This is a genomic window from Pantoea ananatis LMG 2665 (assembly GCF_000710035.2).
In the GTDB taxonomy this organism is placed as follows: Bacteria; Pseudomonadota; Gammaproteobacteria; order Enterobacterales; family Enterobacteriaceae; genus Pantoea; species Pantoea ananatis.
On record NZ_JMJJ01000002.1, the window covers coordinates 1 to 54,753 of the forward strand.

The 54,753-nt window shown below is 54.9% G+C and carries 56 protein-coding genes, 2 tRNA genes and 1 rRNA gene; 32 read left to right on the top strand and 27 right to left on the bottom strand.

The features are described 5' to 3' along the window. Window positions 1–184: 184 nt before the first annotated feature. Window positions 185–300: ribosomal RNA gene (gene rrf / locus EL29_RS01520) — 5S ribosomal RNA — on the top strand. Window positions 301–535: 235 nt separating this feature from the next. Continuing rightward, window positions 536–612: transfer RNA gene (locus EL29_RS01525), tRNA-Asp, on the top strand. Between the two features lie 114 nt (window positions 613–726). Here EL29_RS01525 and yafC read toward each other — a convergent pair. Further along, a complete protein-coding gene (yafC, locus tag EL29_RS01530) occupies window positions 727–1,665 on the bottom strand; it encodes a DNA-binding transcriptional regulator YafC (protein WP_028714835.1) in 939 nt (312 codons plus the stop codon). A 284-nt stretch (window positions 1,666–1,949) separates the two neighbouring features. Here yafC and EL29_RS01535 point away from each other — a divergent pair, with 284 nt between their 5' ends. After that, window positions 1,950–2,741, top strand: coding sequence for an endonuclease/exonuclease/phosphatase family protein (locus EL29_RS01535; RefSeq protein ID WP_014606543.1), 792 nt, complete (start codon window positions 1,950–1,952; stop codon window positions 2,739–2,741). 117 nt (window positions 2,742–2,858) lie between these two features. On the opposite strand, the gene mltD is transcribed toward EL29_RS01535, so the two are convergent. After that, window positions 2,859–4,235, bottom strand: coding sequence for a murein transglycosylase D (gene mltD, locus EL29_RS01540; RefSeq protein ID WP_013024718.1), 1,377 nt, complete (start codon window positions 4,233–4,235; stop codon window positions 2,859–2,861). A gap of 71 nt (window positions 4,236–4,306) precedes the next feature. After that, window positions 4,307–5,062, bottom strand: coding sequence for a hydroxyacylglutathione hydrolase (gene gloB / locus EL29_RS01545; RefSeq protein ID WP_028714836.1), 756 nt, complete (start codon window positions 5,060–5,062; stop codon window positions 4,307–4,309). Between the two features lie 42 nt (window positions 5,063–5,104). Here gloB and EL29_RS01550 point away from each other — a divergent pair, with 42 nt between their 5' ends. Continuing rightward, a complete protein-coding gene (locus EL29_RS01550) occupies window positions 5,105–5,839 on the top strand; it encodes a class I SAM-dependent methyltransferase (protein ID WP_013024720.1) in 735 nt (244 codons plus the stop codon). Here EL29_RS01550 and rnhA read toward each other — a convergent pair. Next, on the bottom strand, window positions 5,824–6,291 hold the full coding sequence (rnhA, locus tag EL29_RS01555) for a ribonuclease HI (protein ID WP_014606540.1): 468 nt from the start codon (window positions 6,289–6,291) through the stop codon (window positions 5,824–5,826). The two genes, EL29_RS01550 and rnhA, sit on opposite strands and share 16 nt — an antisense overlap. A 53-nt stretch (window positions 6,292–6,344) precedes the next feature. Here rnhA and dnaQ point away from each other — a divergent pair, with 53 nt between their 5' ends. Continuing rightward, window positions 6,345–7,076: a DNA polymerase III subunit epsilon gene (dnaQ, locus tag EL29_RS01560; protein ID WP_014606539.1), complete on the top strand. Its 732-nt coding sequence runs from the start codon at window positions 6,345–6,347 to the stop codon at window positions 7,074–7,076. 134 nt (window positions 7,077–7,210) lie between these two features. Beyond that, window positions 7,211–7,287, top strand: a tRNA-Asp gene (locus tag EL29_RS01565). Between the two features lie 153 nt (window positions 7,288–7,440). On the opposite strand, the gene EL29_RS01570 is transcribed toward EL29_RS01565, so the two are convergent. The 9 genes from EL29_RS01570 to EL29_RS01610 form a co-directional block, all read right to left on the bottom strand. After that, window positions 7,441–8,109: a transaldolase family protein gene (locus tag EL29_RS01570; protein WP_028714837.1), complete on the bottom strand. Its 669-nt coding sequence runs from the start codon at window positions 8,107–8,109 to the stop codon at window positions 7,441–7,443. 46 nt (window positions 8,110–8,155) lie between these two features. Beyond that, entirely contained in the window at window positions 8,156–9,115 is a 960-nt protein-coding gene (locus tag EL29_RS01575) for a KpsF/GutQ family sugar-phosphate isomerase (protein ID WP_028714838.1), read from the bottom strand. After that, a complete protein-coding gene (gene srlR, locus EL29_RS01580) occupies window positions 9,105–9,881 on the bottom strand; it encodes a glucitol operon DNA-binding transcriptional repressor SrlR (RefSeq protein ID WP_014606536.1) in 777 nt (258 codons plus the stop codon). Before srlR ends, EL29_RS01575 begins: the two co-directional genes overlap by 11 nt. 79 nt (window positions 9,882–9,960) lie before the next feature. Further along, entirely contained in the window at window positions 9,961–10,326 is a 366-nt protein-coding gene (locus EL29_RS01585; RefSeq protein ID WP_015700912.1) for a transcriptional regulator GutM, read from the bottom strand. 54 nt (window positions 10,327–10,380) lie between these two features. Next, entirely contained in the window at window positions 10,381–11,160 is a 780-nt protein-coding gene (srlD, locus tag EL29_RS01590; protein WP_014606534.1) for a sorbitol-6-phosphate dehydrogenase, read from the bottom strand. Between the two features lie 9 nt (window positions 11,161–11,169). Next, entirely contained in the window at window positions 11,170–11,529 is a 360-nt protein-coding gene (locus EL29_RS01595) for a PTS glucitol/sorbitol transporter subunit IIA (RefSeq protein WP_014606533.1), read from the bottom strand. Window positions 11,530–11,552: 23 nt separating this feature from the next. Then, window positions 11,553–12,569 carry a PTS glucitol/sorbitol transporter subunit IIB gene (srlE, locus tag EL29_RS01600; protein ID WP_028714839.1) on the bottom strand — a complete coding sequence of 339 codons (1,017 nt, stop codon included), beginning with the start codon at window positions 12,567–12,569 and terminating at the stop codon, window positions 11,553–11,555. Between the two features lie 17 nt (window positions 12,570–12,586). Beyond that, complete coding sequence (gene srlA, locus EL29_RS01605; RefSeq protein ID WP_013024730.1) at window positions 12,587–13,135, bottom strand: PTS glucitol/sorbitol transporter subunit IIC; 549 nt, start codon at window positions 13,133–13,135, stop codon at window positions 12,587–12,589. Window positions 13,136–13,633: 498 nt separating this feature from the next. Next, entirely contained in the window at window positions 13,634–15,133 is a 1,500-nt protein-coding gene (locus tag EL29_RS01610; RefSeq protein WP_028714841.1) for an NCS1 family nucleobase:cation symporter-1, read from the bottom strand. 142 nt (window positions 15,134–15,275) lie between these two features. On the opposite strand from EL29_RS01610, the gene EL29_RS01615 reads away from it, so the two are divergent. From EL29_RS01615 to puuE, 3 genes are read left to right on the top strand one after another with little or no spacing between them, the layout of a single operon-like run. After that, complete coding sequence (locus tag EL29_RS01615) at window positions 15,276–15,998, top strand: GntR family transcriptional regulator (protein WP_014592984.1); 723 nt, start codon at window positions 15,276–15,278, stop codon at window positions 15,996–15,998. Then, window positions 15,995–16,726, top strand: a complete 732-nt coding sequence (hpxA, locus tag EL29_RS01620) for an allantoin racemase (RefSeq protein ID WP_014606529.1) — start codon at window positions 15,995–15,997, stop codon at window positions 16,724–16,726. The genes EL29_RS01615 and hpxA overlap by 4 nt, the downstream gene beginning before the upstream one ends. 34 nt (window positions 16,727–16,760) lie before the next feature. After that, a complete protein-coding gene (gene puuE, locus EL29_RS01625; RefSeq protein ID WP_014606528.1) occupies window positions 16,761–17,720 on the top strand; it encodes an allantoinase PuuE in 960 nt (319 codons plus the stop codon). Between the two features lie 94 nt (window positions 17,721–17,814). On the opposite strand, the gene EL29_RS01630 is transcribed toward puuE, so the two are convergent. The 4 genes from EL29_RS01630 to EL29_RS01645 are packed head-to-tail and all read right to left on the bottom strand — an operon-like array spanning window position 17,815 to window position 21,852. Continuing rightward, a complete protein-coding gene (locus EL29_RS01630) occupies window positions 17,815–18,546 on the bottom strand; it encodes a class II aldolase and adducin N-terminal domain-containing protein (RefSeq protein ID WP_014592986.1) in 732 nt (243 codons plus the stop codon). Between the two features lie 43 nt (window positions 18,547–18,589). Then, the gene (locus EL29_RS01635) at window positions 18,590–19,405 is read right to left on the bottom strand and encodes an ABC transporter substrate-binding protein (RefSeq protein WP_013024736.1); all 816 of its coding nucleotides are present in this window, start codon (window positions 19,403–19,405) and stop codon (window positions 18,590–18,592) included. A gap of 23 nt (window positions 19,406–19,428) precedes the next feature. Next, complete coding sequence (locus tag EL29_RS01640) at window positions 19,429–20,301, bottom strand: phytanoyl-CoA dioxygenase family protein (RefSeq protein ID WP_028714842.1); 873 nt, start codon at window positions 20,299–20,301, stop codon at window positions 19,429–19,431. A gap of 27 nt (window positions 20,302–20,328) precedes the next feature. Beyond that, window positions 20,329–21,852: an amino acid ABC transporter permease/ATP-binding protein gene (locus EL29_RS01645; protein ID WP_014606526.1), complete on the bottom strand. Its 1,524-nt coding sequence runs from the start codon at window positions 21,850–21,852 to the stop codon at window positions 20,329–20,331. 424 nt (window positions 21,853–22,276) lie between these two features. Between EL29_RS01645 and EL29_RS01650 the strand changes: the two genes are divergently transcribed. From EL29_RS01650 to argE, 5 genes are all read left to right on the top strand, one after another. After that, on the top strand, window positions 22,277–23,188 hold the full coding sequence (locus tag EL29_RS01650; protein WP_013024740.1) for a LysR substrate-binding domain-containing protein: 912 nt from the start codon (window positions 22,277–22,279) through the stop codon (window positions 23,186–23,188). A 246-nt stretch (window positions 23,189–23,434) separates the two neighbouring features. Beyond that, window positions 23,435–24,700, top strand: a complete 1,266-nt coding sequence (locus tag EL29_RS01655; RefSeq protein WP_013024741.1) for a flavin-containing monooxygenase — start codon at window positions 23,435–23,437, stop codon at window positions 24,698–24,700. Between the two features lie 17 nt (window positions 24,701–24,717). Next, entirely contained in the window at window positions 24,718–25,152 is a 435-nt protein-coding gene (locus tag EL29_RS01660) for a RidA family protein (protein WP_013024742.1), read from the top strand. Continuing rightward, window positions 25,149–25,823: a DUF1028 domain-containing protein gene (locus EL29_RS01665; protein WP_014606524.1), complete on the top strand. Its 675-nt coding sequence runs from the start codon at window positions 25,149–25,151 to the stop codon at window positions 25,821–25,823. Before EL29_RS01660 ends, EL29_RS01665 begins: the two co-directional genes overlap by 4 nt. Further along, the gene (argE, locus tag EL29_RS01670) at window positions 25,801–26,970 is read left to right on the top strand and encodes an acetylornithine deacetylase (protein WP_028714843.1); all 1,170 of its coding nucleotides are present in this window, start codon (window positions 25,801–25,803) and stop codon (window positions 26,968–26,970) included. Before EL29_RS01665 ends, argE begins: the two co-directional genes overlap by 23 nt. 56 nt (window positions 26,971–27,026) lie before the next feature. On the opposite strand, the gene EL29_RS01675 is transcribed toward argE, so the two are convergent. After that, window positions 27,027–27,800 carry a 2OG-Fe(II) oxygenase family protein gene (locus tag EL29_RS01675; RefSeq protein WP_015700904.1) on the bottom strand — a complete coding sequence of 258 codons (774 nt, stop codon included), beginning with the start codon at window positions 27,798–27,800 and terminating at the stop codon, window positions 27,027–27,029. Window positions 27,801–27,898: 98 nt separating this feature from the next. On the opposite strand from EL29_RS01675, the gene EL29_RS01680 reads away from it, so the two are divergent. Continuing rightward, entirely contained in the window at window positions 27,899–28,846 is a 948-nt protein-coding gene (locus tag EL29_RS01680) for a LysR substrate-binding domain-containing protein (RefSeq protein WP_028714844.1), read from the top strand. A 79-nt stretch (window positions 28,847–28,925) separates the two neighbouring features. On the opposite strand, the gene hpxZ is transcribed toward EL29_RS01680, so the two are convergent. Genes hpxZ through EL29_RS01700 form a run of 4 tightly spaced genes read right to left on the bottom strand, consistent with a single transcriptional unit; the run spans window position 28,926 to window position 32,484 of the window. Next, window positions 28,926–29,309 carry an oxalurate catabolism protein HpxZ gene (hpxZ, locus tag EL29_RS01685; protein ID WP_024471623.1) on the bottom strand — a complete coding sequence of 128 codons (384 nt, stop codon included), beginning with the start codon at window positions 29,307–29,309 and terminating at the stop codon, window positions 28,926–28,928. After that, window positions 29,309–30,706 (bottom strand): AtzE family amidohydrolase, encoded by a 1,398-nt coding sequence (locus EL29_RS01690; protein ID WP_014592990.1) that lies wholly within the window; start codon window positions 30,704–30,706, stop codon window positions 29,309–29,311. The genes hpxZ and EL29_RS01690 overlap by 1 nt, the downstream gene beginning before the upstream one ends. Further along, on the bottom strand, window positions 30,703–30,885 hold the full coding sequence (hpxX, locus tag EL29_RS01695) for an oxalurate catabolism protein HpxX (RefSeq protein WP_013024749.1): 183 nt from the start codon (window positions 30,883–30,885) through the stop codon (window positions 30,703–30,705). The genes EL29_RS01690 and hpxX overlap by 4 nt, the downstream gene beginning before the upstream one ends. A gap of 12 nt (window positions 30,886–30,897) precedes the next feature. Continuing rightward, entirely contained in the window at window positions 30,898–32,484 is a 1,587-nt protein-coding gene (locus EL29_RS01700; RefSeq protein WP_014606518.1) for a gamma-glutamyltransferase family protein, read from the bottom strand. 156 nt (window positions 32,485–32,640) lie between these two features. Between EL29_RS01700 and hpxU the strand changes: the two genes are divergently transcribed. From hpxU to katG, 10 genes are all read left to right on the top strand, one after another. Continuing rightward, on the top strand, window positions 32,641–33,480 hold the full coding sequence (gene hpxU / locus EL29_RS01705; RefSeq protein WP_013024751.1) for a MurR/RpiR family transcriptional regulator HpxU: 840 nt from the start codon (window positions 32,641–32,643) through the stop codon (window positions 33,478–33,480). A 192-nt stretch (window positions 33,481–33,672) separates the two neighbouring features. Further along, window positions 33,673–34,458, top strand: a complete 786-nt coding sequence (locus EL29_RS01710; protein ID WP_014592993.1) for a transporter substrate-binding domain-containing protein — start codon at window positions 33,673–33,675, stop codon at window positions 34,456–34,458. Window positions 34,459–34,468: 10 nt separating this feature from the next. Continuing rightward, window positions 34,469–35,134: an amino acid ABC transporter permease gene (locus tag EL29_RS01715; protein WP_013024753.1), complete on the top strand. Its 666-nt coding sequence runs from the start codon at window positions 34,469–34,471 to the stop codon at window positions 35,132–35,134. Further along, on the top strand, window positions 35,134–35,790 hold the full coding sequence (locus tag EL29_RS01720) for an amino acid ABC transporter permease (protein WP_024471625.1): 657 nt from the start codon (window positions 35,134–35,136) through the stop codon (window positions 35,788–35,790). The genes EL29_RS01715 and EL29_RS01720 overlap by 1 nt, the downstream gene beginning before the upstream one ends. Beyond that, a complete protein-coding gene (locus tag EL29_RS01725) occupies window positions 35,771–36,502 on the top strand; it encodes an amino acid ABC transporter ATP-binding protein (RefSeq protein ID WP_014592994.1) in 732 nt (243 codons plus the stop codon). The genes EL29_RS01720 and EL29_RS01725 overlap by 20 nt, the downstream gene beginning before the upstream one ends. 21 nt (window positions 36,503–36,523) lie before the next feature. Further along, window positions 36,524–37,759: a (S)-ureidoglycine--glyoxylate transaminase gene (gene pucG, locus EL29_RS01730; protein ID WP_014592995.1), complete on the top strand. Its 1,236-nt coding sequence runs from the start codon at window positions 36,524–36,526 to the stop codon at window positions 37,757–37,759. Next, complete coding sequence (gene hpxK / locus EL29_RS01735; RefSeq protein ID WP_014606513.1) at window positions 37,756–39,009, top strand: allantoate amidohydrolase; 1,254 nt, start codon at window positions 37,756–37,758, stop codon at window positions 39,007–39,009. Before pucG ends, hpxK begins: the two co-directional genes overlap by 4 nt. 1 nt (window position 39,010) lies before the next feature. Further along, window positions 39,011–39,505 carry a 2-oxo-4-hydroxy-4-carboxy-5-ureidoimidazoline decarboxylase gene (uraD, locus tag EL29_RS01740; RefSeq protein WP_014606512.1) on the top strand — a complete coding sequence of 165 codons (495 nt, stop codon included), beginning with the start codon at window positions 39,011–39,013 and terminating at the stop codon, window positions 39,503–39,505. After that, window positions 39,502–39,837, top strand: a complete 336-nt coding sequence (gene uraH, locus EL29_RS01745) for a hydroxyisourate hydrolase (protein WP_013024759.1) — start codon at window positions 39,502–39,504, stop codon at window positions 39,835–39,837. The genes uraD and uraH overlap by 4 nt, the downstream gene beginning before the upstream one ends. Before the next feature lie 136 nt (window positions 39,838–39,973). Then, the gene (gene katG, locus EL29_RS01750; protein WP_014592998.1) at window positions 39,974–42,172 is read left to right on the top strand and encodes a catalase/peroxidase HPI; all 2,199 of its coding nucleotides are present in this window, start codon (window positions 39,974–39,976) and stop codon (window positions 42,170–42,172) included. 36 nt (window positions 42,173–42,208) lie between these two features. Here katG and EL29_RS01755 read toward each other — a convergent pair whose 3' ends face one another. Then, on the bottom strand, window positions 42,209–42,982 hold the full coding sequence (locus EL29_RS01755; RefSeq protein ID WP_028714845.1) for an amidohydrolase: 774 nt from the start codon (window positions 42,980–42,982) through the stop codon (window positions 42,209–42,211). Then, complete coding sequence (locus EL29_RS01760; protein WP_014593000.1) at window positions 42,970–44,130, bottom strand: pyridoxal phosphate-dependent aminotransferase; 1,161 nt, start codon at window positions 44,128–44,130, stop codon at window positions 42,970–42,972. Before EL29_RS01760 ends, EL29_RS01755 begins: the two co-directional genes overlap by 13 nt. A gap of 115 nt (window positions 44,131–44,245) precedes the next feature. On the opposite strand from EL29_RS01760, the gene EL29_RS01765 reads away from it, so the two are divergent. The 3 genes from EL29_RS01765 to EL29_RS01775 are packed head-to-tail and all read left to right on the top strand — an operon-like array spanning window position 44,246 to window position 46,084. Further along, window positions 44,246–44,860: a methylthioribulose 1-phosphate dehydratase gene (locus tag EL29_RS01765; protein WP_028714846.1), complete on the top strand. Its 615-nt coding sequence runs from the start codon at window positions 44,246–44,248 to the stop codon at window positions 44,858–44,860. After that, window positions 44,857–45,540 (top strand): acireductone synthase, encoded by a 684-nt coding sequence (gene mtnC, locus EL29_RS01770; RefSeq protein ID WP_028714847.1) that lies wholly within the window; start codon window positions 44,857–44,859, stop codon window positions 45,538–45,540. Before EL29_RS01765 ends, mtnC begins: the two co-directional genes overlap by 4 nt. A gap of 1 nt (window position 45,541) precedes the next feature. Continuing rightward, window positions 45,542–46,084 (top strand): 1,2-dihydroxy-3-keto-5-methylthiopentene dioxygenase, encoded by a 543-nt coding sequence (locus EL29_RS01775; protein ID WP_014606507.1) that lies wholly within the window; start codon window positions 45,542–45,544, stop codon window positions 46,082–46,084. Window positions 46,085–46,131: 47 nt separating this feature from the next. Here EL29_RS01775 and mtnA read toward each other — a convergent pair whose 3' ends face one another. Further along, window positions 46,132–47,154, bottom strand: coding sequence for an S-methyl-5-thioribose-1-phosphate isomerase (gene mtnA / locus EL29_RS01780; protein WP_019106335.1), 1,023 nt, complete (start codon window positions 47,152–47,154; stop codon window positions 46,132–46,134). A gap of 137 nt (window positions 47,155–47,291) precedes the next feature. On the opposite strand from mtnA, the gene mtnK reads away from it, so the two are divergent. Next, on the top strand, window positions 47,292–48,491 hold the full coding sequence (gene mtnK, locus EL29_RS01785) for an S-methyl-5-thioribose kinase (protein ID WP_028714848.1): 1,200 nt from the start codon (window positions 47,292–47,294) through the stop codon (window positions 48,489–48,491). A 31-nt stretch (window positions 48,492–48,522) separates the two neighbouring features. Here the strand turns inward: mtnK and fadE are convergent, their stop codons facing one another. Next, window positions 48,523–50,970, bottom strand: a complete 2,448-nt coding sequence (gene fadE, locus EL29_RS01790) for an acyl-CoA dehydrogenase FadE (protein WP_028714849.1) — start codon at window positions 50,968–50,970, stop codon at window positions 48,523–48,525. Between the two features lie 256 nt (window positions 50,971–51,226). On the opposite strand from fadE, the gene lpcA reads away from it, so the two are divergent. Both lpcA and EL29_RS01800 read left to right on the top strand, forming a co-directional pair. Further along, on the top strand, window positions 51,227–51,805 hold the full coding sequence (gene lpcA / locus EL29_RS01795) for a D-sedoheptulose 7-phosphate isomerase (protein ID WP_014593004.1): 579 nt from the start codon (window positions 51,227–51,229) through the stop codon (window positions 51,803–51,805). A 54-nt stretch (window positions 51,806–51,859) separates the two neighbouring features. Next, window positions 51,860–52,633, top strand: a complete 774-nt coding sequence (locus EL29_RS01800; RefSeq protein WP_028714850.1) for a class II glutamine amidotransferase — start codon at window positions 51,860–51,862, stop codon at window positions 52,631–52,633. Here EL29_RS01800 and dpaA read toward each other — a convergent pair. Beyond that, a complete protein-coding gene (gene dpaA, locus EL29_RS01805) occupies window positions 52,598–53,338 on the bottom strand; it encodes a peptidoglycan meso-diaminopimelic acid protein amidase (RefSeq protein WP_014606503.1) in 741 nt (246 codons plus the stop codon). The genes EL29_RS01800 and dpaA overlap by 36 nt on opposite strands. A 246-nt stretch (window positions 53,339–53,584) precedes the next feature. On the opposite strand from dpaA, the gene dinB reads away from it, so the two are divergent. Then, window positions 53,585–54,640, top strand: a complete 1,056-nt coding sequence (gene dinB, locus EL29_RS01810) for a DNA polymerase IV (protein ID WP_014593005.1) — start codon at window positions 53,585–53,587, stop codon at window positions 54,638–54,640. Window positions 54,641–54,753: the final 113 nt, after the last annotated feature.

Consider the following 54,753-nt stretch of genomic DNA (forward strand, 5'->3'; position numbering starts at 1 on the left):
CATTGTTTACCGGATAAAGAATTTAGTTCTGTTCTGCGGACGTGAGTCCGAAGGATTTTGCGCTGAGTGCAAGGCGGCAACCGAGACGGGGTGAAGGAGCATACTGAGGTATGTGACTGAGCGGCGCGAGGGAAGCCAGCGCGGCAGCAGCGTGAAAGACGCAGGACGGAGCACAAAGAATTTGCCTGGCGGCTGTAGCGCGGTGGTCCCACCTGACCCCATGCCGAACTCAGAAGTGAAACGCCGTAGCGCCGATGGTAGTGTGGGGTCTCCCCATGCGAGAGTAGGGAACTGCCAGGCATCAAATTGAAGGACCTGCACGTAACCTCGGGCAGTTCACTACTCAGTAGAGTAGGACAAAAGCGAACGCTTTTGAACGCTGCGAAGCAGCAGCCCGAAGGGTGAATCACAGCGTGATTCATAAACTGCCAGGCATCAAATTAAGACCAGCACGCTGGTCGTGACCTTACCGGTGACGCGGAAGGGCGATATACCTGATATCAGAACGTTTTTCTGACGTCAGTACAGAATCGGTGGAGCGGTAGTTCAGTTGGTTAGAATACCTGCCTGTCACGCAGGGGGTCGCGGGTTCGAGCCCCGTCCGTTCCGCCACTTAATTGGAAAGCCCTGACTTAACGGTCAGGGCTTTTTCCATTTGTGAGCCAAAATAATTGCCATTACTCTCCCACACGGCAACGTCTCACAGGCTGTAGCGAGCACAGCCCTTCAGGGCTTTATAGAGAGGTGTTGCTGCAAATCGTTTTGCACATGCCAGGGCTGTCTGACCACCCACTCACTGAGAAAATCAATAAAGGCACGCACGCGCTGGGTTACGCCGAGATCGCTGTAATACACGGCGTTAAAGGGCATCTCAACCGGCAAACGCTGATCGGCCATGATCTCAACCAGGCTGCCTTCTTCAATTTCTTTATGCACCATGTAATCTGACAGACAGGCGATACCATTCCCTTCCAGGCAAAGCTGCTTGATGGTCTCTCCGCTATTTGAATCGAGCTCATAACGAATGCCATAAAGTTCGCCGCCTTCACAGGCCACAGGCCAACGATTAAGGCGCGGTGCATCAATAAAACCAAGACACTGATGATTATCCAGATCGGCCGCCCGCAAAGGTATACCGTGTTTTTTCAAATAGTCGGGAGAGGCAATGAGACGGCGATAGCTAATAAAAAGCAGTCGCGCTCTGAGGCCAGAATCCGTCAGGCTGCCTGCCCGAATTGCCACATCGACTTTTCGCTCAATCAGGTTGATAAAGTTTTCAGAAGAAATCAGCGAAAGCGCGATTTCCGGATAGCGTTCCCGAAAGGACTTTATCATCGGCATGATGAGATGCAATATGACTGGCGTAGCTGCGTCTATCCGCAACAGCCCTTTGGGCACATCACGGCTTTCCATCAACTCGTTTTCCGCCGCGGTCATCACCTGAAGAAAATGTTGGACCTGCTGAAAATAACGTTCTCCTTCCTGCGTTAATGCAAGATTGCGGGTTGTTCGCGTAAGTAAGGCCAGCCCCAGCTTAGTTTCCAGCTTCTTAATCGTACGGCTTACGGCAGAGTTGGCCATCTCTAACGTCTCGGCAGCCCGGCTGAAGCTTCCACTTTCAACCACGCTCACAAATACTTTCAGTTCTTCAGACGATGCCTTCATGGTGTCTCTTCACGCCAAATAGCCTGTAGGCCGATAGAACTGTTATTAAAGCACAGCACTGACCTGGCCCCTTGGCCCGAAAGGCTTTTTCCCGATAAGACAGATGATAAATTATGCCGCGCTTGAGCAGACCGGCCCACAAGACAGCGTATCAATACAGCCCGTTATGATTAAAATAAACAGAGTGGGTTTGGAACAATCGGCAGCATCCATTGAAACCGCGTACTAAAATCCCTATAACAGATAAGTCATACGACTTTTTGAACGATTAGCCAGGCGGGAAAGTGCGCAAAAAAACCTACGCGATGAGATATGTAGCCGGACAGCCAGCGGAGAGGATCTTTCCCCCGGGTGCAATGTTTCATCTCGGCCAGGCGCTGCCTCCCGGCGCGCCGCTCCCCGCTCACCCCAATCTTAAAGTGCTGGTATGGAATATCTTTAAACAGCAGCGTGCCGACTGGATGTCCGTACTGGAAGGCTTTGGTAAAGATGCGCATCTGGTTCTGCTCCAGGAAGCGCAAACCACGCCAGAGCTTATCCGGTTTGCGACCAGCAACTATCTGGCGGCCGATCAGGTTCCGGCATTCGTGTTGCCTCAGCATCCCTCTGGCGTGATGACACTGGCTTCCGCTCACCCAGTCTACTGTTGCCCTTTGCGCGAGCGAGAGCCGCTTCTGAGGCTCTCTAAATCGGCTTTAGTCACGGCCTATCCGTTACCCACGGGTGAAACGCTTATGGTAGTCAACATTCATGCCGTAAACTTTAGTCTGGGCGTGGATGTCTACAGTAAACAACTTGGGCCTATTGGCGAACAGATCGTTCACCACCGTGGTCCGGTTATCATGGCTGGCGATTTCAATGCGTGGAGTCGTCAACGGATTAACGCGCTTTACCGGTTTGCTCATCAGATGCAGCTGGAAGAAGTGATGTTCACCGCGGATCATCGACGTAAAGCCTTTGGCCGGCCGTTAGATTTCGTCTTCTATCGCGACATGCACGTTAGTGAGGCGTCAGTGCTGGTGACGCGCGCATCCGATCATAATCCCTTACTGGTCGAATTTAACGCCAGTCGGTGAGGAGAATCGCGGAGAGACGTTCTGTCAGGAGGAGAGGGCGAAACGCCGGGAGATCATGCAAAGTGCAGAAGAATCGAATAAGAAAAAAGGCTGACATTTGTCAGCCTTTTCAATGTATCAGGTATCTGGCGTTGCGTTATTCTTAACAAACAACGTTAGCTCATCGCCAGGCTGAATATCTTTTGCATTACTCACAACACTGTTCCAGCGCATCACGTCTTTAATATTCACGCCGTGACGACGGGCGATACTGTCAAGAGAATCACCCTTACGAACACGATAGGTGATGCTGTTGCCATTATCCGCCAGGCTCGTGCCGCTCGATCCGACAGTCAGTATCTGACCCGGACGAATGCTGGCACTGCGCAGGTTATTTTGCTGCTTCAGTGTTGCAACGCTGACGCCTAACTTATTGGCAATGCCCGACAGGGTATCGCCGCTTCGCACTTTGTAGCCACCATCATTACTGGCCTTCGCCAGTTGGGTGGGCTGCACTGCAGAGATATCACCGGAAGCCAGTGAATCCCGCAACTGTGCGACGTTAGCTTTCGGCACCATAATGTAGTGTGGCCCATTAGGTGCTGTCGCACCGCCTTTATACCCGGTATTAAAGCTCTTTAACTTTGTGAGCGACATACCGGCCATTTCAGCGGCTTGCGTCAGTTTTATCTGCTGACCCACTTCAACACGTGCCAGTGCACGGTTTTCGTTAGGTGTCGGCAGTTTGATACCGTAACGCTTGTTGTTCTTAAGCAACTCGCTCAAGGCCAACATTTTTGGAACATAAACCGTCGTTTCACGTGGAAGCGAAAGATGCCAGAAGTCGGTAGGCTTACCGCGTGCCTTGTTCTGCTTAATCGCTTTGAGCACACGTCCTTCGCCACTGTTGTAGGCCGCAACTGTCAGAAGCCAGTCACCACCGAACATGGTATTTAGACGCTGCATCATATCCAGCGCTACTTTGGTTGAAGCGACAACATCGCGACGACCATCGTAGTAACGGTTTTGTTTTAAACCATAGTTTCGACCCGTACTGCCAACAATCTGCCAGATGCCAGCGGCATTTGCAGATGACGTTGCGTGAGGATCAAAAGCGCTCTCCACTATGGGTAGCAGTACTAGTTCCATCGGCATCTTACGTTTCTTAATCTGCTCGACTATCCAGTACATGTACGGCTCTGCCCGTAATGTTACATCGTGGAGATAGCTCTTATTTTTTAAAAACTTTAATTTCTGTTCGCGGATCCGGGGGTTTTCCGGAATCCCCATCTTCAACTCGTCACTAATGAAACTCCAGAGATCACTATCTTCTGCGAGGCCAGTTCCATCTTCCTGCCATCGCGGCGATAAAAGTCGATCACCGTACTTTCCATTTTCACTTTGACCAGCTGAAGACAGACTCTGTGCATGCTGTTCGGGGATATTGGCGTCATTCCGTGATGCCTGACATCCTACCAGCAAGACCGAGGCGAGTAATATCGCTTTAGCCTTCATGTGTGTGTCAATAGTTCGCTTAAAAGACGAGCAACTATACGTGACGGTCCTTCACAACACAACCTGAAAAATCAAAAACGGTCTTTCTTCTCGCGTAGAACGGCAAATGTCTTCCATACAGGCTCTACCTCTGAATCAACGCTCAAAGCATGTTGTAAATCAGGATCTTGCGTTCTGAGAAATAAATTTATCACACGCTCGTGAGCCAGTTTTGTAGGTAAAGTAATGCGATTTTCGGCCCGTAAGTCCTTAATTTTATGGTATTCAGCCGTTATTTGCGGATCGTGGGGTAAAATTGCAGCAGCAAACTTCAGATTGGATAAAGTGTATTCATGTGCACAGCACACTAGGGTATCCTCTGGGAGTTGGTTAAGCTTTTGAAAAGACTCAAACATTTGCTCTGGCGTACCTTCAAATAATCTACCGCAGCCGCCCGAAAACAGAGTGTCACCGCAGAAAAGATAAGGCGAACTGTAATATGAGATATGTCCTAAAGTGTGTCCCGGCGTAGCGATAACCTCGAAAGACAGACCCAGAACGTTAAATTTATCCCCTTCGCTGACCCGAACGGTTGCACCTTTGTCCGCTGTTTCTTGCGGACCATAAACGGCAATGTCAGGAAAATGTTCGCAGAGGTTTTTAACACCGCCTGTGTGGTCATTATGATGATGGGTTAACAAAATCGCTTCAGGCTGCCAGCCGTTAGCTTTGATCTTCTCCAGTACCGGCAGAGCTTCACCGGGATCGACAATCAGGCATTTTCCGTTGTCATCTGTTAACGTCCAGATGTAGTTATCTTGTAATGCAGGAATACTGGTAAGATTCATAGATACCTCTCGCTGGCCGTATAAAAAGGAAAATGGTAAAGCATGAAGCCCGCTAAAACACGCCAAATCCTGAACGCGCCACGCTCATGGCACGATATGCCCTGGGGCGTCTATTTCCGCGATGCGCTTACACAGCAGCTTCAGCCTTACCTGGGAAAGCTGTACGGCTTTCATATGCTTAAGCTTGGCAACCTCAGCGCAGAAATCAATACGGAAAATTGTGCTATCTCACATCAGGTCAGTGTAGGCACTGAAGGGGAACAGCTACAGGTGCTGGCAAATCCGGCACAGCTGCCGTTTGAATCGAAGTCTGTTGATGCCTGTTTACTGGCCCACACGTTATCCTGGAGTCAGGATCCGCACCGGATATTGCGCGAGGTTGATCGCGTTCTGATCGATGATGGCTGGATGATCATCAGTGGCTTTAATCCGTTCAGTCTGCTGGGCATCAGTAAGATGGTGCCGGGCATCCAGCGTAAAGCGCCCTGGAGCAGCCGGATGTTTAGTCAGATGCGATTACTGGACTGGCTGGGCTTACTGAATTACGAAGTGGTTTACCGCACGCGTTTCCAGGTGCTGCCCTGGCATCGGCAGGGGGGGAAAATGATCAGCGCCCATCTTCCCGCGTTAGGTTGCCTGAACATTGTTGTGGCGCGTAAACGAAGTTTTCCCCTTACGCCCACCAAGGCGCGGATGAGCCTGAGCAAAAGACAATTGCCCCAGACGGTCAACGCGACGCGCCAGTTCCGACACGTCAAAGATCAGGATTCTGGCTGATAGCCAATATCATCAAAGGCCGGGTTGTTCGCTGCGCTGCGCGCCAGTTCATCACAACGTTCGTTTTCGGGATGGCCGGCATGACCTTTAACCCATTCCCACTGAATCTGGTGTGTGCTGAGCGCGGTATCCAGCCGTTGCCACAAATCGACGTTCTTAACCGGCTTCTTCTCAGCCGTTTTCCAGCCACGCTTTTTCCAGTTGTGTATCCATTGTGTAATACCCTGGCGCACATACTGACTGTCGGTACTTAACACCACATCGCAGGGTTGCGTCAGGGCTTCCAGTGACACGATGGCCGCCATTAACTCCATGCGATTATTGGTCGTCAGGCGATAACCCGCACTGAAGGTTTTTTCATGCTGCCCGTAACGCAAAATTGCGCCATAACCACCGGGGCCCGGGTTGCCGAGACAAGATCCATCGGTGAAAATCTCTACCTGTTTACGCATCTCTGGTAGACTTCCTTCTGACAAAACGCCAAGTCTGACATAAAACGAGGCCTATGAGCACTGCAAATAACCGTCAAATTGTTCTCGATACTGAAACCACCGGTATGAATATGATCGGGGTACATTATGAAGGTCACCGCATCATTGAGATTGGTGCCGTCGAAGTCATTAACCGCCGCCTGACGGGCAATAACTTCCATATGTATCTCAAGCCCGACAGGCTGGTGGATCCTGAAGCGTTTGGCGTTCACGGTATCGCCGATGAATTCCTGCTGGATAAGCCGACCTTCAGCGATATTGCCGATGAGTTTCTCGATTACATCCGCGGTGCGGAGTTGGTGATTCATAACGCGTCGTTTGATATCGGCTTTATGGATTACGAATTCGGTAAACTGCAGCGCGGTATTGAGAAAACCGAAACCTTCTGCAAGATTACCGACAGCCTGGCAATGGCGCGCCGCATGTTTCCCGGCAAGCGCAACAGCCTTGATGCGCTGTGCTCACGTTACGAAATAGATAACAGCAAGCGTACGCTGCACGGCGCACTGCTGGATGCCGAGATACTGGCCGAAGTTTTCTTAACGATGACCGGCGGGCAAACTTCGCTGTCGTTCTCATCGGAAGAGGAACGAGCACGTCAGCAGCAGAGCGAAGGTATTCAGCGTATTGCTCGCCCCAGCTCGGGATTGCGTGTGGTTACCGCCAGCGATGAGGAAGTTAACCAGCATGAGTCCCGGTTAGATCTCATTATGAAGAAGGGCGGCAGCTGTCTGTGGCGCGCCTGAGTCGCAAAGATTTGTGTGTAAAATCAACATTGGGGCGAAAATAGCAGCAAACAGAACGTTGCACGGGGAAAAGCGTTGACGCGTACTCTTGTTGTGATTAATATGCGCCTCGTTCCCGACGGGGAACAAAGCGCGGAGCGGTAGTTCAGTTGGTTAGAATACCTGCCTGTCACGCAGGGGGTCGCGGGTTCGAGCCCCGTCCGTTCCGCCAAATTTCGACGCCATGCTGGTTATCAGCATGGCGTTTTTGCTTTTTTAGCGTCGAAAACTCCGAAACAATTTCCTTTCATTCAGGCAACCAAAGTATTAATGCTGCCAAATAAAAACGTTGTCTCACGCCAGCACGATTAACACCTTCGCACCACTAAATCATTAACTGCAAACGGTTGAACGCCCGATGCCAGTCATGACTGAAATCATCAATGGCATGTTTTGCCAGAGGGGAGTTAAACATTTCGCACATCACATCGACAGGTAAGGTGACAGCCGCCGCGCCAGAGAGCAGGCAGTCCGCTACCTGCGTCGTGTTTTTAAAGCTGGCTGCTAATATCTTGCACTCCATCTTATGCAGTTGAATAAATTGCTGCATATTTGAAACGGCCTGCTTTGCATTGATATTATTATTTTCCATACGGTTGAAATAGGGCGCAATATAATCAGCGCCAGCAAAGGCCGCCAACATCGCCTGTGAGGTAGAGTAAATCGCCGTGCCTAAAGTAGGAATGTTACGTTGTTTCAACTGGGTAATCGCGGCGAGTCCGGCCCGGTCGACGGGGATTTTCACGACCATATTGGCGCACAGCTCATGGAGGTACTGCGCCTCGCGAATAATCGTTGGTGTATCCTTTGCCAGAACCTGAGCAAAGATAAGCTTCTCGTTCCCTAAAATCGTGCGTAGCTCGCTGATTAACTTCGTCAGTTCGACGCCAGATTTGGCGACGAGCGAAGGGTTGGTGGTCACGCCATTAACGGGTAAAACGTTGACCAGATCGTGAATAGCTAACGTATCTGCACTATCGATATACAATTCCATATTCCCTCCCAGGTGGCTGATAGATTAAAAACGGGCTAAATAAATGTTATTTATGCAAATCATAGAGATTGATGGCTCCAACTAAGTGACCCTGTTGATTGACGACTGGCGCCGCGCTAATGCGTCGGTCATATAATTTATGCGTAGCGGCCGCAACGCTAAGGTGTTCGGCCAGTTTGTAGCCGGGGCGCGTCAGGAGAGGATCAAGCCGATCGTCCAGCTTTTTACCAGCTAACAGCGCGCGGCGCAGATCGCCGTCAGTAAAAATACCCTCGATATCGTTGTCGTCATCACAGGCAATCACAATCCCCATACCGGTACGGGTCAGTTCTTCCATGGCATCTAACACGGAGGCGTTTTTATTTACGCGAGGAATGCGTTCGCCTTTTCGCATACATTGCGCAACCGAATTAAGCAGGCCAGCGCCCAGGCTGCCTCCGGGACGGGAGCGGGCAAATTGCTCCTCATTAAAATTACGTGAACGCATCAGCGCCATTGCCAAAGCGTCACCCAATAACAGGGTATTCACGGCGCTCGACGTGGGCGCAAGCCCCATCGGGCAGGCTTCCCGATTAACAGCAAGATGCAGTACGTGGTTGGCCTGCTGGGCCAGAAAGGAGTGGGCGACATTAGTGATCGCAATAATGGGAACGTTGAGCGCCTTAAGGGCAGGAACAATAATCTGTAATTCAGCCGCGCTGCCGGAATTCGAGATAAAAATAAACACGTCCTGCGAAGTGATCATGCCCAGATCGCCATGCAAGGCCTCAGCAGGATGCACAAAAAAAGCGGGAGTGCCGGTACTGGCCAGCGAAGCGGCGATTTTTTTTCCAATATGGCCAGATTTACCGATGCCAGAAACAATCGTTTTGCCCTGACATTGCAGAATTAATTCACACGCATTGATAAACGCGTCATCTAAGCTGTTAAACAGATTCTGAGCCTCGGCAATTTCAAGCGACAGGGCCTCTCTGGCATACTCGAGCAGCACCTCTTTATTCTTCATCCTCCCCTCCTGCGACAATGACGTTGATTTTTTTGTCCACGAGTCGCTGAAGGTAATGAGGCGTAATACCGGCATCCGTGATAATGGTATCCACCTTATCCAGACTACACACAACATTTGGGCTTTTACGACCAAACTTGGATGAATCAGCAAGAACAATAATCCTGTCAGCCGCCGCGCACATCGACGTGCTGACGGCATGAACTTCGTTAAAGGTGGTGATCCCCATATCCAAATCAATACCATCGGCGCCAATAAATAACTTATCGAAGTTAAAAGAGCGAAAGGCTGACTCGGCAAGTCCGCCATGAAATGAGGCGGACTTTTTTCGTAACGTTCCGCCGGGCATTAAAATGGTCTGATCGCCATCTAATTCCATTAACGCATTCACAATGTGCAGGCTGTTTGTCATGACGGTAATGTTATTGAAGGGTTTGAGATGCCTGACCATTTGAAGCACAGTGCTGCCAGTATCCAGGATTAGCGAATCACCATCGTTAACCAGTTGTATGGCCGATTCAGCAATGTGCCTTTTTCTGTCACTGTTGATATGCGTTTTATGGTCGATAGGTTGATCGCCTTCTTCATGGCTCAGAATGACGCCACCGTGAATACGAATCACCTCGCTGCGCTTTTCCATTTCGGTCAGATCTTTGCGAATCGTCGTGCCTGTTGCTTTGAAATAGTCGATCAGATCGCCAATGGTGGTTTTGCCATTTTTTTGGAGATAGGCAAGGATAGCTTCCTGTCTTTGTTGCGGTTTCATCAGTAACGCCTTATCTGAAAGGGGTTTTGTCAAAATTAAAGCAGCGCTAAAATTTTCATCCTGCTTTCAATTTAACACATCACTCTTTCATTGATATGGCGGAAAGTAAGGCTTTTTGACACGTTTCACGTTCGGGAAAAATTTTTTTCGCATCGATATCATCAAGATAACAGTCGGTTAACAAAGGCAAAGCATGTGGACGCGCAAAAACGGTGAAGCCTTTCATAATGACAGCCGCCAGGATTCGTCCTTCGGGATTGACCGCGACTGCGATAATTACGCGGGGTTTAACGTTGAAGCGGTTTGAAGCCGATCGCCCGATGCCAACCCGACCTTGCTGAAATAACCCCTCCAGCATATGGTTAAAGCGTCGTAACTGATACCAGCCAAACAACGAATGGGCCAGCCATGCCAACAGTGCTACAGCAATTATCCCGCTACTCATCTTCGTCTCCTGAGCAAGGCCAACATACCAGGCCAGCGATATTGAAGGGGGCAATCAGAACATCACCTGGCCGCCCGTGATATTGATAGACTGCCCGGTGCAATATGAGGCCTTGTCACTTGCATAAAACAACAAGACGTTCAGCACATCCTGGTATTCACAACCGCGCTTGAGTGGCACTTTTGCAATATAGCTGGCTTCAACTTCCTCGGGCGAGATGCCCAGTTTTTTTGCATACTGAGGAAGCAGAGACTGAAACATCGGCGATTTGAGCAAATTACCCAGCATCAGCGAATGTACTCTGATGCCATAATCCGCTAAATCGAGGGCCAGTGACTGTGTTAATCCCACGCCGCCAAATTTAGCCGCGCTGTAGCCCGAATTATGTTTACTGCCTGTTTTGCCCGACTTCGAATTGATCTGAATAATGCGGCCCGGAATATTATCGCGAATCATCAGTCGGGAAAATTCACGTGCACAGAGAAAATACCCAACCAGATTGACCTGCAAAGATATTTCAAAATCTTTTAAGGCGAAATCAGTGACAAAGGACGCTTTTGCCATGCCGGCACTGTAAATCATCACATTGACCTGTTTAAAGACCTTATCGATATTGCCAGCAAGCGCAATAACACTCGCCTCATCTGTTGCATCAACCTCAAAACCCACGGCCCGATCGGCGCCATATTCGGCGTTAATTTCTGAGGCGACCTTTCGGGCGTTTTCCCCTTTCAAATCCGCGACGGCAACGCGGTAACCTGCTTCGGCCAGCCCTTTTGCCAGAAATGCCCCCAGCGTTTGCCCACCACCGATAACCACAGCAACTTCAGACATAACTCGCTCCTATGCAAAGAGTTTTACGGATGTTTCAGTCGTAATTCTGTCGGGCGCTTTTCCACTAACATGGATTGAACCAGGCAGTTGCGCGGTTGGCTGCCCGTCGAAAACAACGGTGATATGGCCCAGTTCGCGCAAGTTTTCGATCGCGACCTCACCGATGGCCGTCACGGCATAACACCGTTCTCCCAGCTGCAGGGTTGAACCCGTGACAGGATGCCCCGTCAGCGTGCCATGCTGGTGGATAAAGCAATAATCCTGAATATCGGCGGGTGCGCCTTCCCGAAATAAAATCATCATGTTTTCAAGCAGCGCATCGTGGGCGTTTATGCCCACTTTGATTATTTCGGTTTCAAAGTGCGTCATGACTTTTCTCCAGAAGGGGGCGTTTAGTGATAAATAAAGGCAGAGACTGCCCAGGCAATCAGCACGGTAGGGGCACCGGTCAGGAAGCGGCCGACCAGAACGGAAGGAACCCCCACGCGCACGGTGTCCTGTTTCGCCTCCGCCAGCGATAAACCCACAGGAATAAAATCTGCAGCGGCTTGTGCATTGATGGCAAACAGGGCTGGCAGGGCAAGATGGGGCGGAATATGACCCAGTCCGATTTGAACGCCAATGAGTACACCAATAACCTGGGCTATCACGGCGCCCGGCCCCAAGAACGGCGACAGGAGCGGAAAGGAACAGATTAAGGCCAGCGTGATTAAGCCAAGAGGATTGGTGGCGAGTGGCGTCAGCCCGTGGGCAATCATGTCGCCCAAACCTGAGGCCATGATGATGCCAATGATGGCCGCCACAAATGCCATAAAAGGGAGGATGGTCTTGAGTACGGTATCAATGGTATCCCGCCCGGCCTGGAAAAATTCGGCAACGACGGTCCCCATGCCTGTGCCAATTTTTGCCAGTAAACCGTCGCTTTGCTCGGTAATTTTTTTACTCGAGTCATAATCTTTCCCCGCGCCAGCGCCACGGGGCGCGGGGGCAGCACGTTTTTCGTCATGGGTGTGAATGACGTCTTTACTGCCGTGATCCTCGCGATTGACGATGCTGATATTCTCAGGCTTAACGCCAGAGACATAAATGTCTTCCAGGATATATTGTGCCAGCGGTCCGGACTTTCCTGTCGCATGGATATTCACGGTGGGGATACCGCGTTTGGGATAAAGACCACAACGCAGCGTGCCACCACAATCGATGATGGCCAGACCAATTTCATCGGCTGGCGGTTCCCCTTGTTTGAAACCATCTACGGCTTCCCAATGGGTGATTTCACTGATCCTGTCCACGATTGACGGTCGGGCGCGGGCGGTGATGTAAACAATTTTTTTCCCGGGTGTTATATCAAGTTGTAAAGGGCCGCCCCAACCGCTGCTTCCTTTTTCGATACGGATTTGTGTCGTCATTTTATTTTCCGCCTTTATTAGAGCTGAACGTTTTTATCGAGTTTGATGCCCATCTTTTTTTCAAACAGGCTGGTGGTGAGATCGGTAATCCAGCCGCGAAAAAAGTTAGTAAAAAGCCCAACCAGAAAATAGCTGACAGCAAGAGGGCCCAGGGGTAAGCCCAGGGTTGTCAGGCCACTGGCAACCCCTAAATAAACGAAGAGTTCACCCGGATTCACGTGCGGAAATAACCCATTCATTGAATGGCAACTGTATGACGAGGCCGCGTAATATCCTGGCTTATATTTCTCGGGCATAAATCGCCCCAGGCTGAGTGTCATCGGGTTACAAAAAACAAAGGTGCCAATAAGCGGTAAAAGCAAATAGCGTGATACAGGATTGCCCGCACATTTCTGTGCCAGTCGTTCAATTCGATGTTGCCCTACGAATCGTATTAACGCGTTCATTACGACTAATAAACTAATTAACAAAGGTAAAATTCCTGTCACCATGCCGACAAAAACTTCACCTCCTTTCTGGAACAGTCCAATAAACCATTCCGCACCAAAGGTGATTGCATCAATCATGTGCCGCTCCTTTTAAGGTTGCCCGGATTTTCACGTTGGTTAGGTCTTAACACGCAGAAAATATAGTCGTTTAAAAGGCATAAATATTTTATATAGATCACAAATAAATCATTTAACTTTCATTTTGAATCTTTTTTATTTTGAAATGAATGTTATCGGGTGCGGGAATCCCGCGTTCTTTCGTTACCGCGACGCCGGGATACGCAGAGGGTTTAATGACTTATCTCGCTGATTTTAAATGCCTTGTCACTGCAAATTTCTAGCAGGTCAAGACAGGGGGTAACGGGCACACGGCGCTTTTGCACGAAAGGGAGAGGGGCAAACAGGATGAGCGCGTATTCACACGCGAACATTATCTGGGGCGGTAAGGGCTGGCGCGCCAAACAGTTAGCAGTATTCGCCATCAAGGCGATCCGGTGTTCGGCTATTAAAAAAAACGACTCCAGTCAGAGTCGTTTATATGGTTATTGTACAGTCATACTGCGTCTGAACAGGGCGTTATTCCTTCTGCATGACCACCGTGCCGGAAGGCATAGTGAGGTCTTTCTGCTCAGTCTGCTTTTCTCGCGCCACTAACCAGTAGCAGCTTGCCGCCAGCGCCACGCCGATAAACCAGCTAAAGTTGGCCACCTGATGCAGGGAAGGGATAAAACTGATCACCAGACAGATAGCGACTGAGGGCAGCAAAGCGATAATGGCCTTCGGGTTAAATCCACCGCGATACCAGTAGCGCCCCTGCGGTGTGGCATCAAACAGATCGTCTACTGAAATACGGCCGCCCTTAATCAGATAAAAATCGGCTAACAGAATGCCAAACAGCGGCCCGATAAACGAACCCAGTACGTCGAGCGTGTAGTGAATCAGTTCAGGAGACTGAAACAGATTCCACGGTGTGAGCAGGACCGATCCGACTGCCGCAATCATGCCACCGGTGCGGAAACTGATTTTCTGCGGCGAACAGTTTGAAAAATCGAAAGCAGGCGAGACAAAGTTCGCCACGATGTTGATACCGATCGTTGCGGTGATCATAGTCAGTAAGCCAATCGCCACGGCTAAATCGCTGCCGACCATGCTGACGGTTTCAATAGGATCGGTAATCATTTTGCCAAACAGGGATTGAGTGCCCGATACAATGACAACGGTCACGATGGAGAACAGCAGAAAGTTGAACGGCAGTCCCCAGCGGTTACCCCGGCGGATCTCGCCCATGCTTTTGCCATAGCGGGAAAAGTCACCAAAGTTCAGCAGCGGGCCTGAGAAGTAAGACACCACTAATGCCGTTGCCGTAATCATCTGCCAGGTTTGTTCGCCTGCCGACAGCGACTTGCTGGCCAGCGTAAAGGAGATACCGTCGAAACCGGTTTTGTATACAATCCAGCCCGCCAGTGCCAGCATCACCACATACACTGCGGGGCCTGCGATATCGATAAAGCGCTTAATCGCACTCATGCCATGCCAGAACACCATTGCCTGCAGAACCCACATCACGCCAAAGCAGTACCAGCCCAGCTGCGATAAACCAAGCCAGTGGCTGTGGGTCAGGCTGTCAAGCGACGGGTAAAACTTCAGCAGCACCAGCATCAGCGCGTTTGCCGCCAGCCAGGTCTGAATACCGTACCAGGCAAATGCAATCAGGCCGCGGATTACCGCCGGAATATTAGCCCCGAAAACACCGAATGCCTGACGACAAATAACCGCATAAGGCACACCGGCCATCTGGCTCGGTTTAGCGACCAGGTTGGCGCAGAGCTGAACAATGCAGATCCCCGCCAACAGGCAGAGCAGCACCTGCCAGCTCGCCAGGCCCAACGTGAAGAAGCTCGCCGCTACCACATAGCCGCCCATGCTGTGTACGTCCGACATCCAGAAAGAAAAGATGTTGTACCAGGACCAGTTTTGATGGCGCGTAGGCGCCAGGTCTTCATTACATAGCTTTGGACTGTATGCTTTCCCGGCTTCAGAGGCCGATGTGCTACTCACCGTTGAATGATTTGGCATGAAACCTGCTCCTCTCAAAGACATGAATAAAATAACCTTGTGAAATGACTTTGCAGGATCCAGGCCAAATTTGTTTTTTGTATACAAAATTTATTTTTAACGTATACGATAAGTGACGCAACGCTGTTTACCGGAGCAGGTAATGAAGAGTGAAAAGGGCCAGAGAACGGCGGCCGATCTGCATGATAAAGATGAACCTATCTATCAGGCGTTAATGAACGCCATTGTTGAACACCAACTGCCGCCCGGCAGCAAATTGCCGGAAGAGGCGCTTTCAGAGGTCTTTGGCGTCAGCCGCACGGGCATCCGTAAAGTGTTGCAGCGCCTTGCTGCGGTGCAAATGGTTACGCTTACGCCCAAACGTGGTGCACATGTTGCTACGCCCGGCGTTGATGAAGCCCGTGATATTTTTCGTACCCGCAGTTTACTCGAGTGCGCCAACCTTCCCGCTGTGCTGGAACATATGCAGCCGCCTCACCTTGCCGGGCTGGCTGCGCTGGTCGCCCAGGAAAAGGCGGCCATCGAACATCACGATGGCCCTGCGGCGATTCGTCTCTCGGCGGCATTTCATATTCAGCTGCAGGCGATTTCCGGCAATCAGGTGTTAACCGATCTTGTTACGCGCCTGGCGCAGCGATCGTCTCTGGTGATTGCCGCGTGGGGCGCGCCGTGGCAACGCGGTTGTCGCTGTGATGATCACGATCGTTTGTTACAGCTGCTACGTGAAAAGGCCTTGGTGCCGCTCACTGACTCACTGCAGCACCACTTTGAACACATTGTTTCCAGCCTGCATTTCGAACGCGGCGGCGAAACCTTGCCCGATTTCACCCGGTTATTTTCGGGTCACAAAGGAGCCGTATCATGAGCCTGATTCAGGTTATTAATCCCAATACCAGCCAGGCGATGACGGAAACCATCGGTCAGGCCGCCCGCGCCGTTGCCGCGCCCGGTACGGACATCCTCGCCGTGTGCCCTTCGCAGGGCGTGCCCTCCATTGAAGGGCATTTCGATGAGGCGATTGCGGCGATAGGCGTACTGGAGCAGGTGAAACTTGGCAGAGCACAGGGCGTCAGTGGCCACGTAATTGCCTGTTTTGGCGATCCGGGACTGCTGGCGGCACGTGAACTGGCCAGCGGTCCGGTCATCGGCATCGCAGAAGCGGCCATGCATACGGCCACACTGGTGGCAACGCGTTTCTCGATCGTCACCACGTTGCCGCGCACGCTGGTCATCGCACGACATTTACTTCAGCAGTATGGCTTTACCCACCATTGTGCGGCCTTACATGCTATCGATTTACCCGTGCTGGCGCTGGAGGATGGCAGCGGACTGGCACAGGAGAAAGTGCGCCAGCGCTGTATACAGGCAAAACGGGAAGATGGCTGTGGGGCGATTGTTTTAGGCTGCGGCGGCATGGCAACGTTGGCGGCGTCGCTCACACAGGAGCTGGAGATGCCGGTGATTGATGGCGTCAGTGCGGCGGTAAAAATGGTGGAATCGCTGGTGGCGCTGGGATTTGGCACCAGCAAACAGGGCGATTTGGCTTATCCTTTACATAAACCCCTCTCGGGTGCCTTTCAGCACCTAAACTAAGCAGATGTTCCCGTTCACCGACAGGATGCAAGTTATGACTGAAAGCCAGGATAAGAAAACCTACAGCTTCAATAAAAATTACCCGCGCGATCTAATCGGTTACGGCGCGAATCCTCCTCATGCGGCGTGGCCCAAAAAAGCGCGGGTGGCGGTGCAGTTTGTGCTCAACTACGAGGAGGGGGCCGAGAACAGCGTATTACATGGCGACACGGGTTCAGAGCAGTTCCTGTCTGACATCATTGGTGCCGCCAGCTATCCCGATCGTCACATGTCGATGGAATCGCTGTATGAATACGGTTCCCGAGCCGGTTTCTGGCGCATTCATAACGAGTTTCAGAAACGGGGATTGCCCCTCACCGTGTTCGGTGTGGCGATGGCCCTGGCGCGTCATCCTGAAATCGTAGACGCCATTAAACAGGCGAAGTACGACGTGGTCAGTCACGGCTGGCGCTGGATCCACTATCAGGGCATCGATGCTAAAACCGAGCGTCAGCACATGCAGCAGGCGGTGGATGTGTTAACGGATCTGTTTGGTCAGGCGCCGACGGGCTGGTACACCGGACGCGACAGCCCGAATACGCGTCGTCTGGTGGTCGAACAGGGCGGATTCAGTTACGACAGCGACTATTATGGCGACGATCTGCCCTTTTGGACGCAGGTTACCTGTCAGGATGGTACGGTAAAACCGCATCTGATCATTCCCTATACGCTCGAATGTAACGATATGCGCTTTGCATCGCCCCAGGGCTTTAACACCGCAGAGCAGTTCTTCACGTATTTGCGCGATACGTTCGACGTGCTGTATGAAGAAGGCGAGACCGCGCCCAAAATGATGTCGGTGGGGATGCACTGCCGCCTGTTAGGGCGCCCGGGAAAATTCCGCGCGCTACAAAACTTCCTTGACCACATTCAGCAGCATAAGGATGTGTGGATCTGTACCCGGCAGCAGATTGCCGAGCACTGGATAAAAACGCATCCCGCTTCAGAAGCGTAATCGCTTCCGGGCGGCAAGCGCGTGGCGGCAAAAGGCTGTCGCCACGTGCTGTCATTGTTGCTGTCACCTGCGTGACAGCCGTGCGTGGAAGCGCTCAGTCGCACAGGGCGGGATCGGCCTCAATCATCAACTGCTTCATCTCCTCGAAATGCCGCAGAGAGAAGTCGGGAATACCTTCCCAGTCGCGGGCCGTTTTTTCCGCAACCTCATCGCTCAGGACTTTCAAGGGTTGCCCGGTAGACCAGGCGGTGACCAAAATCTGGCAGGCGCGCTCTAGCGTCCAGATGTCATCAAAGGCCTCGCCAATGGTCTGGGCGGTAACCATGACGCCGTGATTGCCCATTAACAGACGACGCTTATCGGTCAGCAGGCTGGCCAGACGTGCGCCTTCCTCTTTCGTATCGGCCATGCCACCGTATAACGTATCTACCGCGATGCGGTTGAAGTAGCGCGCGCTGTTTTGATCGACAGGCGGAATGTGCGGCTGCGCCAGGCAGGCAACGCTGGTGGTGTAAACCGGATGCAGATGCATCACGACCCGGGTTTCTGGCAGCCGCTGATGAATTTGCCCATGAATGGACCAGGCGGTGGCATCAACATCATCCCACTCTGCACAGGATGCATCCTCAGCATTGAGCAGCAGTAAATCGCTGGCGCGAAGGCGTGAAAAGTGTTTCCACTTTGGGTTCATCAGAAACTGCTTACCATCCGGTGAGACAGCGGCACTGAAATGATTCGCTACCGCCTCATGCATGCCCAGGTGGGCAATAATGCGGAAGGCTGCCGCCAGATCGATACGCGTTTGTTCTTCGAAAGAAAGCGCCATATTACCTCCAGAAAATGAACGCGTGCCCGGCACGCGTTTGAGATTAAGGCTTAGGCATCAAGGTCTTGAGATCGTCCGCCGTCGGCGCTTCAAAATGGTATTTTTTGAGCAGTGCGGCATACTCTGGCGTTTTACTGTAGGCTTCCAGCGCCGCAACCAGGGCCTGTTTCACCTCCGTATTGTCCTTCTTCACGCCGAAACCGTTTAATACGGGATAGATGAGCGTCGTGGAAGATATCTGGATGCGGTCGCCCAGCTTCTGGACAACGCCACGCGCCACCGCGGCATCGGTGATCTGCGCTTCCACCGCATGGGAAAGCATCGCCTGAGTCGTCTGAGGATCGGTCGCATATTCGCTGATCGCGATAGGGGGCTTACCGTTTTTCACACAGTAATCGTCAGACAGTTTATGCAACTGCTGTAGCCAGGAGGTGGCGCCCATTGAGCCAATTTTATGGCCGCAGAATTCTTCAGGCGTCTTGGGTTGATAATCACTTCCCTTCAGCGACAGGATAGCCTCGCCGCTTTTCAGGTAGGGAATCATGTCGATCACTTTCATGCGATCGGCGGTGATATACATCGACGAGTTAGTGATATCGAACCGGTTACTCTGTAAACCGGTGATCAGGTTAGGAAAACGGGTATCAATATTCACGGCCTGACGGCCCATCACTTTTGCCAGGCCATCAAGAAACTCAATGTCAAAGCCAGCGGGTTTATTATCCTTCATGTATTCATAAGGAAAGAAGGTCATATCCGATCCGGCGATGATTTTACCTGGTTGTAAAAAGGCTGAGGCGTTAAATGACGCCAGGACAGCGCCTGCGGCAAGCAGACTTAATACACATGTTTTCATCATTATTATCTCTCTGTTAGGCGCAATCAGACGTTGGCAAGATCTTGACCTGCCTGCTGAACAAAGAACGAGGCTCCGCGCGGTTTCTGCGGCAGGCGAAGTTCATTTGGGGTGCTGCGGACCATGCCGCTTTCGTCACCATAAACCAGCGTTCCGGCATCCGGGCTGGGCAAGGGGTTTTCACCGAAAGGCAGCGCGTCTTCCGCCGCGTACACGGCGATAAACAGCGTGCGCGGCCACTCGGTTTCATTGGGGCTGGAGGCGTGCAGCAGCCTTGTATGCATAAAGCACACGGACCCGGAGGGACCAAAGCAGGCGCTGGGCTGCTGACACTGCTCTTTCACCACCGCAGGCTCGACGGCCCCGGTAAAACGCCCGTCCTGCCAGTGCGAATACAGTGGTCCCCGATGGCTGCCCGGCACCACGTTCAGCGGGCCATTTTCCGGCGTGACCTCACTGACCATCAGCAGCGCGGTCACGATATCGTCGTTGCTGTGCGGGGTGAACAGGAAATCCTGATGCCATTCCACTTTCGTTGCGGTATGGGGCAGCTTCGAGTTGATCTTGCTGTGATGATAGCGTGCGCCGCTGCCACCAATTAACTGCCCGGCAATCTGCGCCATTCGTGACTGCAGTGCCGCATAGCGATAGGCGGCAGAGATGTCGTTTGGTGAGCTCACGCGACGCAAAGAAGGATGGTCGGCACTGTGATCGCTCTCAATGTCGAAACGCGAACGGCCATCCTGAGTATTGCCCCAGGGGGCACTCTGGCTGCGGCTTTCCTCAACCCACTGGTCAAAATCGTGCTGCAGCGCGGCGATTTCCTCGCTTGTCAGGACATGTTCAACTACCAGAAATCCCTGCTGGTGATACTGATCTACCTGCCACTGTTCAATCATGGTCGTGCCCTCGTGTTGAATACATCGTTACGCCAGCGAGACATCCTTCAGAAATGCTTCCACGCGCGGATGCTGGCCATCGCGCAGCGCCTGGGGTGCGTCGTCACAGACCACGCGTCCTTTTTCCATAAAGACAATTCGGTCAGAAACTTTGAAGGCAAAGTTCATCTCATGGGTCACGATCACCATGGTGATGCCCTCGCTTGCCAGGGCTTCAATCACCTGAAGGACTTCATTCACTTTTTCAGGATCCAGCGCTGACGTGGGTTCGTCGAACAGCATGATTTGGGGGCGCATCATTAAGGCGCGTGCGATAGCCACGCGTTGCTGCTGACCACCGGAGAGCTGATGAGGGTATTTCCACGCATGTTCGAGCATGCCGACTTTGAAAAGCAGCGCGGCGGCCTGCTGCTTTAAGGCCTGGGTGGGCGCGAGCTTGTGATAGCGCGGTGCCAGCATCAGGTTATCCATAACGTTGAGGTGGCTGAACAAGTTGAAGCTCTGAAAAACCATCCCAATGTTGAGGCGGTGCTCGGTATGCTCAATGAAGCGTGGCTTACGTTGTTCTCCCTGCTGACGAAGGTGAATAAAAGGTTTTCCGTTAATACGAATCTCACCGTTATCGATCTGCTCCAGGCCGTTGAGCAGGCGAATCAGCGTGGTTTTTCCCGAGCCTGAAGGCCCGATCACCGAGACCACCTCACCAGCGTGGATCTGCAGGTTCACTGCGCCCAGTACTTCAACATTGTTGTAAGCCTTGTGAAGACGCAGGGCCTGCAACGCTGGCCCGCTGTCGTGCACTGCCTGACGAACCGGGCTCACCGCCGTGCGTTGTGCGAGGTCGAACAGTTGCGCATCGGGTTTGCCGGAAGGCTGACGCTGCGTGACGTCAAGATAGCGCTCCAGCTGCTTTAACAGGAAATCAAAGACGGTGACGATCAGCACGTAATAGAAAGCCACGGCAGCCATGGTTTCCATGACCAGAAAGTTCTGCGAGTAAAGCCGCTGGCCGACCATCAAAATTTCGGTAAGTGAGATAACAGAGACCAGCGACGTCAGCTTCACGATCGCGATGTATTCGTTCGCCAGCGCTGGCAAGGCCACACGCAGAGCCTGCGGAATAATAATGCGCCACTGAATACCGGCATAGCGTAGTCCCAGTGCCCGGGCAGCCTCGCTCTGGCCCCTGGGAATTGACAGCAGCCCGCCGCGGTGAATCTCCGCGATGTAGGCGCTCTCACAAATGGTCAGCGCGATAAACCCGGCCCAAAACGGATCGCTCAATATCGCCGACGTGGCGGGCACTGCCTGAGGCAGGTTGTAAACAAAGATCAGCAGCACCAGTAAAGGCAGGCTGCGAAAGAGCCAGATATAAAATCGGGCAGGCAGCGTCAACAAGGGATGGCGCGACTGCTTGGCCAGCGCCAGAATAAATCCCGCGATAATGCTCATTCCCCAGGTCAGCAGGCTCAGTTTGATGACGGTCCAGGTCGCCAGCCAAAAGTTAGCGTCGCTAAACAGACTGAACATATAGTTCCAGTTAAATGTCATGGGCTTGCTCACATTAAACAGAAGAGGGTTAGTCATTTAATTCTGTAATTCACTATGGCGGCATGACGGGAACGATAGCAATTAGTAATTTCTTTGGTTCTGATTTTAAAAAAACTATCCAATGGCTATCTGCCTTTTTAAATGACGTGTTTTTAATATCACAGGGGAATAATTAGCGTATTGCTTCCCTTTTTGCGCTTATTTAGGGCAGGGCGCTGATCATTAAGACGCAACGTGAGAGTTATTGGTGCAATTTCTTTTTTTGAGCGTCGCGATCGGTTGCGGCTAAAAAAACAGGCGGGCGGTATTTTTGAATAAAGGGCACGCAGGCTAACTGAACGTGATGTGGCACAGCATTTGCAGCGCTACTTAGTAGAAAACGAAGCAAAGCTTCCGGGTAGCCATAAAAAACAGAGGTAACGCTATGAGTCGCTTTACACTTAAACAGCTCAGGTATTTTGTCGCCGTCGTAGAGACAGAAAGCATTGCTGAAGCTTCGCGCCAGCTGCATATCGCACAGCCCTCTATCTCTGTCTCCATTAAAAATCTGGAAGACGCCTTCGATCAGCAGCTGTTGATCCGTCATCATGCTCAAGGGGTTTCTCTGACGCCCGGTGGCCGCCGTTTTTATGAAAAAGCCCAGGAGCTGTTACGCCTGACACATGAGTTTGAGCAAAATTCACGTGCAGATAACACGCTGATTTCAGGAACGATTGCAATAGGTTGCTTCGAATCTGCGGCACCGCTGTACATGCCAAAACTGATTGCGGGCTTCAAAAAGCGTTATCCCGACATCACCATTGAACTTTACGATGGCGAGCAGCATGAACTGATGCACGGGCTCCATCGCGGACGTTTCGACCTGGCTTTCCTGTACGATCTTGAGCTGGATAACACGATACAAAAAGCGGCGTTGAACGCGCCGCATAAACCCTATGCGCTCTTGCCAGTAAAGCATCCGCTGGCGCAAAAATCCCTCGTCACGTTGCGTGAGCTGAGTCAGGAACCCATGATTTTACTGGATGCTGTACCCAGCAGGAATTACTTCATCAATATTTTCAAAAGCAAAGGTTATCACCCGCAGGTTGCCTACAGTTCGCCCTCCATCGAAATGGTACGGTGCATGGTGGGGCAGGGATTAGGCTTTTCCGTGCTGGTCACCCGGCCTTACACGGATATGACTTATGACGGTGAAAAACTTGCGCAGATTGATATTGAAGATGAGATGGAAGCCTCGACGTTAATCATGGCCTGGTTAAGTCATAATGAACCGACGCGCCCAACAAAACTTTTTATGGACTATTGCCAGAATAGTGCATTAGGGCCGACGGCGTGAAAAGCAGGGTGCATTTATCGTGCAGTTCGCTAAGAAAAGGAAAAGTATTTTTGACCAACGGTGTTGAGTCATTCCGCGTTGTAATCGTTGGGTGGCCATAATAATCGGCTGCACATCCTTTGCTTATTAATTTCTTATTCAGATATTAGCTTTATAATATTTTACCCATTCACTTGCCTCAAATAGTCTTGGCGCTATCGCGTGTCAGGAACACGTCATTGAAACGGCGGGCTTGAGGATGGTGGAATGACAATAACAGAGCAAGAAACAGACACCCTGGTGATTGGGGCAGGACAGGCCGGTATCGCCATGAGCGAGCATCTGGGGCGGCTCGGCATTCCGCATTGCGTGTTGGAAAAAAAACGTATTGCTGAGGCATGGCGGACCCGCCGCTGGGATTCTCTGGTCGCCAACGGCCCGGCCTGGCACGACCGGTTTCCCGGCATGACGTTTTCGGGACAGGATCCCGACAGCTTTGTGCCTAAAGAACAGATCGCGGACTATTTTGAAGCCTATGCGCAACACATTAAAGCCCCTGTCAAGACCGGCGTCGAGGTCATCAGCGTGGCGCCCCGTGCCGGGCGCAGCGGGTTCGATGTCCTCACCTCTGAAGGCCCGCTCGTCGCTCAACGTGTGGTCGTTGCCACAGGCCCCTTTCAGAAGCCCATTATCCCCGCGATTGCGCCCACGGATGCGGGATTCACTCAATTGCATTCAGCAGACTATCGCAACCCGCAACAACTGCCTGAAGGCGGCGTGCTGGTGATCGGCGCAGGCTCGTCAGGGGTGCAGATTGCTGATGAGCTGCAGCGTGCAGGAAAAGACGTCTGGCTCTCTGTTGGGCCGCACGATCGGCCGCCGCGCCGTTATCGCAACCGGGATTTTTGCTGGTGGTTAGGTGTGCTCGGCCTGTGGGATGCTGCTGCCAGTCAACCGGGTAAAGAGCACGTCACCATTGCGGTCAGCGGCGCGCGAGGCGGCCATACCGTTGACTTTCGCAGGCTGGCGGAACAGGGCATCAACCTGGTCGGGTTAACGGAGCGCTTTTCCGGTGATGTCGTGACCTTTAAGCCCGATCTGGCGCAAAACATCGCCTCGGGTGATGAAAACTATTTATCCCTGCTTGACGCGGCGGATGCCTGGGTAAAACGGCATGGCCTGAATTTGCCCGAGGATCCGGCCGCGCGCGCGTTTCTGCCCGATCCGGAAAGCGTCTCGCATCCTGTGCAGTCGCTCAATCTCGTCCGCGCAGGGATAACCACCCTCATCTGGGCAACGGGCTATGCCACCGATTACAGCTGGCTGAAGGTTAACGCCTTTGACGAGAAGCGCAGACCCGTTCATCAACGCGGCGTTTCCACCGAGTCCGGGCTCTATTTTCTCGGGCTTCCCTGGCAGTCGCGCCGGGGGTCCTCGTTTATCTGGGGCGTGTGGCATGACGCAAAATATGTCGCCGACCATATTGCTATCCAGCGCCAGTATCAGGATTACCGTGCCGCTTCAGAAAACTGAACCAGGAGACTGTCTTTATGCCAACCCATACACGTATTCGGATGTTTAACACCAAAGAAACCTATCCCAATCAAACGCTGGACAACGATCTCTGCCAGGCCGTGCGTGCAGGTAACACGGTGTATCTGCGGGGCCAGGTCGGCACTGACTTCGACGGCAATCTGATTGGTCTGGGCGATCCGGCTGCACAGGCGGCGCAGGCGATGAAAAATGTGAAGCAACTGCTGGAAGAGGCAGGAAGCGACTTGTCGCATATCGTCAAAACCACCACCTATATTATCGATCCGCGCTATCGCGAGCCGGTGTACCGTGAAGTGGGAAAATGGCTTAAAGGCGTTTTCCCCGTCTCGACTGGTCTGGTGATTTCAGCCCTGGCGCAGCCGCAGTGGCTGATGGAAATAGATGTCATTGCGGTGATTCCGGATGACTGGAAAGGTGGAGCGACCCAATGACCTTATCGGTAACGGCACGTTGTGAAGAAACCGGTCAACTTGGCATCGCCATCAGTTCATCCAGCATCGCCGTGGGCGCGCGCTGCCCCTGGCTGCAGGCTGGCGTGGGGGCCGTATCCAGCCAGAACATTACGTTGCCTTCTCTGGGGCAGCAGATTCTGGTGTATCTGGATCAGGGCCGCGCGCTCGATGTGGCGCTCAAGCTGGCGCTGGCTGAAGACAGATTCAGTGACTACCGTCAGGTCGCCGCAATCGATATCCAGGGGAATACGGCGTTTTTCAGTGGCAGCCAAACCCTGGGGATCTGGAGCGTGGCTGAAGGAAAAAACTGTATCGCCGCAGGTAATATGTTGGCGGACAAAGGCGTGACGGCAGCAATGTGTGCGGCTTTTGCTGCGGCCTCCGGTGAACTGGCCAGCAGGCTGCTTGCGGCCCTTCAGGCCGGTGTAGCGGCGGGCGGAGAAGCCGGACCGTTACATTCTGCCGCGCTCAAACTGGTGGATGACTACACCTGGCCATTGGTGGATCTGCGCATCGACTGGACAGAGGGCGATCCTGTTGGACAACTGACGCAACTGTGGCTTGCCTATGAACCGCAGATGGAAGCCTATGTCACGCGCGCGTTGGATCCGCGTGAGGCTCCCTCCTATGGCGTGCCCGGCGATGAATGATCGTTTAAGGGCGATTCTGGCCTCACTGCTGGCCGTTGACACAACCAGTCGGGCGTCAAATCTGGCCCTGATTCAGTTTATTGACGACTACCTGACTGACAGAGGCGTGACGACGCAGTGGCTGCTTGATGAGAGCGGTAAAAAAGCCAATCTGTATGCGCGTCTGGGGCCGGACGGCGAGGGCGGGGTCATGCTGTCAGGGCACACGGACGTGGTGCCGGTTGAGGGACAAAACTGGTCCGTTCCGCCTTTCGCCCTGACGGAGCGTGACGGGCGATGTTATGGGCGGGGAAGCGCCGACATGAAAGGCTTTATTGCCTGCGTGCTGGCGTCGCTGGATGACTTTCTGCAACAGCCCCTCCGCATGCCCTTACATCTTGCTTTTTCCTATGACGAAGAGGTCGGCTGCCTGGGCGTGCGCTCGCTGGTGGCGATGCTCAATGCCTCAGCGGCAAAGCCTGCGATGTGTATCGTGGGTGAGCCGACCGGCATGCAGCCGGTTTACGGACATAAGGGAAAGCGGGCGGTGCGCTGCCGGGTACAGGGCCTTGCCTGCCATTCCGCCTATACGCACAAGGGCGTCAACGCGATTCACTATGCCGGGCGGCTAATTGCGCATCTTTTGCATCAGGAAGCGGCGCTCAGGCAGCAACGTGATGAACGGTTCGAACCGCCCTACAGCACGCTGCAGGTGGGCACGATTCAGGGCGGAACAGCACTCAATATTGTGCCTGAAACCTGCCAGTTTGATGTGGAGTGGCGAACGCTGCCCGATACGGATGTCCAGAACCTGTATGACAGTGTGCGCCACTTCGCCGAAGCTGAGCTGATGCCTGAAATGCAGCGCATTGATCCGGTATGTCACATTGCCTTTCAGCCGCTGAGCGACTATCCCGGCTTGCTGACGGATCCGCAGACCGACTTTGCCCGCTGGCTGGCGCAGTGGAGTGGGCAAGACGACTTCACCACGGTGGCCTTTGGCACCGAAGGCGGGTTATTTAACGAGATGGGAATAGCGACCTTGGTTTGTGGGCCGGGAAGTATGGAACAGGGACACAAAGCAGATGAGTTTGTCAGTGTTGAACAGCTTGAACGCTGTATGACGATGTTAAAAAATCTGCGCCAGTGGATGCACGCGGCCGGTTAAGCCACGCAGGGCGGAACGCCCCGTGTGGCCTGAGCCTATCCGCTCGCAGGTGCCGTTTACAACCGACCGTAAAATGTCATCCGGGCCGTCTCAGACAAGGCGATGCCGGGCGCGGTATTGTAAGCCAGCACCGCCAGCATCCGGGTCACGTCGCCTTCGGTAGGCGTCACGCGATGCAGGGAATTACGTCCGCGAAACAGTACCAGGTCACCGGCTTCAATTGCCAGCTCTTCGACGGGCTGCTGTTCATCCAGCACGTCGGCCACGCCCGGATAATTCATCTCGCCCGCATCGGCATCCCGCAGATCTTTCACATACTGAAACCGCCCGCCGCCGGTTGGTTTCTGCACCAGTAACGTGATGGCAAACGACGAGTTATCGAAATGCCATCCCAGCTCTTTCCCGTGCGAGGCATAGTGAAGGTTAATGGACGACAAAGGATCGGCGTAGGGATACAACGCCTCTTCATCAAGCACCTCACACAAAAAAGACTGAAAAAGTGCATCGTCATAGAGCTGACGCAGCGGAGAATCCGGCGCGATGACGTCATCAGTAATACAGCCCTTAGTGCTACTGACTTCGCGGTTCCGGGGATGCGTATCGCTAAACGCAGGGTCCGTTTTCATCAGGTAGACGTTATGCTTACTTTGGGTATGGTAAGCACGGTGGCGTTGCGCATCGCCTTCTGCGACGATGGCCGCTAAGGCGGCGGGCTGTAAAAAATTGCGCAGCACCAGCGCGCCCTGCTGATGAAGTTGCGTCCGACACTGTTGACGCCAGGCGTGACTGGACAGAGGATGTAAGTCAGTGCGTACCAGAGATTCAGACATCGTTTATTTCCTACGCGTGATTATTTAGTCATCACTGTAACGAGGCCCGATTGTACTGAATACCAATAAATATTTAAGACCCTGATAAGGAAGCCTTAATGCCCACGCCGTCGTTGCGCCTGCCTAAAATTAACGTTATTCAGTCATTTAAGGTCGCTGCGGAAACCGGCAGCCTGACAAAGGCGGCGGCGCAGTTGGCCTTGACGCCAGCCGCGGTGAGCCAGCAGATTCGTCAGCTGGAAGATCACCTTGGCTGCGTCCTGTTTTTACGGACTCAGCATGGCGTCATGCTGACTGAGATGGGCAGGCAGTATCTCCGCTACGTGTCGGAAGCCTTCGATATACTGCAGCTTGGTCAACGGAATATCGGGCGAAAAGATACCGCCGCTCAGCTTACGCTGTATGCGCTTCCCGCACTGGCATCAAAATGGGTCCTGCCGCATTTGTCTGACTGGCGCGCGCGCTGCCCGCATGTCGGCCTCTCTCTTCATGGCACGCACGCCGACGTGGACTTCAGTAAAACCCCGGCTGATTTTGTTATTTGCTTTGGGGAAGAGGCCTATCCCAGGCTGAACAAACAGTATCTGTTCCATGATGAGGTTTTTCCGGTCGCCAGTCCCGCGCTGATCAATACCTTTGCTGCCGCAGACAGATTAAACCAGGCTCCGTTGATTCATCTCGACTGGGGGAAAGAGGGACGTTTTCTGCCGGACTGGCCTGCGTGGTTTGAGGCAAAAGGACTCCCTGAGCCCGTGGCGCAGCCCGGCCTGACGTTTAATCTGACCTCACTGGCGATTGATGCGGCGGTGGCAGGCGCGGGGATGCTGTTAGGGCAACGTCACATGATTGCCGGGGAACTGGCCCGGGGCGAGTTGCTGGCGATCGATTCCTTATGTCTGCCGCTCAGTAAACCCTATTATCTTGCCTGGCCTGCGCGGACAACCAGCCAGGAGGGAAGTGAAGAGATGATTGCCTGGCTGCGGGAACGCGCGGCAGAGCACGGTCCCGCCGGAAAGCCAACTGGGGATGCCGCCTCCCTTTCCTGAGGGGCCTGCACTGGTCACCGGGACGATGATCGACCAGCATGAAGGTGAGGCATCCTTGCCTCTGGCGCAAGGGTTCGGTTTAACTCATCAGACTGACCTGGGCCGCGACGATGCGCCAGCCTGAGGGGAATTTCACCCAGGTTTGTTGCTGACGGCCAATTTTCTCCGTGCCTGCACGGGTGAATTCGGTACTGCACACGGCAAAGGCATCGCCAAAGGTAGTGATCACCGTATTCTGTAAGGTGCGATCCAGCCCCGCCGAAGGGCGGGCGGCACGGAAAGCGCGAATCTCATCAATGCCGTACAGGTTCTCTCCGGCACCCAGCCGCACCGTTCTGGCATCGTGCCAGAACAGCGCATCCAGAACGGCAATATCGTTGCCCGTCAGCGCCTGTTCGTAACGGTAAAAGGCGGCGGTTACGGCATCCAGCACGTCGGGGTGGTTAATCTCTTCAGTATTCATCAGGCTCCAGCCATACAGGTAGGCGAAAATGTCAGACCTTGTTGTTCAAGGGCAAAGGCGGCTCGTAATACCGCCTGTTCGTTAAACGGCGCACCGATAAGCTGCACGCCAATCGGCAAGCCGCTTGCCGTGGCCAGTGGAACAGTACAGACGGGCAGGCCGAGAAAAGAGATCGGCTGGGTTAACATGCCCATGCTGGCCTTGGTCGGCAAGTTCTGCCCGTTGATGGCAATAGTTTCCTGATCTATCAGCGGCGCGCTGCAAGGGGTGGCGGGGGCGATCAGGACATCAAACCGATCAAATAACGGCAGTATTTGCTGTTGGAAATGACGGCGGAAGCGTTGCGCCTGCACATACCACGCACCCGGCAGCATCGCGCCCGCCAGCAGGCGCTCACGGGAATGAGGTTCGAACCGTTCAGGTTGCTGACGCAGCGCCGGCAGATAGTGATTGCCGCCTTCTGACGCGGTCATAATAAAGGCGGCTGAGCGGGCCAGTTCGGCTTCCGCCATAATCACTTCCTCACTAGCCTGCAACGCGGTCGCGATTTGAATCTGCGCGTTACGGGCATCATGATCACACCACGTCGAAAAGAAGCCGCCCAGAACCGCACAGCGCAAATCCTGTGCCCCCCGTTCCAACTGAGGCCGCGTGGGTGCCTGAGGCCGATCGGCCTGAAAGGCATCCATGCTGTCTTTACCCTGCAGGAGATCGTAAACCTGCGCCAGATCGTCAACGCGGCGTGCAAAGGGACCGATGTGATCCAGACTGGCGACAAACGGATGGCTACCGCTGCGGGACAGGCGACCAAAGGTTGGCTTCAGGCCAAAGATGCCGCACAGGGAAGCCGGCACGCGTATCGATCCATTGGTATCCGTGCCCAGCGAGAAAGGCACCAGTCCGGCCGCCACGGCTGCCGCTGAACCGCCGGAGGATCCCCCGGCGATCCGCGCCAGATCATGCGGATTGCGCGTGGCGCCATAGTGGCTGTTTTCAGTGGTAAAACCGTAGGCATAGGCATCCATATTCACCATGCCAGAAAGCAGGGCGCCGGCCTGTTGCAGTTGGGTGATGGCAAAGGCGTCACGGTTGGCTGCCGGGCGCTGACGAAATAATTCAGCCCCAGCCAGGGTTGAGTAACCCTGCACATCAAACAGGTTTTTTACCGCATAGGGAATGCCCGCCAGCGGCGGTAACATCTCACCGCGCAGGCGCTGTTTATCAATCGCATCCGCTTCCTGCAACATTCGCGTTGAAGTGATATCCGTCCAGGCATTAAGCTGCGGATTCTGTTTCTCAATCGCGGTCAGCGTCTGCTCCGCCACTTCACGCGCACTGATCTCTCCCTGCTGAATCTTCTGCTGAAGTGCCTGAATGGAAACCTCGCTCAGCCTCATGCGTTGTACACTCCTGCAACTTCAAGACGATCGTCCAGCGGATAAGCCATCAGCGGGGCCGCCATATCGGCAATGCGCGTCATCTGGACCAGCAGGGCTGCACGGCGTGCGTCGTCCAGCTCCAGATGAAGAATGTGTTCCATTTGGGCGATATAGGTTGCCCACTCAATGTGATTCATAACGTACTCCTGTCAAAAACCGGCGGCGCTGCCGTTGCTACGCGGATCGCTTGCGCCTTCGAACATACCGTTGTTGTGACGAACAATCGCACCTGCATGGCCGACGACTTCACTGAATGGCGGAAGTGACTCCACCTCATGGCCTAACTGACGTAACCGCTCCAGCGTTTCTGGCGCGAAGCGACTCTCCAGCTTGAGGGAATCCGAGGTCTGTCCCCACGTTCGGCCCAACAGCCAGCGGGGTGCGCTGACCGCCTGTTGCAGCGGCAGGCGCTGGATCACATGGCGGGTAAAAATGGCAGCCTGGGTCTGGGGCTGTCCGTCACCGCCCATGGATCCATATACCATCGTCCGGCCGTCTTTCAGGCGCGCCGCGGCAGGGTTCAGCGTGTGGAAAGGTTGTTTACCCGGGGCGAGTGCCAGCAGGTGATCGGGATCGAGGCTGAAAGCCGCCCCGCGGTTTTGCCAGACGATCCCGGTGCCGGGCATCACCACGCCACTGCCAAATTCATGATAAATGCTCTGGATAAAAGAGACGGAAAGGCCGCTGCTGTCCATGACGCCCATCCAGACGGTATCGCCGGGGCCTCGTCCGGTTCCCCATGGCGCAGCGCGGTTATCATCAATCTGGCTGGCGATCGTTGTGAGCAGATCGCTGTCGAGCAGCGCCTGCAGATCGTCCACCACATGACGAGGATCGGTGATGTGCCGATCGCGTAAAGCAAACGCTTTTTTTGTCGCCTCAACGATGCGGTGAATGGTTTGTGCTTCATCGGCATTCGCCATATCCAGATGATCGGTAATGCCCAGGATCGCCAGAGAAACCAGCCCCTGCGTCGGCGGTGTGATATTCCAGATATCGCCTTCGCTATGTCTGACATGCAACGGCTTGACCCGACTGGCCCGCTGCTGCTGTAAATCGGCCAGGGTAACGGGAATGCCCAGGTTGACCATCTCGCCTGCCAGATGGTGCGCCAGCGTGCCGCGATAAAAGCTTTCCAGCCCTTCTTCACTTAACAGACTGAGCGTGCGCGCCAGATCGGGTTGGGTGAAACGACTGCCTTCCGCCGGAACATCTCCGTCCGGCAAAAACAGGGCGGAAAAGCCGGGCTGATGCTGGAGCTCTTCGCGCTTGCTGCGGGTGGCCGAGGCCTGCGAGGCCGTGACCGGAATGCCGTCTGCCGCGTAACGCACCGCGTCACGCAGTAATCGTGCCAGGGGCAGGGGCGTGCCGCCGAGCTCGGCTGACAGCGCCAATGCCTCATGCCAGCCGCTCACCGTGCCCGCCACCGTTAATGCGGCTTTTGGCCCGCGATGTGGAATTTGCGTTTCACCCTGATAGAAGTCGATATTTGCAAGAGAACCCGCTCTGCCGCTGGCGTCGATAGCAATAGGGTCGCCCTTACCCGGCATTATCAGCCAGAAACCGTCCCCGCCCAGGCCGTTCATATGCGGATAGACGACGGCAATAGTCGCAGCAGCGGCCACCATGGCCTCAATCGCATTGCCGCCTTCACGCAGCACCGCCAGCGCACTTTCACTGGCCAGATGATGAGGCGTTACCGCCATGCCCAGCGGGGCCATATTGCTCTGAATCATGCTCTTCTCATTGTGTTATTCAGGGTACAGAACCAATAACTAAGCAAGAGCCGTTCCAGTTTTTATCGTCGCTAAGGATCGGAACCGGTTCATCTGGCCCAAATTATGCTAGCTTCTGTTAAACCCCGCGGTTGAAACAAAAGTTACAGGACCTGAATGAAACAGCTTGATGAACGGCTCAAAACCCATTACCCCCAGCTTTCGCCGCAGGAGCAGCGCATTGCCGACTTTATCTTTGACCACTTCGACGATCTGATTAGCTATAACAGCGCCGAGCTGGCGCGCCTGAGCGGCGTGTCAAAAGCGACCGTCAGCCGGCTGTTTAAACGGCTCGGTTATGACAAGTACAAAGATATGCGCGATGAGCTGCGTACCCTGCGCCAGAGCGGGATGCCGCTAACGGATAACCGCGATGCCGTGCAGGGCAATACCTTACTGTCGCGCCATTACAAGCAGGAGATGGCCAACCTTACACAGTGGGTAAACAGCATTGATGCCCGGCAGTTTACTGAGGTGATCGCTCAACTGGCTCAGGCGAAACGTATCTACATTGTCGGCATGCGCAATGCCTATCCGGTGGCGCTGCACCTGCGCCAACAGCTGATCCAGACGCGTTCGCAGGTGCATATCCTGCCCCAGCCGGGACAGACGCTGGCCGAGGACCTGGTGGATATAACGCCTGAGGATATGGTCGTGGTTATCGCCTTCCGGCGGCGCACCCGCATTATCCAGCCGCTGATGCAGCAGTTGCAAAGCGCCGCTATTCCCGTGCTGGCGCTGTGCGAGCCTCAGGCGCAGAGCGTTATCGCCCTGGCGCGCTGGCAGTTTTGCGCACCACTGGACAGCGTGTCAGCGTTTGACAGTTACGCGTCGGCCATGAGCCTGATCAACCTGCTTGCCAATGCCTTGCTGCATGAACTGCTGTCAGACGGACGCCAGCGCATTCACCATATTGCCGATCTTTATCACCAGCTTGACGAGCTGGAGCACCGTTAACAGGCACCGTTTTGGTGCTTTGCCCCGTTTTGGAACGTCCTGCGGGGCAACGTCTGATGCCTCTGTATCGCTATAAATAGCGCTTAGCAGCCATTAAGTCGCTTTTTTCAGCGTGCGTCCGCGTTGGCACATTAGTTGCAGAATGCCTTCAATAAGAATCTTTTGTTTCACATAATCTCACCGGGGTGCATAATGAAAAAAGTTCTGATGGCGGTCGCAGCAGCGGCAGTATTGATGGTGCAGGCGGGCAACGTGTTGGCCGATCAACTGCAGGATATCCAGAAACGCGGCGTGCTGCGGGTTGCGGTACCGCAGGATTTCCCGCCGTTTGGCTCAGTGGGAACCGATCTGCAACCCCAGGGCTATGACATCGACATGGCGAAGTATCTGGCTAAGCAGATGAAACTTAAGTTGCAGCTGGTGCCGGTGACCAGCGCGAACCGCGTACCTTACTTGCAAACGGACAAAGTTGACCTGGTGATCTCCAGCATGGGGAAAAACCCGGAACGCGAAAAGGTGATCGACTTTAGCCGGGCCTATGCGCCGTTCTTCCTGGGCGTTTTCGGTCCTAAAGGCGATCATCTGAAAGATGCCGCAGCACTGAGCGGTAAATCTGTTGGCGTCACCCGCGGTGCGGTAGAGGACATGGTACTGAGTGAGGTAGCCCCTAAGGATGCGCAGGTGAAACGTTATGAAGATAACAACACCACCTTATCCGCTTACCTCTCCGGCCAGGTGCAGTACGTGGCAACGGGTAATCTTGTGGTCGCGGCCATTACGCGTCAGAACCCGGCAAAAGCCCCTGTTGCGCAATTTATGCTGAAAGACTCTCCGTGCTATATCGGATTGAAGAAAGACGAGCCGGCGCTGAAAGACAAAGTGAATACGCTGATCGAGCAGGGCATTAAAGACGGCACGCTGAATAAAATGTCCGAAGAGTGGCTGAAAGCGCCGCTGCCAGCCAACCTGGGCGCATAAGGACGGAGCAATGACCGGGCAACTTAATTTCCCTGCATTGTGGCCGTACTGGCCGGAGTTGCTCTCCGGCCTGTGGGTAACGATCCAGTTAACCGTGCTGGCAACGGTCGGGGGCGTCAGTATCGGTATCATCGGCGCGGCGCTGCGCAGTGGTAAACCCAGTTGGTTAAGCCGCCTGTGGGGCCTCTATGTTGAACTGATACGCAACACGCCGTTTGTGGTGCAGCTGTTCTTTATTGTGTTCGGCTTGCCGAACCTGGGGCTGAAACTCACGGCGGGTGAAGCCGCGCTGCTGGCCATGCTGGTTAACCTGGGGGCTTACAGTACGGAAATTATCCGTGCCGGTATTCAGGTCACGCCAAAAGGGCAGTGGGAAGCCGGTCGGGTTCTGGGGTTGACGCGCAGCCAGACGTTTTTACGCGTGGTTTTGCCGCCGTCGCTGCAGCGGATTTATCCGGCGCTGGTGAGCCAGTGCATCATTGTCATGCTGGGATCGTCGGTGGTTTCGCAGGTCTCCTACGAGGAACTGACCTTCGCCGCCAACCTGATTCAGTCGCGCACCTTTTTGAGTTTTGAAGTCTACTCGGTGACCACGCTGATTTACCTGGCGTTGTCGATTGTGATGCGTCAGCTGCTGCTGGCGATTGGCCGCAAATGGCTGGGGGTGCAGGCATGATGACAACCTTTACTGACTGGGACATCCTGCGCAATCTGCTGCTGGCGGCTCGCTGGACCATCGCGCTGTCGCTGGTGGCCTTTTTAGGCGGCACGCTGGTCACGCTGCCGCTGCTGTTTTTACGCCTGTTAAAGCGTAAATGGCTGACGCGCGTGATCCGTGCCTATACCGAACTGTTCCAGGGCACGCCGCTGCTGATGCAGCTGTTTCTGGCTTTCTTTGGCGTCGGACTGTTCGGTATCGACGTCGCGCCCTGGACCGCCGCCTCGCTGGCGCTGACCTTTTATACCAGCGCGTTTCTGCTGGATATCTGGCATGGCAGTATTCAGGCCCTGCCCAAGGGCCAGTGGGAAGCATCACGCTGCCTCGGGCTTGATTTTGGTCAGACGCTGACGCGGGTCATCGCACCCCAGGCGATTCGCATTGCGATTGCCCCCACGGTGGGATTTGCGGTGCAGGTGATCAAAGGCACGGCGCTGGCATCCATTATCGGGTTCGTCGAGCTGACCAAGGCCGGCACCATTCTGAATAACGTGACCTATCAGCCCTTTAAAGTCTTTGGGCTGGTGGCACTGGGCTATTTCCTGCTGTGTTATCCGCTGTCGCGTTACAGCCAGTATCTGGAGAAAAAATTTAATGCCGCTCATCACCATTAATCAGGTGCAGAAGTATTACGGCACCAACCACGTTCTCAAAGGCGTGGATCTGGATATCGATATGGGAGAAGTGATCTCCATTATCGGGCGCAGCGGTTCAGGCAAAAGTACGCTGTTGCGCTGCATGAACGGGCTGGAAGGCTATCAGGATGGCAGCATTAAACTCGGCGGTATGACGATTACCGACCGTGATTCCCAGGCGCGGGAAATCAGCCGCTCAGTCGGCATGGTGTTTCAGAACTTCAATCTGTTCCCGCATATGACGGCGCTGGAAAACGTCATGCTGGCGCCGCGTCGGGTGCTGAAAAAAAGCCAGGCGGAGTGCCGCGAACTGGCGGCGCGCATGCTGGAAAAAGTGGGGCTGGGCGAGCGGCTGGATTATTACCCTTCCAGCCTGTCTGGTGGTCAGCAGCAGCGCGTTGCCATTGCCCGCGCGCTGGCGATGGAACCCCGCGTCTTACTGTGTGATGAGATTACCTCTGCACTGGATCCTGAGCTGGTCGGTGAAGTGCTAAAAGTGCTGGAACAGCTTGCCGCCGAGGGCATGACGTTGATTCTCGTCACCCATGAAATGAACTTCGCCCGCGACGTGGGCGATCGTGTGGTCTTTATGCATCAGGGGCGCGTCTGGGAGCAGGGCGACAGTAAAACGCTGTTCGCTTCTCCACAGACGGCGGAGCTAAAGCAGTTTATTTCCTCTGTGCGTCTTTGAGTGCTTAACAAGGAATTCACTATGGATATCTCTCAATTTCCGCAAATTAATCCTCCTCAGCGTCTGTTAATGGGGCCTGGCCCTATCAATGCCGATCCGCGCGTGCTGCGTGCGATGTCGAGCCAGCTGCTCGGGCAATACGATCCGGCCATGACGCACTATATGAATGAGGTGATGGCGCTGTATCGTGGCGTGTTTCGCACGGAAAACCGCTGGACGTTACTGATTGACGGCACCTCACGCGCTGGTATTGAGGCAATTCTGCTGTCGGCGATTCGCCCCGGCGATAAAGTGCTGGTGCCGGTCTTTGGCCGTTTTGGTCATCTGCTGTGTGAAATTGCCCGCCGCTGCCGTGCCGATGTGCACACGATTGACGTGCCATGGGGCGAGGTCTTTACGCCAGACCAGATTGAAGACGCCATCAAAAAAGTCAAACCGCGCCTGTTGCTGACCGTGCAGGGCGATACCTCGACCACCATGCTGCAGCCGCTGGCTGAGTTGGGTGCCATCTGCAAAAAATATGGCGTGCTGTTTTATACCGATGCGACGGCGTCGCTGGCGGGCAATGCGCTGGAAACCGATGCATGGGGACTGGATGCGGTCTCCGCGGGCATGCAGAAATGCCTGGGCGGCCCGTCCGGAACCTCCCCGATTACGTTGAGCGATGAGATGGCGGCGATAGTCCGCAAGCGCAAATGCGTGGAGCAGGGGATCCGCACCGACGCGCATCAGGATGGTGACGACGAGATGATCTACTCCAACTATTTCGATCTCGGCATGATCATGGACTACTGGGGCCCGGAACGGCTCAATCACCATACTGAAGCCACCAGCGCCCTGTTCGGCGCGCGTGAGTGTGCGCGTCTGATTCTGCAGGAAGGGCTGGACAACGGCATTGCCCGCCACCAGCTTCACGGCGAGGCGATGCTGAAAGGCATTCAGGGAATGGGGCTGGAAACCTTTGGCGATCTCAGTAACAAGATGAGCAATGTCCTGGGCGTGGTGATTCCCCAGGGCGTCAATGGCGATGAAGTGCGTAAGCTCATGCTGGAGGATTTTGGCATTGAGATCGGCACGTCCTTTGGCCCGCTGCATGGCAAAGTGTGGCGCATCGGCACCATGGGTTATAACGCGCGTAAAGACTGCGTGATGCAAACGCTGGCGGCGCTGGAAATGGTCCTGTCCCATGTCGGTTATCGTACGCCACAGGGGGCCGGTTCGCAGGCGGCATGGAACCACTATGGGAGCCATGCATGATGATGAATGCCAGCGAGGCTCAGATTGCCGCTCGGCGCGTGATGGCGCGCTGTGACGCGCTGGCTGAGATCAGTGAAAGCGATCAGGGCCTGACACGGGTTTACCTGTCGCCAGAGCACCTGCGGGCCAATGCGCGCGTGGGCGAATGGATGCAGGCTGCCGGTATGACGGTCTGGCAGGATGAGGTGGGCAATATCTGCGGTCGCTATGAGGCCGCGCAGCCCGGCGCTCCCGCACTGTTATTGGGTTCGCATCTGGACACGGTACGCAACGCCGGCCGCTATGACGGGATGCTGGGCGTGCTGAGCGCCATTGAAACCGTCCAGTGGCTGCACGATCGCCAGCGTCGATTGCCGCTGGCCATTGAAGTCATCGGCTTCGGGGATGAAGAGGGCACGCGCTTTGGCATCACGTTGCTGGGCAGTCGCGGCATTACCGGCACCTGGCCTGACAGCTGGCCGACACATCCTGACGGCAACGGCATCACGGTTTCCCAGGCGATGAGCGACGTGGGGCTGGATGCCAGTCAGATCCAGCGTGCCGCGCGCAACGTCAGCGATATCGTGGCCTATCTGGAGCTGCACATTGAGCAGGGACCTTGCCTGGAGCAGGAAGATCTCGCGCTCGGGGTGGTCACGGCGATCAACGGTGCCCGTCGCCTGAACTGCTGCTTTACGGGCGAGGCGGGCCATGCCGGTACGGTGCCGATGAAGCATCGTAAAGATGCCCTGGCGGCGGCGGCGGAATGGATGGTGTTTATTGAACACACGACGCGCGAACAGCCGGGGCAGTTAGTGGCAACGGTAGGCACGCTCAACTGCGCACCGGGCGCGGTCAACGTCATTCCGGGCGAGGTGAATCTGTCGCTGGATGTGCGCGGGCCCGAGGACGCACCGCTTGAAGCGCTGCTGTCCGCCTTGCTGACCCAGGCGGAAGCCATTGCGCTGCGTCGGGGATTAACCTTCGAATCTCATGAGTATTACCGCATTGCGGCGACGGCCTGCGATGCCGGATTGCAACAGGCGTTGAGCCACGCGGTTGAAACCGTACAGGGGCGCAGCCTGGCCCTGCCCAGTGGCGCAGGCCATGATGCTATCGCAATCGCAGAACGCTGGCCGGTAGGCATGCTGTTTGTGCGTAACCATCGCGGTATCAGCCACCATCCGGCCGAATCGGTCAATGAAGCCGATGTCGCCCCGGCGGTTCAGGCCTATTTGCAGACGATATGTCACCTTGCGGAGCAGCATTAAGATGGATTTAGGCACCTTTAACCAGCTACCGCAAGCCGTCGCTCAGCTTGCGCTCTCGCACTGCGTCGCGATTCCTCGCTGGCAGCAGGCGCTGGTGGCGGCCCGCCCGTTTCACAGCGTTGAGGCCCTGCTGGCTGAGGCACAACGGCTGGCCCAGGCCTGGCAGGAAGACGATCTGAATCAGGCGCTTTCAGCTCATCCGCGCATCGGGGAAAAGGCACAGGGCGACGAGAAGGAAAAACGGTTATCACGCAGCGAACAAGCGGCCATGCAACAGGCAGACGATGCGTTACAGCAGGCGATGGTGCAGGGCAACCAGGCTTATGAGGCGCGCTTTAACCGGGTCTTTTTGATCCGGGCGAAAGGGCGCAGCGCACAGAATATGCTTGATGAACTTACACGGCGGCTGGACAACAGCCCGGAAAGCGAGCGCCAGGAATCTCTGGAACAACTGCGGGAAATCACCCTGCTGCGCCTTAAGGAGAGTTTTTCATGAGCACTATCAGCACCCATATTCTGGATACCGCGCTGGGTAAACCCGCGCCAGGCGTAGCCATGTTGCTGGAACAGCACGGGGCACAAGGGTGGGTAACCTGTGCCCGGGGCATCACGGATAACGATGGTCGCCTGAAGGATTTGACACCCGAGCCGCTTGCGCCGGGACAGTACCGCCTGACGGCCGCGATTGGCGAATACTTCCGCGCAGGCGGACGAGAAACATTGTACGTCAGTGCGCAAATTGATTTTGTGCTGACGGAAAGCGCCAGCCATTATCATCTGCCATTTTTAATCTCGCCCTGGAGCTGGTCTACCTATCGCGGCAGTTAACAGGTGCATCAGGCGCAGCGTTTTTCCGCTGCGCTTGAGAGCTATCGGCTATCAATACCTTCGGCCCATCCGACTATATTCCTGCTAACGCCAGGGTTATCTTAAGGTCAATAATGTGAAGGCAACGGAGCCGATAATGAGCACGCCAAAAGATAATGATGTAGCCGCTTCAGGTAAATGTCCCTTTCATCACGGTAAATCGGAAGAAGAAAGCGTTCTGGCTCGTGGAGCCGGCAGTGGTACCAGCAATCGCGACTGGTGGCCAAACATGTTGCGCGTGGATCTGCTAAACCAGCACTCCAACCGTTCTAATCCCCTCGGCGAAAACTTCAACTACCGCGAAGCGTTCAGCACGCTGGACTACTCCGCACTGAAAGCCGACATCCGGGCGTTGCTCACCGACTCCCAATCCTGGTGGCCAGCCGACTGGGGCACCTACATTGGCCTGTTTATTCGTATGGCGTGGCACAGTGCCGGTACTTACCGCACCGTCGACGGGCGCGGTGGCTCAGGCCGGGGTCAACAGCGTTTCGCCCCACTGAACTCCTGGCCAGATAACGTCAGCCTTGATAAAGCCCGCCGCCTGCTGTGGCCGGTAAAACAAAAATACGGTCAGAAAATTTCCTGGGCCGATCTCTATATCCTCGCCGGCAACGTTTCGCTGGAAAATTCAGGTTTCCGTACCTTTGGTTTTGGTGCCGGTCGTGAAGACGTCTGGGAACCGGATATGGACGTGGATTGGGGTAACGAAACCGAGTGGCTGGCCCATCGCCATCCGGAAAGCCTGGCTAACGCACCGCTGGGCGCGACCGAAATGGGGCTGATCTACGTGAACCCAGAGGGGCCTGAAGCCAGCGGCGATCCCGCTTCTGCCGCGCCAGCGATTCGCGCGACATTCGGCAACATGGGCATGAACGACGAAGAGATCGTGGCGCTGATTGCGGGTGGACATACCCTGGGCAAAACCCATGGTGCCGCCGCCGCGAGTCACGTGGGCGTCGATCCTGAAGCCTCACCTATCGAAGCACAGGGCTTTGGCTGGAACAACAGCCACGGCAGCGGTGTGGGTGCAGATGCGATTACCTCCGGCCTTGAAGTCGTCTGGACGCAAACGCCAACCCAGTGGAGCAACTACTTCTTTGAGAACCTGTTCAAATATGAGTGGGTAAAAACGCACAGCCCGGCGGGTGCGATTCAGTATGAAGCGGTCAACGCTGACGACATTATTCCGGATCCGTTCGATCCTGCGAAAAAGCGCAAACCGACCATGCTGGTGACGGATCTGACGTTACGTTTCGACCCCGAGTTCGAGAAGATTTCTCGCCGCTTCCTGAACGATCCGCAGTCCTTTAACGAAGCCTTTGCCCGCGCCTGGTTTAAGCTGACCCACCGCGATATGGGGCCAAAAGCGCGTTACATCGGTCCGGAAGTGCCAAAGGAAGATTTACTGTGGCAGGATCCGTTACCGCAGCCAACGCATCAGCCGACGGCTGATGATATCAGCGAACTGAAGGCGAAAATCGCTGCATCAGGTTTGACGGTAAGCCAGCTGGTTTCGGCGGCCTGGGCTTCGGCTTCAACCTTCCGTGGTGGCGACAAACGCGGCGGCGCAAACGGTGCCCGTCTGGCGCTGGCGCCCCAGAACAGCTGGGCGGTGAACGCCAGCGTCATTAACGATGTGTTACCGAAACTGCAGCAGATCCAGCAGGAATCCGGTAAAGCTTCTTTAGCTGACGTCATTGTCCTGGCGGGCAGCGTCGGCATCGAAATGGCTGCAGCCGCAGCCGGCGTCAGCGCACAGGTGCCCTTTACCCCAGGCCGCGTGGATGCTCGTCAGGATCAAACTGATGTAGAATCCTTTAACGTACTCCAACCGCTGGCAGATGGTTTCCGTAACTATCGTCGCGTACAGGGAGGATCATCCACTGAAACCCTGTTGCTGGATAAGGCGCAGCAACTGACGCTGAGTGCCCCAGAGCTCACCGTCCTGCTGGGTGGCCTGCGTGTCCTGGGCACCAACTTTGACGGCAGCCATCACGGCGTGTTCACCGACCGCGTGGGCGTGCTGAGTAATGATTTCTTTGTGAATCTGCTGGATATGCGCACCGCATGGCGTGCGACCGACGGCAGTGAAGAGATCTTCGAAGGCCGCGATCGTCAGAGCGGAGAAGTGAAGTACAGCGCGACGCGCGCCGATCTGGTGTTCGGTTCCAACGCCATCCTGCGCGCTCTGGCCGAAGTTTATGCCAGCAGCGATGCAAAACAGAAGTTTGTTACCGACTTCGTGGCGGCCTGGACGAAAGTGATGAACCTGGACCGTTTCGACCTGCAGTAAACGCCTGAATCGCCCCCGGCCTGGCCGGGGGCGATTTTATTCTGCCAACGTAAAGCCATCCGCATCGCGCCATGCCGGAAACCGCTCGCGATAAGCCTGCAACTCGGCTAGCGACAGCGACGCCTCAACCTGACCGGCTTTGAACGGCTCGCCCGCCGCCAGAATCTCCCCCTGCGGAGAAATAATTCGACTGTCCCCACTGTACTGATGCTGATTACCATCGCTGCCCACACGGTTGCAGCCTGCTACATATGCCTGATTTTCGATAGCGCGAGCCAGCAGCAGGGCCTGCCAGTGAAGGGCGCGCGCTGCAGGCCAGTTGGCGACATACAGCGCCAGATCGTAGTCATTTTGATTGCGTGAGAACACCGGAAAGCGCAGGTCGTAACAGATTTGCGGCAGAATACGCCAGCCGCGCCACGGAATCACCGTACGCGCCTTGCCCGCAATATAATGCTGCTGTTCATCGGCCATGCGAAACAGATGACGTTTGTCATACTGGTGCAGCGTGCCGTCCGGCTCAACCAGCAGAAAACGGTTTACGGTGCCCTCAGCGGTATGAACGGCGGCGCTGCCGCCCACCAGCGCATTGGTGCGCTTAGCATGGTGCTGTAACCATTCCACGACCTGCGCCTGCGGTAGCGCCGACTGGGCGGCCTCCATGGCAAAACCGGTGGTGAACATTTCGGGCAGAATAATGACATCCCGTTGCGTGAGGTCGGCTAAGATCCGATCGAAATGGCGCAGGTTGGCCTCGCCATCCATCCACGTCAGTGGCTCCTGTAGCAGCGTTATCGCTAAAGTCGACATAACCGCTCCGCTGCCGCATCAAGTGTGGCTTCCTGTTTTGCAAAGCACAGCCGAATCAGTTTGTGCGGGAAAGGCGCCTCGCAGAATACCGACAGCGGAATGGCGGCTACGCCCACTTCACGCGTCAGCCACTGGCAAAAACTGACATCGTCCAGGTCCGAAATGGCACTGTAGTCCGCCAGCAGGAAGTAGGTGCCTTCACAGGGCAACAGGTGAAAACGACTGCTGCGCAAGGCCTGTATCAGTCGGTCACGGCGCGCGCGATAAAACTCGGGCAGTTCACGATAGTGTTCGGGATGCTGGCGCAGCATATCGGCAATCGCCAGTTGCGCAGGCGTGTTGACTGAAAACGTCAGGTACTGATGGATCTTACGGATCTCGGCGCTAATGGCCGCCGGTGCCACGCAGTAACCGACTTTCCAGCCCGTCATATGAAAGGTTTTGCCAAAGGATGACACCGCCACCGCACGTTGACGCAGCTCAGGATGCGCCAGCACGCTGGCATGACCGTCCTGTGCAAAGCAGATGTGTTCATAGACTTCATCGCTCAGCACGTAGATTTCCCGGTCGGCGACAGCCTGCCATAACGCGGCATAGTCCGCGTGATGCCAGACGCTGGCCGAGGGATTATGCGGCGTGTTTAAGATGACCAGGCGGGTTTTGTCGCTTAGCAGCGCGGAGAACGCAGGCCAGTCAACCGTGAACAACGGTGGCTGCAAGGTGAGGCGTTTCAGTGTGCCGCCCGCCAGCTGTACCGCGGGCGCATAGCTGTCGTAACTGGGATCGAAACAGATGACCTCGTCACCGGGCCGCACCAGGGCGGTGATGGCGGCATACAGGGCTTCAGTAGCCCCTGCCGTCACGGTGATATCGCTGTTCACATCGGGCCGATAGCCATAGATCGCGGCGGTTTTATCCGCAATGGCTTCGCGAAGCGGCTGTGCGCCGGTCATGGGTGCGTACTGATTCGCGCCCTGACTGACGTGGTAAGCCAGCCTTTCCTGCAGGTAAGACGGACCATCAAAATCCGGAAATCCCTGAGAAAGATTAATTGCATTATGCTGCTGTGCCAGCGTGCTCATTTGCGTGAATATGGTGGTGCCGAGTGCAGGCAGCTTGCTCTCGGGCGTCAGGTTGGACTGCGTCATGATTAGGTAGCCTTACGCGCAAAAACGGTAGCGGAAAAACCCTTAGTTGATGCCACTATAAACAGGATGCTAGTATTTGGCAATCAAGACGCTTAGACGGCTAAAAGGAACGATGATGTCCGATTCTTCTGCAGTAGATCAGCTGGTGCAAGCCTGTCACTGGATAGGCGCGAAGGGCTGGGCACCGGCCACCGGTGGCAATATGTCGGTGCGCCAGGATGCACATGTTTGCCTGCTGAGTGAGTCGGGCAAAGACAAAGGCAGCCTGACGCGGGATGATTTTATTCAGGTCCACATTGCCACTAATCTGGCCCCCACGGGCCGTAAGCCTTCGGCAGAAACCGCGCTGCACACGCTGATTTACCGTCTGTTCCCGGAGGCGGGCGCGGTACTGCACACGCACACGGTCAATTCCACGGTGCTGTCGCGGGTCGAGCAGGGCGCCGCCGTGCTGCTCTACGGCTATGAGATGCAAAAGTCGCTGAGCGGGCAAACGACCCACGATGCTACCGTGGCGATTCCCCTGTTCGACAACAGTCAGGATGTGGCGGCGCTGGCGTCAGAGATCGAGGATTATGCCGCCCGTTTTCCCCTGCGCTATGGCTTTCTGCTGCGCGGACACGGCCTGACCTGCTGGGGCAAAGATGTCGCTGAAGCCCGTCGTCATCTTGAAGGTCTGGAATTTTTATTTGAATGCGAGCGCCAACGTCGCCTGCTGGAGAAAGCATGATAAAGGCCATTGTTACCGATATTGAAGGGACCACCAGCGATATCCGCTTTGTACATAACGTTCTGTTTCCCTATGCCCGAGCGCATCTGGCTGATTATGTTCGCAAGAATCAGACGCAGACTGAGGTGCAACAGGCGCTAAACGCCGTGCGTACCGAAGCGGGGCAACCCGATGCCGATACAAACGAGGTCATCGCTATTCTGTTTTCTTACATGGATGCGGATCGCAAATCGACCGGCCTGAAGGCGTTGCAGGGAATGATTTGGCGCGAGGGCTACCTGAGCGGCCGCTTTACGGGGCACCTTTATCCTGATGTGCTGCCCGCGCTTACGGCCTGGCACGCGCAAGGCATTAAATTATATATATATTCCTCTGGCTCGGTTGCCGCGCAGAAATTGTTATTTGGCTACAGCGACGAAGGTGATATTACTGGTTTGTTCAGCGGCTATTTTGATACCCACGTGGGCGCCAAGCGTGAGAAGACGTCGTATCAGAACATCGCTGCGCAAACGGGCTTGCCCGCCGAACAACTGCTGTTTCTTTCTGATATTCATCAGGAGCTGGACGCAGCAGAGCAGGCCGGCTGGCACACGCTGCAGCTGATTCGTGACGCGGCAGATGATGACAGCCATCATCGTCAGGTCGCCGATTTTTCCCAGATTAACCCGGAGTCGATTTGAGATGAGTGCACTGACCATTTTTAGCGATAGCGATCCCAGCCAGCCGATATGGCACAGCACCGATGCTGAGGCGATTCGCGCGCGGCTGAATGCCAAAGACGTCCGTTTTGAACGCTGGCAGGCCGACCGCGATCTGGGCGAAAACCCGGATGCGGAAACGGTCATCAACGCCTATCAGCATGCCATCGACCGGCTGGTGGCCGAAAAAGGCTATCAGAGCTGGGACGTGATTAGCATGCGTGCCGATAACCCGCAGAAGGACGTTCTGCGCCAGAAGTTTCTGTCGGAACACACGCACGGCGAAGATGAAGTGCGCTTCTTTGTCGAGGGTGCAGGGCTGTTTTGTCTGCATCTGGACGGTGAAATTTTGCAGATCCTGTGCGAAAAGAACGATCTGATCTCGGTGCCCGCCGGCACGCCGCACTGGTTTGATATGGGATCGTCCCCGCACTTCACCGCGATTCGCATTTTTGATAATCAGGAAGGCTGGATCGCCAATTTCACCGGCGACAAGATTGCCGATGCCTATCCGCGCCTCGCGTAATCACGGCGCATTCTGCGGGCGGCTGATTCCGTAAGCCGCCTGTCAGCTTACTGTGGCTGGAAGATGCCAGCGGCAACCTGAGCCGGTGCGATCACGCCGGTATCCAGCACCCAACCGCTGATCAGCGCGGCAGGCGTAACATCAAAGGCGGGATTGTAGACCTGCGCCTCTTCAGGGGCCCACTGCACGCTGCCGAAGCTTCCGGACACACCGGTGACTTCACTGGCGGCACGCTGTTCAATAGGAATGGCCGCGCCCGTCGGGCAGAGCCGATCCAGCGTGGTATGCGGGGCCGCAACGTAGAACGGAATACCGTGATAGTGCGCTAACACCGCCAGGCTGTAGGTGCCGATTTTGTTCGCTACGTCACCATTGGCGGCGATACGGTCCGCGCCCACCCAGATAGCGTCCACGTTGCCCGCAGCCATCAGGCTGGCGGCCATCGAATCGGTGATCAACTGGTAAGGTACGCCGAGTTCGCCGAGTTCCCAGGCGGTTAAGCGCCCGCCCTGCAACAGGGGACGCGTTTCATCGACCCAAACATTTCGGACCTTGCCCTCTTGATGCGCGCGCGCGATAACGCCCAGGGCTGTGCCGACGCCTGCGGTCGCCAGGCCGCCCGTATTGCAGTGGGTTAACAGCTGGCTGCCGGGTTTGACCAGCGAGTTTCCGGCTTCGGCGATGCGATCGCAGAGCTGTTTATCCTCCTGCACCAGCCGCAAGGCTTCTTCTGCCAGGCTCGTCACCCTGTCTGGCTGCTCCAGCGCCTGTTTCATACGATCGAGGTTATTCATCAGGTTGACCGCGGTCGGGCGGGCGGCCCGCAATATTTCCAGCGACTGTGCCAGCTGCTCGCGTGTTTCACCCTGTTCCGCCAGCAGTGCCAGCAGCAGGGATGCAGACAGGCCAATTAACGGCGCACCGCGCACCCGCAGCGCATGAATATGTTCAACCAACTGCGCGACCGAATGGGCAGGCAGCCAGTTCTTTTGCTGGGGCAGGGCCTGCTGATCCAGTATCCAGAGCTGGTTGTTACGAACCTGTAAGCTGGTAGTTTGGAATGTCTGCATTGTTGGTGAAATCCATGTTGCGTTAATAGCGGATATTGTGCCAACATGCTTGACGGATGTATAGACGTCTGAACGGCTTATTACGAAAGATTAATCAGGTCCGGCTTGCACCGGCGTTTGTTGATGAGGAAAGGTCAATGTCGCAATACCGTACGTTCACTGCAGCCGATGCTGTGGAATATGCCAAAACGTTTGGCGGCATGGATGATCCTTCTGTTCTAAGCAGCGCGGAAGAGATTGGCGATGGTAACCTCAATCTGGTCTTTAAAATTTACGACAACCAGGGTAAAAGCCGCGTGGTAGTCAAACAGGCGCTGCCCTATGTTCGCTGCGTCGGCGAATCGTGGCCGTTAACCCTGGATCGTGCGCGTATCGAAGCGCAAACGCTGGTTGAGCACTACAAATATTGCCCCCAGCACACGGTTAAGGTTACGCATTACGATGCGGATCTGGCGGTGATGGTGATGGAAGATCTTTCCAGCCACCGCATCTGGCGCAGTGAGCTGGTGAAAGGCGCCTACTACCCTGAAGCGCCGCGTCAGCTCGGCGAATATCTGGCGCAGACGCTGTTTCACACCTCAGACTTTATTCTGCACCCGCATCACAAGAAAGCCGAGGTGGTGCGCTTTATCAACCCTGAGCTGTGCGAGATCACCGAAGATCTGTTCTTTAACGATCCCTACACTGACCACGAGCGCAACAGCTATCCTGACGCGCTGGAGCCGCTGGTCGCATCCCTCCGCACTGACGACGCGTTGCGTATTGCTGTGGCCGGGCTCAAGCACGTTTTCTTCAGCCATGCCGAGGCGTTACTGCATGGGGATATCCACAGCGGCTCGATTTTTGTGGCTGACGGCAGCTTGAAAGCGATTGATGCCGAGTTTGGTTATTTTGGACCCATCGGCTTTGACGTAGGCACCGCGCTGGGTAACCTGCTGATCAACTACTGTGGTTTACCGGGCCTGTTGCCTCCCCGCGAAGCCGTTGATGCCCGTGAGCAGCGCCTTAGCGACGTGCGTGATGTCTGGAATACCTTTGCGACGCGCTTCCTGGCGCTGGCAGAAAGTCACACCCAGGATGTTGCCATGGCGTATCCAGGTTATGCACAGGCGTTTCTGCGCAAAGTCTGGGCGGACACCATTGGCTTTTGTGGAACGGAGTTGATCCGTCGAACGGTGGGCATGTCGCACGTGGCGGACATGAAGCTGATTCAGGATGATGAAATGCGCACCGATTGTATTCGCAATGCGATTACCTTAGGCCGCACCCTGATTCTGGCCGCCGGGCACGTGGACGATGTCGAGGCATTGATTGCCCGCATTCGTCAGGCAGGATAAAAAAAGGCCGACATGATGTCGGCCTGATTGTTTATGCTGCCTCACTGGGGCGGGCGGGTTTTGAGACATCCTGCTTTGCCGGCACGGCCAGCGCATCAGCCTCAAACTCATCCACGTTAATGGAACGCAGACGGCTCTGCTCGGCGCGTTTCAGCACTTCAGCTTCTTTGTCGTCAATCCAGCCCTGTTCCAACGCCTGTTTAGCCAGCGCATCCAGTCGGGTGAATGAGAAGTGTTTTTTATGCTGCTTGCACAGGCGGTCGTGAATCACTTCCGCCGCCATTACGTCCTGTAATGCCTGCTCTAACTGACCAGCAGGATTATGCTGGCTCGGCGCAAGATACTGACCGCGGCCCAGGCGCGTGCGCGTCGCTGAAGGCACCTGCAGCATTTTTGCCAGTTTGTGATCAAGACGATCGGACGGTGCAGGGCAGTGCTGACCACCGGCAAACACCATCAGTCGAATAACGCCAGCCACCAGGCGGTTCGGGAAATTACTCAGCAGATCGTCCATGGCTTTCTCTGCTTTATTCAGTGCATCCTGCACGCCCCAGTGCACCAGCGGTAAATCGGCTTCGTGGCGTCCTTCATCGTCATAGCGTTTCAGAGTGGCAGACGCCAGGTAGAGCTGACTCAGCACATCACCCAGGCGAGCAGACATCCGTTCGCGACGTTTCAGGCTGCCGCCTAAGACCGCCATAGAAACATCTGACAGCAAGGCCAGGTTGGCACTAATGCGGTTCATGTGCTGATAATAGCGACGCGTTACATCGCGGGTTGGCGCGGCGCTGGTGCGACCGCCCAGCAGGCCTAGCCACAGGCTGCGCATCGCGTTGCTGCCAACGTGACCAATATGGCTAAACAGCGCCTTATCGAAGGCGGCAACATCGTTGCTGGCGGCGGCGGCCATTTCCTGCAGGACATAAGGATGGCAACGAATTGCCCCCTGACCAAAGATAATCATGCTGCGGGTCAGAATGTTCGCGCCTTCCACGGTGATAGCGATGGGCGCACCCTGATAGGCACGCGCCAGGAAGTTGCTGTCACCCAGCATGATGCCCTTACCACCCGCGATATCCATCGCATCGATGATTGACTGTTGAGCGCGATGGGTACAGTGATATTTGACGATGGCTGACAGCACCGCGGGTTTTTCACCCTGCATAATCCCTGTGGTGATTAGCGTAGCGGCCGCGTCCATTACATAGGCATTACCTGCGATGCGCGCCAGCGGCTCTTCAATACCTTCCATTTTACCGATAGACAGCTTGAACTGACGACGGATGTGCGCATAGGCGCCGGTCGCCAGTGCCACCGTTTTCAGGCTACCGGTTGAGTTTGACGGCAGCGTGATGCCACGTCCGACGGACAGACATTCCACCAGCATCCGCCAGCCCTGACCGGCCATTTCCGGGCCGCCAATGATGAAATCAATGGGGACAAAAATGTCTTTCCCACGGGTTGGACCATTCTGGAACGGTACGTTGAGCGGGAAGTGGCGATGACCGATTTCCACGCCCGGCGTGCTGGTTGGGATCAGGGCACAGGTAATGCCCAGTTCCTCTTTCTCGCCCAGCAGATGCTCGGGGTCGGAAAGCTTAAAGGCCAGACCCAGTACGGTGGCGATTGGGGCTAACGTGATATAGCGCTTGTTCCAGGTCAGTCGCATGCCCAGCACCTGCTGGCCCTGCCATTCGCCCATGCAAACGACGCCGGTATCGGGGATTGCCCCGGCATCGGAACCCGCTTCCGGGCTGGTAAGGGCGAAACAGGGAATCTCATCGCCCCGCGCCAGACGCGGCAAATAATGGTCTTTCTGTTTTTCCGTTCCGTAATGTTGCAGCAGTTCGCCCGGACCCAGTGAGTTAGGCACCCCCACGGTAATCGCCAGAATACCCGATACGCCCGACAGTTTTTGCAACACGCGTGCCTGGGCATAGGCGGAGAATGCCAGTCCGCCGTACTCTTTTTTAATGATCATGGCGAAGAAGCGGTGCTCTTTCAGATAGGCCCACAACTCTGGCGGCATATCCGCCAGTTCATGGGTGATCTGGAAATCATTCGCCATGCGGCAGGCTTCTTCCACCGGGCCATCAATAAAGGCCTGTTCTTCCGGCGTCAGGCGCGGTTGCGGGTAGTTGTGCAGTTTCTGCCAGTCAGGTTTGCCCTGAAAAAGATCGCCTTCCCACCAGGTTGTGCCCGCGTCAATCGCCTCTTTTTCCGTACGAGACATCGGCGGCATGACCTGCTGAAAGCGCTGCAGCACCGGTTTGGAAAACAGTTTGCGGCGCAGGCTGGTCAGGTTCAGCGGCAGCAGGATGATCGCCAGCGGCAACAGCAGCCACGGCGTCCACAGGTGGGCCACCGCCATCGCAGCGGTCCACAGCAGCAGGATTGCGCTACTGAGTGACAGAGAGATGCGGTGATAAAACAGGGCGCCAATTAGCACCACTGTCGCAAGAATCGAGACAACCATCATAATGAAGTGCTCCGTTAAGTAGTAAGAGGTCTGACCTGTTATAAAGAGAGGTTTAAATCACCTGCTGGCATTTATCAATTTGTTTACATCGCAATTACAACCTGACTCACAAAATCAGCGAAACAGCGCCCGTAATGAAAATAACGAACATGAAAAAAACGGCGGGCACACGGCTATCTGACCCTGTGGTGCTTTGCGCAGGTCAACCATTCCGTTAAACTTGCTGCGATTAACCTCCCCTACAAAGGACAAGTCTATGTATCAGGACATTATTCGTTCAGAGCTCAATGAAGCGGCAGAGACGTTGAATCACTTTCTGAGTGACGACGCGAACATTCACACCATCCAACGGGCGGCGGTGATGTTGGCTGACAGCTTCAAAGCGGGCGGCAAAGTGCTTTCCTGCGGCAACGGTGGTTCTCACTGTGATGCGATGCACTTTGCTGAAGAACTCACGGGCCGCTACCGTGAAAATCGTCCTGGATATCCGGCTATTGCCATTTCAGACGTCAGCCACCTTTCCTGCGTGAGCAATGACTTCGGCTATGACCACGTCTTTTCCCGTTACGTTGAAGCGGTAGGGCGTTCAGGCGACGTGCTGCTCGGGATCTCGACGTCAGGAAACTCGGCCAACATCATCAAGGCCGTTGAGGCTGCGCGTGCGCAGGGGATGAAAGTGATCACTCTGACGGGTAAAGATGGCGGCAAGATGGCTGGCAGCGCGGACATTGAAATCCGTGTGCCGCATTTTGGCTATGCCGATCGCATTCAGGAGATCCATATTAAAGTGATTCATATCCTGATGCTGCTGATTGAAAAAGAGATGGTCAGGTAAGAGCACGACTGGCCTCCTGAGCGGCAGGAGGCGTTTTGACATAAGGCGGTTGCTATGTGCGAATTGCTCGGGATGAGCGCCAATGTTCCCACCGACATTTGTTTCAGTTTTACCGGATTAGTGCAGCGCGGCGGCGGAACAGGGCCGCATAAAGACGGCTGGGGTATTACGTTTTACGAAGATAAAGGTTGCCGCACCTTTAAAGATCCCTTGCCGAGTTTTAATTCCCCCATTGCGCGTCTGGTGCAGGAATACCCGATCAAGTCCCATTCCGTCGTGGCGCATATTCGCCAGGCGAACCGTGGGCCGGTCTCTCTGGAAAACACCCATCCGTTTACGCGGGAACTGTGGGGGCGAAACTGGACCTATGCGCACAACGGGCAGCTTAAAGGCTACAGGCAACTAGAGACCGGAACCTTTCGTCCGGTTGGTGAAACCGACAGTGAAAAGGCATTCTGCTGGATCCTGCACAAGCTGGCAACGCGCTATCCGCGTACGCCAGGTAACTGGCCTGCGGTCTTTCGCTATATCGGCGAACTGGTGGGCGAACTGCGGCAGAAGGGCGTGTTTAACATGCTGCTGTCGGATGGTCGCTACTTAATGGCGTTCTGCTCGACCAATCTGTTCTGGATTACCCGCCGAGCCCCTTTTGGCCGGGCGCAGCTACTTGATCAGGATGTGGAAATTGATTTCCAGAAACATACCGGCGCGAACGATGTAGTCACTGTCATTGCGACACAGCCGTTAACGGGGAATGAAACCTGGCACCGGATCGTGCCAGGCGAATGGGCTTTATTTTACCTTGGAGAGCGCCAGGAACGACTGTGAGGCCGCTTCGGGTTGTGTGATGACCGGGCTGCTGTTCATCACATATCTGCCGCTGGCAACATTCACCGTTGGCGGCTGATGATATTGCGCAAAATAGGCATAGCCGGGCTGAAGCTGCTTCCAGAAATCCGCATAGGTGGAATAGCGATGACGCTGCATATTGCTCTCCGTCATACGAAACGGATAAATGGCAATATTCACTTCCTGCTGGCCATTGCGTAATGCGGCGTTCACATAAGTGAAAATCTGATCCATGTAAGCATTGGTCATGGCATAGCAGCCGATAGACTTGCAGTCGCCATGAATCATCAGGTAGTTACCACTGTAGCCCTGATCGCGGTCATATTGGTTGGGAAAGCCAATATTAATCGCGCGGTAAAAACGGCTGTCTGGCTTCAGCTGATTCATTTTTACGCTGTAAAAACCTTCCGGGCTTTTAAAATCGCCTTCACGACGTTTAGGGCCAAGGCCGCCAGAAAAGTTGCAGATGCGGTAGGTATCCAGCAAACGGTACTCATTACCGATTTTGCCGTATAGCTCAAGCGTACGCTCTTCCTTAAAGATCTGAATATAAACCGGTGTACCGATTAGCTGTTTCTTTAATTCTTTACTGACCGGGGCCAGTTGCTGAACCGGCTCAGGAGTCATTGCCATGCTGAGGGCTGGCAGTAAAATCATCGCAAACAGAAGTGCGATTTTGCCCATGCTGTGTATACCTTGAAGTGAAGAAGAACAATGGCGCGGTAAGTGCGCCTCTGTTTGCATTATCGGAACTTTCCGCTACCGCAGCGCAACATTAAACATTGTGTGTTTTTTTAGCAATACAGCGCAGAGCAAAATGTCCATTTCTTTGATGGAATAGCGCTGAAAATTTGTAAAGTTTGTTAGCAACTGCAAGAAATATTGCACAAGTCTCTTCTGACTGTATACTTATCCAGTACTGGAGGGGCGATGCGTAAGATCATTCATGTCGATATGGACTGCTTTTTTGCAGCAGTGGAAATGCGTGATGACCCTTCATTACGTGATATTCCCATGGCCATTGGCGGCAGCCGCGATCGCCGCGGCGTGATCAGTACCGCTAACTATCCGGCACGTAAATATGGCGTGCGCAGTGCGATGCCGACCGGTATGGCATTAAAGCTTTGCCCCCATCTGCGTTTATTGCCCGGGCGCTATGAAGTCTATAAAGAAGCCTCCAGCCAGATTCGCGCCATCTTTTCCCGTTTTACCTCCCTTATTGAGCCGCTTTCGCTGGATGAAGCCTATCTGGACGTTACCGACAGTACGCACTGCCAGGGCTCTGCCACGTTGATCGCCCAGGAGATCCGCGCCACTATTTTTCGCGAAACGCAGCTCACCGCCTCGGCGGGCATCGCACCGATCAAATTCCTTGCCAAGATCGCCTCCGATTTAAATAAGCCGGATGGTCAGTACGTCATCACGCCTGCGCAGATGTCTGACTTTTTGTTGGCGTTACCCTTGGCAAAAATCCCCGGCGTGGGGAAAGTCTCGGCAAAAAAGTTGGAAGAGATGGGCCTGCACACCTGCGCCGACGTGCAAAATGCCGATTTGGCACTGCTGCTAAAACGGTTTGGTAAGTTTGGCCGGATATTATGGGAGCGCAGCCACGGTATTGATGAACGCGGTGTGGTGGTGGAACGCGAACGGAAATCATTAGGCGTTGAGCGTACGCTGGCTGACGATATCGACAGCTGGGAGCGCTGCCTGGAAATCATTGATTACCTCTATGCCGAGCTTGATCGGCGCCTGACGCAGATTCGCCCCGATAAGCATATTGCGCGCCAGGGCGTGAAGCTGAAGTTCAGTGATTTCCAACAGACGACTCAGGAGCATGTCTGGCCGGTGCTAAATAAAGAAGACATGATTGCCGTGGCGCGTAAAACCTGGGATGAGCGCCGGGCGGGTCGCGGTGTGCGGCTGGTGGGATTGCATGTGACGCTGGTGGATCCGCAGTTGGAGCGGCAGCTGTTGCTGGGCATATAGGGGAGTTCCGCCGTTGGCGGGGATGGGGTTTGCTCTGGTTCTGCCCGGCTGGGCGCTACGGTTTTGCATTGAGTATGTTCCGCCCGGCTGGGCGTTATGGTTTTGTTCTGAGC

Bases quoted from the DNA above. Each gene is read 5' to 3' on its own strand.
- yafC (WP_028714835.1), bottom strand. From the start codon at position 1,665: ATGAAGGCATCGTCTGAAGAACTGAAAGTATTTGTGAGCGTGGTTGAA.
- mltD (WP_013024718.1), bottom strand. From the start codon at position 4,235: ATGAAGGCTAAAGCGATATTACTCGCCTCGGTCTTGCTGGTAGGATGT.
- gloB (WP_028714836.1), bottom strand. From the start codon at position 5,062: ATGAATCTTACCAGTATTCCTGCATTACAAGATAACTACATCTGGACG.
- EL29_RS01550 (WP_013024720.1), top strand. From the start codon at position 5,105: ATGAAGCCCGCTAAAACACGCCAAATCCTGAACGCGCCACGCTCATGG.
- rnhA (WP_014606540.1), bottom strand. From the start codon at position 6,291: ATGCGTAAACAGGTAGAGATTTTCACCGATGGATCTTGTCTCGGCAAC.
- dnaQ (WP_014606539.1), top strand. From the start codon at position 6,345: ATGAGCACTGCAAATAACCGTCAAATTGTTCTCGATACTGAAACCACC.
- EL29_RS01570 (WP_028714837.1), bottom strand. From the start codon at position 8,109: ATGGAATTGTATATCGATAGTGCAGATACGTTAGCTATTCACGATCTG.
- EL29_RS01575 (WP_028714838.1), bottom strand. From the start codon at position 9,115: ATGAAGAATAAAGAGGTGCTGCTCGAGTATGCCAGAGAGGCCCTGTCG.
- srlR (WP_014606536.1), bottom strand. From the start codon at position 9,881: ATGAAACCGCAACAAAGACAGGAAGCTATCCTTGCCTATCTCCAAAAA.
- EL29_RS01585 (WP_015700912.1), bottom strand. From the start codon at position 10,326: ATGAGTAGCGGGATAATTGCTGTAGCACTGTTGGCATGGCTGGCCCAT.
- srlD (WP_014606534.1), bottom strand. From the start codon at position 11,160: ATGTCTGAAGTTGCTGTGGTTATCGGTGGTGGGCAAACGCTGGGGGCA.
- EL29_RS01595 (WP_014606533.1), bottom strand. From the start codon at position 11,529: ATGACGCACTTTGAAACCGAAATAATCAAAGTGGGCATAAACGCCCAC.
- srlE (WP_028714839.1), bottom strand. From the start codon at position 12,569: ATGACGACACAAATCCGTATCGAAAAAGGAAGCAGCGGTTGGGGCGGC.
- srlA (WP_013024730.1), bottom strand. From the start codon at position 13,135: ATGATTGATGCAATCACCTTTGGTGCGGAATGGTTTATTGGACTGTTC.
- EL29_RS01610 (WP_028714841.1), bottom strand. From the start codon at position 15,133: ATGCCAAATCATTCAACGGTGAGTAGCACATCGGCCTCTGAAGCCGGG.
- EL29_RS01615 (WP_014592984.1), top strand. From the start codon at position 15,276: ATGAAGAGTGAAAAGGGCCAGAGAACGGCGGCCGATCTGCATGATAAA.
- hpxA (WP_014606529.1), top strand. From the start codon at position 15,995: ATGAGCCTGATTCAGGTTATTAATCCCAATACCAGCCAGGCGATGACG.
- puuE (WP_014606528.1), top strand. From the start codon at position 16,761: ATGACTGAAAGCCAGGATAAGAAAACCTACAGCTTCAATAAAAATTAC.
- EL29_RS01630 (WP_014592986.1), bottom strand. From the start codon at position 18,546: ATGGCGCTTTCTTTCGAAGAACAAACGCGTATCGATCTGGCGGCAGCC.
- EL29_RS01635 (WP_013024736.1), bottom strand. From the start codon at position 19,405: ATGATGAAAACATGTGTATTAAGTCTGCTTGCCGCAGGCGCTGTCCTG.
- EL29_RS01640 (WP_028714842.1), bottom strand. From the start codon at position 20,301: ATGATTGAACAGTGGCAGGTAGATCAGTATCACCAGCAGGGATTTCTG.
- EL29_RS01645 (WP_014606526.1), bottom strand. From the start codon at position 21,852: ATGACATTTAACTGGAACTATATGTTCAGTCTGTTTAGCGACGCTAAC.
- EL29_RS01650 (WP_013024740.1), top strand. From the start codon at position 22,277: ATGAGTCGCTTTACACTTAAACAGCTCAGGTATTTTGTCGCCGTCGTA.
- EL29_RS01655 (WP_013024741.1), top strand. From the start codon at position 23,435: ATGACAATAACAGAGCAAGAAACAGACACCCTGGTGATTGGGGCAGGA.
- EL29_RS01660 (WP_013024742.1), top strand. From the start codon at position 24,718: ATGCCAACCCATACACGTATTCGGATGTTTAACACCAAAGAAACCTAT.
- EL29_RS01665 (WP_014606524.1), top strand. From the start codon at position 25,149: ATGACCTTATCGGTAACGGCACGTTGTGAAGAAACCGGTCAACTTGGC.
- argE (WP_028714843.1), top strand. From the start codon at position 25,801: ATGGCGTGCCCGGCGATGAATGATCGTTTAAGGGCGATTCTGGCCTCA.
- EL29_RS01675 (WP_015700904.1), bottom strand. From the start codon at position 27,800: ATGTCTGAATCTCTGGTACGCACTGACTTACATCCTCTGTCCAGTCAC.
- EL29_RS01680 (WP_028714844.1), top strand. From the start codon at position 27,899: ATGCCCACGCCGTCGTTGCGCCTGCCTAAAATTAACGTTATTCAGTCA.
- hpxZ (WP_024471623.1), bottom strand. From the start codon at position 29,309: ATGAATACTGAAGAGATTAACCACCCCGACGTGCTGGATGCCGTAACC.
- EL29_RS01690 (WP_014592990.1), bottom strand. From the start codon at position 30,706: ATGAGGCTGAGCGAGGTTTCCATTCAGGCACTTCAGCAGAAGATTCAG.
- hpxX (WP_013024749.1), bottom strand. From the start codon at position 30,885: ATGAATCACATTGAGTGGGCAACCTATATCGCCCAAATGGAACACATT.
- EL29_RS01700 (WP_014606518.1), bottom strand. From the start codon at position 32,484: ATGATTCAGAGCAATATGGCCCCGCTGGGCATGGCGGTAACGCCTCAT.
- hpxU (WP_013024751.1), top strand. From the start codon at position 32,641: ATGAAACAGCTTGATGAACGGCTCAAAACCCATTACCCCCAGCTTTCG.
- EL29_RS01710 (WP_014592993.1), top strand. From the start codon at position 33,673: ATGAAAAAAGTTCTGATGGCGGTCGCAGCAGCGGCAGTATTGATGGTG.
- EL29_RS01715 (WP_013024753.1), top strand. From the start codon at position 34,469: ATGACCGGGCAACTTAATTTCCCTGCATTGTGGCCGTACTGGCCGGAG.
- EL29_RS01720 (WP_024471625.1), top strand. From the start codon at position 35,134: ATGACAACCTTTACTGACTGGGACATCCTGCGCAATCTGCTGCTGGCG.
- EL29_RS01725 (WP_014592994.1), top strand. From the start codon at position 35,771: ATGCCGCTCATCACCATTAATCAGGTGCAGAAGTATTACGGCACCAAC.
- pucG (WP_014592995.1), top strand. From the start codon at position 36,524: ATGGATATCTCTCAATTTCCGCAAATTAATCCTCCTCAGCGTCTGTTA.
- hpxK (WP_014606513.1), top strand. From the start codon at position 37,756: ATGATGATGAATGCCAGCGAGGCTCAGATTGCCGCTCGGCGCGTGATG.
- uraD (WP_014606512.1), top strand. From the start codon at position 39,011: ATGGATTTAGGCACCTTTAACCAGCTACCGCAAGCCGTCGCTCAGCTT.
- uraH (WP_013024759.1), top strand. From the start codon at position 39,502: ATGAGCACTATCAGCACCCATATTCTGGATACCGCGCTGGGTAAACCC.
- katG (WP_014592998.1), top strand. From the start codon at position 39,974: ATGAGCACGCCAAAAGATAATGATGTAGCCGCTTCAGGTAAATGTCCC.
- EL29_RS01755 (WP_028714845.1), bottom strand. From the start codon at position 42,982: ATGTCGACTTTAGCGATAACGCTGCTACAGGAGCCACTGACGTGGATG.
- EL29_RS01760 (WP_014593000.1), bottom strand. From the start codon at position 44,130: ATGACGCAGTCCAACCTGACGCCCGAGAGCAAGCTGCCTGCACTCGGC.
- EL29_RS01765 (WP_028714846.1), top strand. From the start codon at position 44,246: ATGTCCGATTCTTCTGCAGTAGATCAGCTGGTGCAAGCCTGTCACTGG.
- mtnC (WP_028714847.1), top strand. From the start codon at position 44,857: ATGATAAAGGCCATTGTTACCGATATTGAAGGGACCACCAGCGATATC.
- EL29_RS01775 (WP_014606507.1), top strand. From the start codon at position 45,542: ATGAGTGCACTGACCATTTTTAGCGATAGCGATCCCAGCCAGCCGATA.
- mtnA (WP_019106335.1), bottom strand. From the start codon at position 47,154: ATGCAGACATTCCAAACTACCAGCTTACAGGTTCGTAACAACCAGCTC.
- mtnK (WP_028714848.1), top strand. From the start codon at position 47,292: ATGTCGCAATACCGTACGTTCACTGCAGCCGATGCTGTGGAATATGCC.
- fadE (WP_028714849.1), bottom strand. From the start codon at position 50,970: ATGATGGTTGTCTCGATTCTTGCGACAGTGGTGCTAATTGGCGCCCTG.
- lpcA (WP_014593004.1), top strand. From the start codon at position 51,227: ATGTATCAGGACATTATTCGTTCAGAGCTCAATGAAGCGGCAGAGACG.
- EL29_RS01800 (WP_028714850.1), top strand. From the start codon at position 51,860: ATGTGCGAATTGCTCGGGATGAGCGCCAATGTTCCCACCGACATTTGT.
- dpaA (WP_014606503.1), bottom strand. From the start codon at position 53,338: ATGGGCAAAATCGCACTTCTGTTTGCGATGATTTTACTGCCAGCCCTC.
- dinB (WP_014593005.1), top strand. From the start codon at position 53,585: ATGCGTAAGATCATTCATGTCGATATGGACTGCTTTTTTGCAGCAGTG.